This is a genomic window from Jiella pacifica (genome assembly GCF_010500815.1).
Lineage (GTDB): Bacteria > Pseudomonadota > Alphaproteobacteria > Rhizobiales > Rhizobiaceae > Jiella > Jiella pacifica.
Genome location: NZ_JAAAMG010000001.1, coordinates 229,799 through 285,840, shown reverse-complemented (window position 1 = coordinate 285,840; position 56,042 = coordinate 229,799). Strand labels below are relative to the sequence as shown.

Here is a 56,042-nt window from a genome sequence, read left to right as displayed (position 1 = left end):
GCGGTCGCCAGCTTTCTCGCCTCCAATCGCCCGAGCCCGGCCCACACGGCCGACTTCGCACGGCTGGTGACCTCCACCTGGGCGAAACTGTCGCTCGAAGCGAAGCGGCAGCTGGCGATATCGCTGGCCACATCGCCACACGTCCCGCGTTCCGTCGTCGACTTGCTGCTGGTCGAACCTGCGGAGGTGTCGGCTCCGTTCCTGTTCTCCAGCCCGTGCCTGACGAAGGACGACGCAAGGACGATCGGTGCGACGCCGGATGCCGCTCCGGCCCCCGGTCCGCGGCAGCATGGGCCGGGTCCTGCGCTGCCGGTCAGGACGCCGCGGCCGCAAGGTCGGTCGCACTCACTGGCAGACGCCGCCGCTCAGCCGCCGCTGCAGAGCGCAGCGGCCGCCCGCGACGCCCTTCGCGCCCTGGTGCGGGCCAAGCCGCGGCGCCCGCTTCCGGCTTCCTCTTCCTCGCCGAACACGCCCCCGGTCGGCGCTTCCCGAGCACTGGGCGTCGAGGGGACCGCCGCTGCGCTGCTGCGCGAGGCGCGCGCCGGCAGGCCCGATCGCGCCCTCACCTTGATCGCCTCGTCGCTGAAGCTGCCGGCAGCCACCGTCGAGACGTTCGCGATGGACGGCGACGGCACGCCGCTCGCCGCCGCACTCAAACTTCTGGGCCTGACGGTCGCCGACGCCATGACTGTCATGATGATGGTGCATCGGACGGCTGGGTGCGACGTCGCCGCCTTTGCGCAGTTGCGCCGCCATTACGAGGACCTCTCGATCGAAAGATCCGCCGCCGCACTCGGCGTGAGCGATGTTCCCGCCCTTGCCGCCAGTCGGATACCGCCGCAGGCCGAGCACCAGCCGCTGTACGCCCCGGAAGCTCAGCGCCGCCCTGCGACCGCCGGACAGCAGACCGTCTTCGGCCGCCGCCGCAAGATGCCGTCAGCGATCGTTTCCAGAAACGGGCGTTGAACCCGAAAGCTCGGCAGGCCCTGGAGGCCCGGCTTCGCTCGTCGTCTCGGGCGGATGAAACGCCGACCCCTGGCTGTAGATCTTCGGATTGGGAAAGATCACGATCAGATTGTACTGCCAACCGGTGCTGAGTTCGCGCTTGAAGCGCAACTGCGTGCCCGCCTGTTCGAGATCGAAATCCGTCAAGCCCTCCAGCTTCTCCAACAGGCCGTCCGGCGCTCGCCACTGCAGCACGTCGAACAGCGCGCCGGTGATTTCGGCAATGCGCCTCGCGCCGCGTTTCGCCTTGGCCGCACTGTCGGCGACCAGCTTGACGCGAACGGTGGTGAGCGTATCGCGCTGATCTCCCCGCGCCATGACGAAGAGTTGCGGCTGCGAGGGAAGCGCCGGCTCGACCACGGCATCGGGATCGCTGGAGACGAGAGCGTCTTCTTCGCTTTCGCCCGTGTCCTCGCGCTCGACCCGCTCGCCCTCAGCCGTCGCGGTCGCATAGCACTCCCATTGTCCGTCGAGCAGCAGGCTTTCGTGCCAGGACATGAAGTCCGTGCCAGGGTCGATGGCCTTGCAGATTTTCTTCGGGCTCACCAGCGCGAGGCGCACCAGTTGCGGCGCGGCTCGCGTCGCCGGCGGCGTCAGGAGACGAGGCGAGCCGATGACCGCCACCTGTGTTTGGGCCTCGGCCTTGTCCGTCGATGCTTCGTCGCCCGCCGCGGGGTCCCTCTCGACGTTCCCCGACGCTTCCGGCCGGGCCGGCTGGCTGAAGACCGCCCCGGTCTCCGCTGCCCGCTTGAACCGTTCACCGAGCGAGCCGCCAGCGTCGCTGTTGAGGAACACGACGATCAGGCCGCCGGCGATCACCAGGGCGACGAGGCCGAGGCGCGTGACGAGGCCGAGGACCTCCACGACGTCGAAGCCCTTCTCCGCCGGCGAGCTGGTCGAGATTGGAGCCTCCCAGGTCGTCCTCTCGCGCTTCGTTCCGCGTGGCAATTCGGCGCGTCGCCGCCTGACCGTCGCTCTGACGGCGCCGAAAGGCGCTTTCGCCAGCCCTGCGACCTTCGAGACGACTGCCGCAGCACCCAGCGGCGCTCCTCGGCGCTCCCGCTTCGCCGCCACGGTGCCCGACCACAACGTTCGCGACAGCGACGCGACCCCGTTTCGGACTGCGGTCCCTGCCGCATCGAAGCCTCGATCCCAGCGCCTTCTCGCCCCTCTGGCCCTCGTCGCAGTGCCGGAGGACAGGTTTGACGCCAGCCGTCGTCCCCTCCGCCACACAGCCTTTGCCGGCACGGCCAGGCGCCGCAGAACGCGCGAGGCGCGCGTGGGTTCGGCCGAAGACACTCTCGTCCGCTTCGACCGCGCCAGGAGGGTGCGTGCCTTGTGCAATGACACTTTCAGGGGCATGTCGGTTTCAGCGCCCGTGTTCGCTCGTCCGTCCGCAACCACGACTTACGCCTGGCGGGAGATTATGGCAAAAGCCGACCATTCCGAAGACCATCCCGGCACCGTCTCGCAGCGCCCGTCGATCGTCCTCTTCCAGCCCGACATTGCCGGCAACACCGGCACGATCCTCCGCCTCGCCGCCTGCTTCGGTCTGACGGTCGAACTCATCGAGCCGGCCGGCTTCGATGCCTCCGACCGCGCCCTGAAACGCGCCGGCATGGATTACCTGGCGATGGCCAGCCTCAGGCGTCACGACGACTGGACTGCCTTTCTCCGCGACCTCGAATTCAGGCCCGGCCGCCTCGTCCTTCTGACGACGAAGTCCGAGACCGCCTACACCGATTTCGCCTTTCGTCCGAGCGACCGGCTGCTGTTCGGCCGGGAAAGCGCCGGCGTACCGGACGCCGTCCACGAACATGCCGACGCGCGGCTGACGATCCCGATGGCCGAGGGCGCCCGCTCGCTCAATCTCGCCGTCTCGGCTGGCATCGTCGCGGCCGAGGCCCTGCGGCAGCTCGGATGGCGGCTCGATGGCTGATACGGGAGCGCGGCTCTTCGATCACAAGTCGGGCTGTGGCGCATTTGCGGGCGCGAGGGGAGATTGCAGGGAAGGTCCCTCCGACTCTCCCTCGTAAATCCAGATTGCGCCGACCACCGCGAGCAGAAACACCACGAGAAGCACCACTTGGAGCTTTTGGCTGGATTGTCGGCGCTTGGAATATTGCTCTTCCGGCCGCATCCTCGTCCTCCCCCTCGCATCGCCGGACTAGCCCGGAAGTTTAATTAATCTTTTGTTAACCATACTCTTTTAACCTTCTCATGGCGAGAGTGCGCAAGCGACTCGCCAAGTCTCTGAGCTCGGGATTCAATCCTTTTCGAGGCGTATTTCCATGAAAATCCATCTCGCTGTCGCCGCCGGCTTGCTGGTGGCCGCGATGCCGGCTGTCGCTCAGGCAGATTGGCGAACCCTGTCGGAGGACGCCATCGAAACGGCGACTTTCCAGGGCTGGCAGGCCTCCCTGCGCGAGGCCGATGCCGTAGCGGCGACGGCCCGCCAGGACGGCGCCCTCCCGCCCGTGGAAACCGCTGCAGATGCGGCAACCACGCCGGCTGGCGTCGCCGATGCAGCATCCGCCCCGACATCGCCCTCGAACGAGGCGGCGACGGGAACCGAGGCCGTCGCGGTCACCGGTGACCCGGATCTGACGATCGCCAGCCCCTCCTATTCGACGGACTTGCCCGACGAGGCAGGGCTGAAGACGGTGGACGAGCCATCGCAGCCCGATCCATTTCTGATCCGCCTGCAGATCCTTCTCGATCGTGCCCACGTCTCGCCGGGAGTGATCGACGGCTTCGACGGCGAGAATACCCGCAAGGCGATCGCCGCCTACGAAGCGTTGCGCGGCCTTCCCGAAGACGGCGAGGTCGATTCCGATCTGTGGGTGATCCTGTCGCTCGATCAGGGCAAGGCAACCAAGACCTACGTGATCACTCAGGACGACGTCGACACGAAATTCGTCGATCGCATCCCGGACGACTACGGCGAGCTCGCGAAGATGGAATGGCTCGGCTTCAAGTCGCCAGTCGAAATGTTCGCCGAGCGCTTCCACATGGACGAGGACCTTCTCGTTGCCATGAATCCCACCGCCGATCTGACAGCGGTCGGCACGCAGATCCTCGTTCCCGACGTCGGCGACGCGCCGACGACGAAAGTGGTTCGCATCGTCGTCGACAAGGCCCGCGGCGAACTCGTCGCCTACGACGCCGACGGCAACGTCGTCCTGATGGACCCGGCGACGATCGGATCGGACGACACCCCCTCCCCGACCGGCCTCGTCACGGTGACGGCGATCGCCGAGAATCCGACCTACAGCTACAACCCCGCCAAGAACTTCAAGCAGGGCGGCAATGACGGCCCGCTGACGATCCCGCCCGGCCCCAACGGACCGGTCGGCTCGACCTGGATCGCCCTTTCGAAGCCGACCTTCGGCATCCACGGCACGCCCCATCCGAGCCTGATCGACAAGAGCCGCAGCCACGGCTGCGTCCGGCTGACCAACTGGGACGCGGCAGTCTTGACGAAGCTCGTCCAACCCTCCGTGACGACGGTCGAATTTCTGGAAGCGCCGGCGCCGCTCATCGCGGTGAAGTAGTCTCGGACGCGCCGGCCCAAGGGCCGTCAGCAGATCAGACTGTCCGCGAGGCGCAAAGCTGTGCCTCGATCGCGGCCTTGTCGATGATCGACCAGACGCTTGTGATCTTCATGGCATTGAATTCGTAGAAGACATTCTCTGCAAACGAGACGTGGCGACCCGCCACTTTCAAGCCGAGGAATTCCCCCTTGGGCTCACAGTCGAACAACAGTCGAGCCGCGACGCGGGCCCCCTCGCAGACCAACAGATCGATCTGGAAACGCAGGTTTGGAATGTCCTCGAAATCCTTGACGAGCATCTCTCGATAGCCGGAAAGCCCGAGGCGGCGACCATTGTGCCGGACGTCGTCGTCGACGAAATGTCCGAGCCCCGCCCAGTCCTGTCGGTTCAGGCAGGCGATGTAGGACCGGTAATGCTCTGATAGCGCAACCTCGGCCAATGCGAATTTTCCTTTCACTCGTCGGCGGTCAGCTTGTATGGGCGAAGCCGGCCTGGCCATGCACGAACCGTGCGGCCCGGCGCAATCGATCGATGTCCGCCAGCGGCAGGAGAGGGTTTGGCGTCAGAAATTTCTCCGGCTGAGGCGCGGCGGATCGCTCTCACCGCGCAAGGGTTCAACGCGCAGGATCGGGAAGCGATCGTCACGCCCGCCCGGCTCCGCCGGACGATCGCGCAGCTCGGTCTCCTGCAGATCGACAGCGTCAACGTCCTCGTGCGCGCCCATTACCTGCCGCTGTTCTCGCGGCTCGGCAGCTACGAACGCGATGTTCTCGACCAGATCATGGTCGAGCGCCCGAAGCGCTTCTTCGAATATTGGGGCCACGAGGCATCGCTCCTGCCCGTCGACTGCCACCCGCTGTTGCGCTGGCGAATGGAGCGTGCCCGCCGCGGCAACGGGATCTGGCGTCAGCTGGAGCCCTTCGCCACGGCGCGCCGCGGGGAATCCGACGCGATGCTCGCACGCATCGCCGCGGAGGGCCCTCTCGCGGCCTCCGACGTCGCGAGCGCGGCGGCGGGCAGAGGCATGTGGGTCTGGAGCGAAGCCAAGCACGCGCTCGAATGGCTGTTCTGGGCGGGGCTCGTCGCGGCGACGCATCGGCGCGGGAGCTTCGAGCGGGTCTACGACCTTCCCGAGCGCGTCCTGCCACGCAAGGTGCTGGATCTGCACACTCCACCGGATGTCGACGCACAGCGCGAACTGATCGCGCGGGCGGCCCGGGCGCTCGGCATCGCGACGGCGGACGACCTGCGCGACTATTACCGCCTGCCCGCCTCCGACACGGCCCTGCCCATCCGACAACTCGTCGAGGACGGCACGCTGAGGCCCGTGCGCGTTCGAGGCTGGCGGCAAGACGCCTATCTCCACCGCGACGCGCGGGCCGGGCGGAGGATTGCCGGACCGGCTCTCCTGTCCCCCTTCGATCCGCTCGTCTGGCACCGCGGCCGCACGGAGCGGCTGTTCGGCTTTCGCTACCGCCTCGAAATCTACACGCCCCGGCACAAGCGCGAGCACGGCTACTACGTCCTCCCGTTCCTCCTCGACGGTGCCTTGGTGGCCCGCGTCGATCTGAAGGCCGACCGCAGGGCCGGAACGTTGATCTTGCTTCAGGCGACCCTCGAGCCAGGCGCGCCGCAAAACACCATCGACGCCTTGCTCGAAGAGCTGCGCCGCATGGCCACCTGGTTGGACCTGGAACATGTCGGCACCGAGCCGCTCGACATCATCGCTGCAGCGGGTTCGGCGCATCGGTGAGGTCTGTCGCCCTGCCATGGGCCGCCCTTTTCAATCCGCCGTCGGGAGCCGCCGCATGGTGAATTCGATCCGCTGATCGGGGAGCTGGCGCCAGCTCTCCACCTGCGTCCAATAGGCGGCTTTGGGAAATTTCTCGAACCACTCGCGCGCCTTCTGCCGCGCCTCGTCGCGCTCCATCGTGTAGGTCTCGCGCACGAAGCTGTCGCGCGGCGGGCGTCCCGCGTCGCCCTTCCCGGCCTGCGACAGATGATCGCGCCGGTTTCTCAGCTGCCGCTTCAACCCTTCCAGCGGAGGTCGGCCGAGCCGGGACATGGGGACTCCCAACGAAAGCGGGTTCTTATCGATCGACACGCAAGATAGTGTCGTCTCGACGAAATGACGAATCGGACGGGTCCGGCGCGAAAGCGCCTTGCTGTGGTGGCCGGCGCGGAACGCTCGATCGCGAGCGTCCGGCCACGCCCGGGAAGGCAAGAGCAGCTCGAACGAGCCGCCGACCATCCGGGGGGACGGACGACCACCATGGAAAAACCAGATCTGCCGCAGGGCCTGCCGGACGACATCGAGCGCAAGAAGGCGATCGCCAGGGCCTGGTTCGAGGCCCTGAGGGATCGCATCTGCGCCGCCTTCGAGACGCTGGAGGACGAGTTCGGCGAAGACGTTTCTGCCGAGCCGGGCCGCTTCGAGCGCACCGAGTGGTCCCGCGAGGGAGACGGCGGCGGCGGCGTGATGTCGATGATGCGCGGCCGGCTGTTCGAGAAGGTGGGTGTCCACGTCTCGACGGTGCATGGCGAGTTCTCGCAGGAATTCCGTCAGCAGATCCCCGGCGCCGAGGAGGATCCGACCTTCTGGGCCTCGGGCATTTCGCTGATCGCGCATTTGCGCAATCCGAACGTTCCCGCCGTCCACATGAACACCCGCATGGTGGTGACCACCCGCCAGTGGTTTGGTGGCGGAGCCGATCTGACGCCGACCCTCGATCGCCGGCGCACGCAGGACGATGTCGACGCAGTCGCCTTCCACCGGGCGCTGAAATTCGTCTGCGACCGGCATCGCCGCGTTGCCGACTACGAGAAGCTGAAGGAATGGTGCGACGAGTATTTCTACCTGCCGCACCGCGACGAGCCGCGCGGCGTCGGCGGCATCTTCTACGATTGGCTGCACTCGGCCGAGGATGCCGGCGGCTGGGAGGAGGACTTCGCCTTCACCCGCGACGTCGGCAAGGCCTTTCTCGTGGTCTATCCCCACATCGTCCGGCAGAATGCTGTGCTTCCCTTCACCGAAGAGGATCGCGAGGAACAACTCGTGCGACGTGGCAGATATGTCGAGTACAACCTGCTCTACGACCGTGGAACACTGTTCGGTCTCAAGACCGGGGGCAACGTACAGTCCATTCTGTCTTCCATGCCGCCGATAGTTAAATGGCCTTGATCTATCGACGCGACTGCAAAAATTTTCTGCTGCCAGATTGAACCGCTATATATTCCAAGTCGTTTCACCCGCATATATCAGCATGAAACGAAATGGGAGGTAACGATGTTCGAACTGGATTGCAGTGCGGTATTTCCGGGATGCGAGCGGGTCATTCGGGCCGACAGCGAGGCAGGTGTCATCCGCCGCGCCATCGCCCAGGCCAATGCTCTCGGCATTGATCGGATCAGCCCGATGATGATGGACACCATGCGACAGCGCATCGTCGAGCTGCCGGCAGCGGCCGAACGGGCCGCCTGAGCATCCCGAATCGACACGACGGATCGGACGGCGGCACCACTGGTGTCGCCGTTTTCGTTTGTCTTCCAAAGATCTGGCCGCCCCGCCGCTGCGATACGCACAAATGTGATCACGCCGTGAAGAGCCCTGTCCGCCAGCGAGCGGGAGGACTAATCGCTGGCGATTGCGTCAGCCCTCGTCCGCGGACCCCGCTTGGGCAAGGAGCTCTTCGCGCCCGAGCTTGAACCCGCCATCAGCCCAGAGCCGTTTCAGCCGCTCGATCTCCTGCCCGAGTTCCGGCCCCGGCACGAACCCCTTGGCCTTGAGATCGCCGCCGTTCAGCGGAAACTTCGGCGCCTCGAATGCTTGGACGACCGCCAGCCGCGCCGAGAGCTTCGCCACGGTCTCCAGCGCCGCCGCGTCCTGACCGACCTTGCCTTGCCAGACGACGAGCGCCAGCCGCAATCTGTCTTCGGCCGCCTGCCTGTCGCCGAAATAGAGCCGGCTCCTCAGCGCGGCGTCGCTTTCGTCCGGGTTGGTCGACGGCTCCTTGGCGAAGGCGAGCAGCCTGTCACGCTCCTGGTTGGCGAGCTTTAGCCGCCGCGCCAGCTCGTCCAGCCGGTCGGGGTCCGGCGGGACGATCGCCATCAGGCGCAGTAGCGGGTCCGGCTGCCAGCCGCGTCCGGCTTCGGTCGCGACAAGGGGGTGGATCGTATCGATGCCCCAGCGTTCGCTCTCAGGCAGGACCGCCGTCAGAACGCCGGTCTGCCGCATCCAGAGGAGCGCCCGCGAGGGATCGGGCGCCGCAAGGAGCTTGCGGGTCTCGTTCCACAGCCGTTCGGCAGAAAGCCGCGTCAGCGCGTCCTTCAGCCGCGTCGCGGCGCGCAGACCGTCGGCGTCCGGTCGCCCCCGCCCGTACCAGGCAAAGAAGCGGAAGAACCTCAGAATGCGCAGGCCGTCCTCGCGGATCCGCTGCTCCGCATCGCCGATGAAGCGCAGTACTCCCCGCTCGATGTCGGCGATCCCTCCAACGAGATCGAGGACCTCGCCCGCAGCGTCGACATAGAGCGCATTGATGGTGAAGTCCCGGCGTTCCGCGTCCGCCTTCCAGTCGCGGCCGAAGGAGACCACCGCGTGGCGCCCGTCGGTCTCGACGTCGCGCCTCAGCGTCGTCACCTCGTAGGGGCGGCCGTCGGCAATCACCGTGACGGTGCCGTGGTCGATCCCGGTCGGCACGGTCTTCAGCCCGATCGCCTCGGCGCGGCGGATCGTCTCTTCCGGCAGGGTCGTGGTGGCGATGTCGATGTCGGTGACCGGTCGCTCCATCAGCGTATTGCGCACCGCGCCGCCGACCACCCGCGCCTCTTCGTCGCCGGCAGACAGCGCGGCCAACAAGGCCTGCAGCCGCTCGTCCTGCAGCCATTCGGCGGAGATCTTGGTCATGCGTAGTACCGTTCGTAAAGGGTTCTCAGAATGCCGGCGGTCACGCCCCAGATGAAGCGCTCGCCGAACGGCATCGTGTAGTAGTGGCGGACGAGCCCGTCGAATGTGCGGCTCTCCTGCCGGTGATTGGCGGCGTCCATCAGGAAGCCGAGCGGCACTTCGAAGATGTCCTCGACTTCCGCCGGATTCGGATGAAGCTCGAAGCCCGGCGTCACGATCGCCACCACCGGGGTGATGCGAAAGCCGGTCGTGGTCAGATAGCGCGGGAGCCGACCGATCGGCTCGACGTGAGAGGAACGAAGGGCGATCTCCTCGAAGGCCTCGCGCATCGCCGCCTCTTCCGCCGAGGCGTCCGTATCGTCGACCGCCCCGCCTGGGAAGGCCACCTGGCCGGAATGCTTGCGCAGCGAGCGCGTACGGGTCGTCAGGATGACCGTCGCCTCCTCGCCGCGGTCCACCACGGGCACGAGCACCGCCGCCTCCCGCGAATCCGATTTCGCCATCTCCGCGACGAGATCGGGATTGAGCCGATGGTCGCCGAATTCCGGTGCCGTTCCCGCCAGCGACGTCTCGCTGCCATCGTCTTCCCGGCGCGCCATGATCCGGGCCCTCAGATCGACGGCCGTCAGCCCCGGCCGAATTGCCGCGGTCACGCGACCCCCGTCGGCAGATCGAACCGCGCACCGCTCGACATGACGAAGAAGCCCCGCTCGTCCTCCTCGACGAGATCGGCAAGGTCGATGGCGAGCGCCCGGGTCAGAGCCGCCTCGAGCCGTCCGCGAACCAGGAGATAAGGACGGAATGCCTCGGTTTCGGCGGCAAAGCGCAGCGGTTGCTCCGCCCCTGCTTCGACGACGTCCCCGACGTCGGTTCGAAACGTCAGCACCTTGTCGCCCACCCGTTCCTCGCGGCTCATCTCCACCGCCAGGAACGGCGCGTCCTCGACGGTGATCCCGAGCTTTTCGACCGGCGTGACGAGATAGGTCCGGCCGTCCTCGTCCTTGCGCAGCACCGAGGAGAACAGCCGCTTCAGCGCCTCTCGCCGAATCGGCGTTCCCTGGTAGATCCAGGTTCCGTCGGATCTGATCACCATGTCGATGTCGCCGCAGAAGTCGGGGTTCCACCGCTCGACCGGAGGCGCACCCTTGCCCGCCCGTTCGGCGCGGGAGATCAGGGCCGAGAGGCTCACGCTCATGTCAGTGGCTTGATTCGTCATGCGTTCCGCTTGCTCGTCCTCTGGAGGTCGACGGCAGCCCGTCTCACTTTCGCCTGCCTTCGCCCTCACGAAATAGTTGGCCCTCGGGCGCTTGCCACCGGGATTTGCCATCGTATTGATTGAAAAGCCCGTACGATCACGCCGGCCATCGAGGATTCGCTTGGCGGCATGAGATTTCGGTTCCGGCATTGGAGATCACCACTCATGACGATTTTGACGCCGCAGGAGTCGCGCCTCAGCGAAGGTGAGATCGTCCGCCTTGCCGAAGCGGCCCTTGCCGACATTGCCCGGGTGCGGAAATCCGTCGGCCGCGTCATCTTCGGCCAGGAGAGCGTCGTCGAGCAGACGGTGATCGCCATTCTCGGCGGCGGCCACGCGCTGCTCGTCGGCGTGCCGGGCCTTGCCAAGACCAAGCTCGTCGACACGCTCGGCATCGCCATGGGCCTCGATGCCCGGCGCATCCAGTTCACACCGGATCTCATGCCGTCCGACATCATCGGCACCGAGGTGATGGATCAGGACGAGACCGGCCGCCGCTCCTTCCGCTATGTGAAGGGCCCGGTCTTCGCCCAGCTCCTGATGGCCGACGAGATCAACCGCGCCTCGCCGCGCACCCAGTCCGCCCTTCTCCAGGCGATGCAGGAGTACCACGTCACCGTCGCCGGCGAGCGCTACGACCTTCCCGCTCCCTTCCACGTTCTCGCGACCCAGAACCCGCTGGAACAGGAAGGCACCTATCCCCTCCCCGAGGCCCAGCTCGACCGCTTCCTGATGCAGGTCGACGTCCACTATCCCGATCTCGCCTCCGAGCGGCGCATCCTGCTGGAGACCGGCGGCGACGAGGATCGAGCCGAGGCGGTGCTGACGGCGGAGCGGCTCCGCGAGATCCAGGCGTTGGTGCGCCGCATGCCGGTGCCCGAAAGCGTCGTCGAGGCGATCCTGTCGCTGGTCCGCTCCGCCCGTCCCGGCAGCGGCCACAAGGAGGCCGACACCCACATTGCCTGGGGTCCCGGCCCCCGCGCCTCGCAGTCGCTGATGACCTGCGTCCGCGCCCGGGCGCTCTACGAAGGCCGCCTCGCGCCCTCGATCGATGACGTCATGGCCCTCGCCGAACCGATCCTTCAGCACCGCATGGCGCTCAATTTCGCCGCACGGGCCGAGGGCATGAGCGTGCGCGACGTCATCGCCTCGTTGAAGCGCGACGTCGCTTGATCGGGGAGCTGGCTTGATGCCGATCGGCTCCTCCGTCGAGCTCACCGACGCACCGGACGCCCTCGTCCGCGCCCGCCAGAGGGCCGTCCTGATGCCCGATCTCCTGGTCGATGCCCAGCGCATCGTCTCCACGGTGATCGCCGGCTGGCATGGCCGCCGCCGCCGTGGCATCGGCGAGGACTTCTGGCAGTTCCGTCCCTTCGTCGAGGGCGAGCAGGTCTCACGCATCGACTGGCGACGCTCGGCCCGGGACGACCATGTCTATCTTCGCGACCGCGAGTGGGAGGCCGCCCATACCGTCTGGCTGTGGGCCGACCCCTCGCCGTCGATGCGCTACCAGTCCACCCAGGCGCCGGTTTCCAAGGAGTCGCGCGCCCTCGTCCTCGTCCTCGCTTTGGCCGAGCTGCTGTCCCGCTCGGGCGAACGGATCGGCTATCCCGGCGTGATCGAGCCGATCGCCGCCCGAAATGCCGCCGAGCGCCTCGCCGCCGCACTGATGAACGATCGTCCCGAACATCGATTCGCCCCGGACGACCGGCTGCGCCGCTTTTCGGAGATCGTCATCGTCAGCGACTGCCTCGATCCCCTCGACGATATTCTCGCCTTCGTCGACAAGGTCGGCCGCCGCGGCATCAGGGGTCATCTCGTCATGATCGCCGATCCGGCGGAGGAAACCTTTCCCTATGCCGGGCGCACCGAGTTCCGCGATCCCGAAGGCGGCGGGCGGCTCACCGCCGGCCGGGCGGAAACGCTCAGGCAGGAATATACCGAGCTTTATCAGGCCCGCCGCGAGATCCTCGCCGATCATTGCCGCCGGCTCGGCTGGAGCTTTGTTCCCCATCGCACCGACAGGCTCGCCTCGGAGGCGCTGGTGGCGCTGCACACCCGGCTTTCCGGCATGACCCAGTCGGCGGGACACCGCTCGTGATCGGCGGTCTCGCGCTCAGTTTCGGCGCCCCTTTCGTCCTGGCCGGTCTGCTCGCGCTGCCCGTCATCTGGTGGTTGTTGAAGCTGACGCCGCCGCGCCCGCAGGTCGAGACCTTTCCGCCCCTGCGCATCCTGCAGCGTGTCCTGAAGAGCGAGGAGACGCCGTCGAAGAGCCCATGGTGGCTGACGCTTCTGCGGCTGCTGCTCGCCGCCCTCGTCATCTTCGCCCTTGCCGCGCCGACCCTCAATCCGCGCGAGACGGCGATCGCGGGTTCCGGGCCCCTCGCCCTGCTCGTCGACAACGGCTGGTCCTCCGGCGGCAATTTCGATCAGCGGCGCCGCGCCGCCGAGGAGATCATCCGCCAGGCGGGCGAGGCCGGCCGGCCCATCGCGATGGCGTTCTCGGCGGAAGCCGCCGGCGACGACGCCACCCCGGTCGAGGCCGCGACGGCGCTGGAGCGTCTCGCCGCCGCCCAGCCCCGGCCCGTGCCGACCAACCGGCTTGCGGCCGCAAGACGCATTGCGACGGCGCTCGAAGGTCAGCGACCGGGTACGCTCGTCTTCCTGTCCGACGGGCTCGATTCTTCAGATGCCCGTGATGCCGCCACCGCCCTCGCCGCCCTCGCGCCCGGTCAGGCGATCGTCTACGAGCCGTCGGTCGACGGCGTCGTCGGCCTGACCAATGCCGACAATTCGACCGAGGCGCTGGTCGTCTCCGCCGTGCGACCCGCGGACGTGCCGGCCGGCGCCTTCACCCTCGTCGCCCGCGATCAGCAGTCGCGCGAGATCGGCCGGACGCCCGTCGATTTCTCGGCCACTGACGGCACCGGCGAAGCGCGCTTCGCCATTCCCGTCGAGATGCGCAACGACATCGCCCGCATCGAGGTCGACGGCGCCGATACCGCCGGCGCGGTCCGGCTGCTCGACGACAGTTTCCGCCGCCGCCGCGTGGCGCTCGTCTCCGGCGAATCCTCCGACGACGCGCAGCCGCTGCTCTCGCCGCTCTACTACATCACCCGGGCGCTCGAACCCTTCGCCGATCTCGTCCGTCCGTCGACAGCCAATCTCGCCGAGGCGATCCCCGAGATGCTCGAGCGCAAGCCCTCGGTCGTCGTTCTCGCCGACATCGGCGTCCTGCCGGAGGAAGCGCAGGCCGCGGTGGCAAAATTCGTCGAGGACGGCGGCTATCTCGTCCGCTTCGCCGGCCCGCGGCTTGCCGCCACCACCGGCGAGGACCCGCTGGTGCCGGTTCGCCTGCGCGCCGGCGAACGCCAGCTCGGCGGCGCCATGTCGTGGTCTGAGCCGCAAAGGCTCGCGGCGATGAGCGAGACGAGCCCCTTCACCGGCATCGCCGTGCCGGAAGACGTGACGGTGTCGCGCCAGATCCTCGCCGAGCCCTCGGCCGATCTCGGCGAGCACACCTGGGCGAGCCTTGCCGACGGCACGCCCCTCGTCACCGCCCGCGGTCAGGGTGCGGGCACCATCGTCCTCTTCCACGTAACCGCAGAGGCGACCTGGTCGAACCTGCCGATCTCCGGCACCTTCGTCTCGATGCTGCGGCGGATCGTCAGCCTGTCGCGCGCCAATGCCGGCGCGCCGGAGGGCCAGACCGCGGCCGACAGCCTGCCGCCCTACCGCGTCCTCGACGGCAGCGGACGTCTGGTCTCGCCGGGCCCGGAGGCGCAGCCGCTCTCGCTTGCCGCCGATGCCGCCCCGCCCGTCAGCCTGCAGAACCCGCCCGGCCTCTACGGCAGCGAGGATGGCTACGTCGCCCACAATCTCCTCGGCCGTGAAGCCCGGCTCGCATCCCTGCCCGCCCTCGACCTCGGCGCGGCCACCGAAGCGCGGTCCTACGCCAATGACGACAGCCTCGATCTGCGTCCGTGGCTGTTCGCCGCCGCGCTCGTCCTCTTTGCTCTGGATGCCTTTGCCATGCTCTGGCTGAATGGCGGTTTCGACCGCTTCAAGGGCCGGCTCGCCGGTCGCTCGGCCGGCACCGCCGTCTCGATCGTCCTCCTCGCATTCGTCGGACTGGGAGCAGCGGGGGCGATCCTCATGCCGACCGGCGCCGTCGCTCAGAACAGCGCACAGACCGCCGAGCGACCCGAGGGCTTCGACGTCCAGCGCGCGATCGAGGCGACGTCGGAAACCCACCTCGCCTATGTCGAGACCGGCGATGCATCGCTCGACGACCGTTCCCAGGCCGGCTTGCGGGGACTGTCGCAATACATCGCCGCCAAGACCGCGCTGGAGCCCGGCGCACCGATGGCCGTCGACATCGCCACCGACGAGCTCTCCTTCTTCCCGCTGCTCTACTGGCCGGTGGACGCCGATGCGCCCATGCCCTCCGAGGCCGCGATCAGCCGGGTCGATGCCTATATGAAGCAGGGCGGCACCGTCCTCTTCGACGTCTCGGACGACGCCTTGTCCTCTCTCGGCAATTCCGTCTCGCCGGGCCAGCGGCGGCTGCGCGACATTCTCGGCGATCTCGACATCCCGCCGCTCGAACCGGTGCCCCAGGACCACGTGCTGACCAAGGCGTTCTACATCCTCAGCTCCTTCCCGGGCCTTCATTCCGATTCGCCGCTCTGGGTGGAATCGCTCGTGCCGGATGCCGAGGGCAACTCCCGTCCCGCCCGTGGCGGCGACGGCGTCTCGTCCCTGATGATCACCTCGAACGACTTTGCCGGCGCCTGGGCCGTCGATGATCGGGGCCTGTTCCTATACCCCACCGATTCCTCCGACCCGTCCCAGCGCGAATATGCCTACCGGGCCGGGGTCAACATCGTGATGTACGTCCTCACCGGCAACTACAAGGCCGATCAGGTCCACGTTCCGGCACTGCTCGAAAGGCTCGGCCAATGAGCTGGTCCATCGCCTTCGATCCCTTCTTCTCCTGGATCGTCCTTGCGGCCCTCGCCGTTCCAGCGGCGATCCTCGCACTCGTCCTTCTCATCGCCCGCACGCCCGGCGCCTTGGTGCGCGTCGTGGCGATCGCAGCGCTCATTCTGGCGCTCGCCAATCCGGTGATGCTGCGCGAAGAACGCGATCCGATGAAGAGCGTCGTCGCCCTCGTGGTCGATCGCAGCCAGAGCCAGTCGATCGGCGAGCGCACCGCCCAGACCGACAAGGCCGAGGCGGCGCTGCAGGCGAGCCTCGCCCGCTTCCCGGAGTTCGAGGTGCGCACCGTCGAGGCGAATTCCGCCGGCAGCCCGTCGGACGGGGCGACAACTGCGCTCTTCGGCGCGCTTTCCGATGCCTTGAAGGATGTCGCGCCGGCCCGCGTCGCCGGCGCCGTCATGGTGACCGACGGCGAAATCCACGACATTCCCGCCTCGGCCGACAGGATCGGCTTCGACGCGCCCATTCATGGTCTCGTCACCGGCCACGACGGCGAGTTCGACCGGCGGATCGAGGTTCTGAACAGCCCCCGCTTCGGCCTCGTCGACGAAGATCAGCGGCTGACCTATCGGGTTGTCGAGGAAGGCGCCGGCGCCGGCCAGACGCCGGTCCCGGTGCAGGTCTTCCTCAACGGCGATCTCGTCTCGCGCGAGCAGGCGACGCCCGGCACGGACGAGACCGTCACCTTCCGCCTGCCGCGCGCCGGCAAGAACATCCTCGAACTGTCCGTCGCCCGCGACGACCGGGAGATCACCGGCGTCAACAACAAGGCGATCGCGGTCATCGACGGCATCCGCGAGAACCTTCGCGTCCTTCTCGTCTCCGGTGAGCCCCATGCCGGCGAGCGCACCTGGCGCAACCTCCTGAAGTCCGACGCCACCGTCGATCTCGTCCACTTCACCATTTTGCGTCCGCCGGAAAAGCAGGACGGAACGCCGATCGACGAATTGTCGCTGATCGCCTTCCCGACCCGCGAATTGTTCGTCGAGAAGATCAGCGACTTCGATCTGATCATCTTCGACCGCTATCAGGAACGCGGCGTCCTGCCCTCGCTCTATTTCGACTACATCGCCCAATATGTCGAGAACGGCGGCGCGATGCTGATCGCCTCGGGCCCCGAATATGCCGGCAACGAGTCGATCGCGCAGACGCCGCTGCAGTGGATCCTGCCCGCTTTGCCGACCGGCCAGGTCGAGGAAAGGGCCTTCCATCCCGAAGTCTCCGACCTCGGAAAGAAGCACCCGGTGACGCGCAACCTGCCGGGCTCGAATACTGAGCCGCCCGACTGGAGCCCCTGGTTCCGCTCGATCGACGTCTCCGATCCCAAGGGCGAGACGGTGATGACCGGTCCCGACGCCAAGCCCCTCCTCGTCCTCGACCGCGTCGGCGAAGGCCGGATCGCCCTCCTCCTGTCGGATCAGGAATGGCTGTGGTCCCGAGGCTTCGAGGGCGGCGGCCCCCATGTCGCGCTGTTTCGCCGGGTGGCTCATTGGCTGATGAAGGAGCCGGAGCTCGAGGAAGAATCCCTCGACGCGGAGGCGAGAGGGTCGGATCTCGTCGTCACCCGCCAGACCATCGGCGACGATCCGGGCCCGGCAACGGTCATCACCCCCTCCGGCAAGGCTGAAAACCTGCCGCTCAAAAGCGTCAGCCCCGGCCTTTGGGAAGGCGTCCTCGAAACCGACGAGATGGGGCTCTTTCAAGCAGCGAACGGTGAACTCCGCGCGCTCGGCACAGTCGGTCCGGTCAATCCGCGCGAATACCGCCAGGCGATCTCGACCACCGAGAAGCTCCGGCCGATCGCCGAGGCGACGAGGGGCAGCGTCCGTCGCATCGGCAGCGAGGGCACCACCGACGTGTCCATTCCCCGCATCGTCCCGATCAGCGGGCGGGCCGACGGCGATGGCCGCGACTGGATCGGCCTGAAGACCACGGACGAGACGATCCTCAAGGGGGTCGACCGCACCCCACTCTTCGCCGGCTTCCTCGGCCTTGCCGTGCTGCTTCTGGCGCTCTCGGCCACTTGGTATCGCGAGGGGCGTTGATGCATATCGGCCCTTGACGGCGGAGGCGCCACGGCGCCGATGCCTTCGCAGGGTTCGAATTCTCCTGGCGTTTTCGACACGGGTCCGTGATCGGCCGGGCATTGCTGCCGTCGATCGGTCTCTGCGTTGACCCAAGAATGCTTCGACCAGCCGCGGGACCAGCCCATCACGATATCGCAGCCAGTGGCGGCCCCATCATCAAAAACGACCGTTTCGGAACGTCGATGCCGTCCATCTCTGGCGTTCCGTTATGCAAAGATTCGTTTGGCCATTGCCGGCAGATCGACCCCAGCGTCACCTGAAAATCAGTTCTGTATAATTTCATACGAGAATACGATGATCAGCTCAATCACGTCCGCATCCACGAGAACGCATAATTTCAAAATACAACTGTCCTGCCTTGCTATGTCATCCAGCGAATATGAGACACTGATTTTAGCGATAATTTACCTGAGAGTAGTAGACTAATTACGCGTTTCTCTGGAGTTAACCGTTGTCATGCAACTTTATGAAGAACTTCAAGAATTGCAGAACCAAATATTGAACGCAATCGCTCATGGCGTTTCATTCGAATATATTGCCGACATGCTCTGCCGAAAGGCCGAGCAACTCTCCAATGACTCCGTTTGTACGGTCATTGCGATCGAAGCTGATGGACGTCTTCGATCGGTCGCCGCGCCGTCGCTGCCGAAGCATTATTGCGACGCCGTGGATACCCTGTTTGTCGGCCCAAACGTCGGATCATGCGGCACGGCCGCCTATCTGGCAAAGCCCATCCAGGTCACGGATATCGCGACGGATCCTCTCTGGGAATCTTACAAGCAACTCGCCTTGCCGCTCGGGCTCCGAGCCTGTTGGTCGATGCCGATCGTCCGTTCCGACGGAACGGTGGCGGCGACGTTCGCCTTCTACTCCCGGCAAAGCCGGCCGGCGACCGAAGTCGAGCGCGCCATCGTCTTCACCTGCATGCACCTGTGCAAGGTGGCCATCGCCTATGGCGAGATGCTGAAGCGAAACTTCGACCTGTCTCATTTCGACCAACTGACCGGTCTGCCCAATCGGCGACGGTTCGAAGAAACCTATGCGGCTCTCAGCGAAGCGGGGGGCGTGTTCGGCCTCCTGATGATCGACGTCGATCATCTCAAAATGGTCAACGACACGTTCGGCCACGCGATCGGCGATAGCCTCATCGCCGAAATCAGCCGTCGGCTGGCCGATCTGCCGGACGATGCCGCGGCCTACCGCATCGGCGGCGACGAATTCGCGGTGATCGTCGGACGATGCAGCGACCACGACGCGCTGCGGCGGATCGCCGAGCGAACGCTCGAGGCGATGGCGCTCCCTTTCGAGCACCAGAGGCATTCCCTCCTCCCCTCCGTTTCCATCGGCGGCGTGGTGCATGGGGCGGGCGAAGACGATCCCTCCCATTCGCGCCAGAACGCCGACTTCGCCCTCTATCACGCCAAGGAGACGGCGCGCGGCAGCTTCGTCTTCTTCGAGCCGAGCCTGCGCACCTCGATGATGCGGAGGATGGAAACGATCCGCTTGGTGCGCGACGCCCTCGATGACGGCCGCATCTTGAACTACTACCAACCGGTCGTCCGGATCGACGAGGGCAAGATCTCCGGCCTGGAAGTGCTGGCGCGCATGCGCGCGCTCGACGGCACCATCGTCCCCGCCGGCGAGTTTCTCGAGGCATTTTCCGATCGTCGATTGGCCGTCGCCCTGACACGTCGGGTCGCCGAGCAGACGGCGAAGGACATGGCCGCCTGGCTTTCGGCAGGAATCGCTCCCGAACGGATTGCAATCAATCTCTCCGGTGCAGACTTCGCCGAGGGCGGCCTCGACGATCGACTTGACGCGATCTTCCGAGCCCGTGGCGTTCCGTTCGAAAGGGTCACGCTGGAGATCACCGAAACGGTCGTCATCGAAGGCGGCGCTTGTCGGATCGGCCGTGCCATCAAATCCCTCCACAACAGAGGATTCAATATCGCGCTGGACGATTTCGGAACGGGTTACGCCTCCCTCACCCATCTCCTGATGCTCCCCGTCGATGCGATCAAGATCGACAAGTCTTTCGTTGCCCGACTGTCGGCATGCGAAGCGGGCGAGGCAATCGTCGAGGCGCTGATAGGGATCGCCGACCGGATCGGCTTGCGGATCATCGCCGAGGGCATCGAAAGCGAATTGCAGGCGCGCCGCTTGATCCAGCACGGTTGCGAGTATGGCCAAGGCTACTATTTCGCGCCGCCTGCGGATGCCGAACGAACGGCATGGCTTCTGCGTTCACGGGCGCCGAGGGCGATCAGCTCCGCCCAGGTCGCCGTGCCGGCAGGTTAGAGCCGCCCCCCAATGTGCACGCGCTTTCCTCACCTGCAGATGCGGCTGGCCGCCGCAGGCAAAGCCCCTCCGCCGCCTTCGCGTCATCGGCCGAGGACGGCTCCCCGCAATCCCTCGAGCGCACCCTCGAGGAGTTCCAGCCCGAGCAGCCGACGCGCGTCGACGGGTCCCGGCATGACGACGGAGCCGGACGGGAGCGGGCGGTAGCCGAGTGGCGCGTAGTAGGGCGGATCGCCGACGAGAATGATCGAACCCTCGCCCTTCTGCCGCGCCGCCTCCGCGGCGAGCCGCATCAGGGCCTTGCCGGCACCGCGGTTCTTGAAGGCCGGCCGGACCGCCAGCGGCCCCAGCAGAAGGCTCGGCGTCCCGCCGACGAGGATGGGCGTCAGCCGCACCGAGCCGATGATCGCGCCGTCATGTTCGGCGACGAAGGACAGTGCCGGATCGTGCGGCGCCATCTCTCGCACCCGCTCGGCCGCGCGGGCGAAGCGGCCGGGCCCGAAAGCCTCGTCCGCGATCGCGTCGATCGCTTGGTGATGCTCGGCAAGCTCGGGCCGAAAGCTGACATCGTTCAGGAATGACATGGAGGAAGGGTCCGAAAGCGGGATGATAGCGGTCTCGCCGCTCGCCTCCGGGTGATCGCCGGTCGCCAACGACGGATGGTCAGCGCTGGTGTGCGCTCGGCCTCATTCGTCGTCGCCGGATGATCATCGCGCTCGGTCCCATGGCTATGCGACGTCGCCGTTAGCACCTTCCCGGCCAACGGTCCACCGCCCATCGCCGTCGCTTCGCCTCGGAAGGTGACGCACTGTCGCGCCGATCTCGGAACACCCGTCGTTGCCGCCGGGTTGCAAGGGAACGACATTGCGGCAGGCGCGGTCTTTCGGATCACCGCCAGCCCATCATCCATCCGAACACTCGGGAGACGATCGCCATGGGACTTCTCGTCGACGGCAAATGGCAGGACAAGTGGTACGACACCGACAAGACCGGCGGAAAGTTCGAGCGCTCGAAGACCACCTTCCGCAGCTGGATCACGCCTGACGGCTCGCCGGGACCGAAAGGACAGACGGCCTTTCCCGCCGAGGCCGGGCGCTATCATCTCTACGTCTCGCTCGCCTGCCCCTGGGCGCACCGGACGCTGATCACCCGCAAGCTGAAGAAGCTCGAAGACGTCGTCTCGCTGTCGGTGGTCGACTATCACATGGGCGAGGAAGGCTGGGTGTTTTCCGAACGCCCCGGCGCGATCCCCGACACGGTCCTCGGCAAGCAGCGGCTCTACGAGGTCTATCTCGAGGCAGATCCGCGCTACACCGGCCGCGTCACCGTGCCGGTGCTCTGGGACAAGCAGACCGGCACCATCGTCAACAACGAGTCGGCCGAGATCATCCGCATCCTCGACACCGGCTTTTCGGACTTTGCCGACAATTCCGTCGACGTCACGCCGCAGCAGCATCTGACCGATATCGACGCGATCAACGATCGCATCTACGACACGGTCAACAACGGCGTCTACAAATGCGGTTTCGCCACCACCCAGGAAGCCTATGAGAAGGCCTTCCATCCGCTGTTCGAAACCCTCGACATGCTGGAGGATCGTCTGTCTCGGCAGCGCTATCTGGTCGGTTCGAAGGCGCCGACAGAGGCCGACTGGCGGCTGTTCACCACGCTGATCCGCTTCGACGCGGTCTATCACGGCCACTTCAAGTGCAACCAACGGCGCATCGCCGACTATCCCGCAATCGATGCCTATATGCGCGAACTCTACCAGTGGCCGGGCGTCGCCGAGACGGTGAATTTCGAGCACATCAAGGGCCACTATTACACCAGCCACAAGACCATCAATCCCACCGGCATCGTGCCGCTCGGGCCGCAGCTCGACCTCGACCGGCCGCACGGGCGGGAGAGCGTCCCCTCCGAAGCCTGAGGGGAGCCGGCATGATCGGAAATGGGGCGGCCTCTTCGCCCATGGGTCCGTTCGGCAAATCTGCCGCATGGGCCCGTCGTGGCGTTTCCGGGCGCCTCCTCCCGTTCAATGTCCGTTCGGCACGACAGCCAGTCTCGTCGGCTGGCCGCCCGATGGCATCGCTTCGGCGGCCAGGGTCTTCGCGGCCAGTCCGCGGGCCCATTCCGTCGGCGCCCGGCCGGTCACTCGGCGGAACTCGCGGTTGAAGTTCGACTTGGTGGCAAAGCCGCTGTCCAGCATCGCATCGGTGATCGATTGTCCGGCGTCGATGGCCGCACAGGCCGCGGCGATGCGGAACCCGTTGACGTAGCGCGAGACGTTCTCGCCGGTTCGCCGGTTGATCGCCTCGGAAACGCGCTTTGCCGGCAGGCCGAGCCGCCTTGCCAGCCGCGCGAGCGTCATGTCACTGTCGCGATAGAGCTTCTGCTCGGCGAGCAACTGCTCGAGCTCGGCCATGATGGCGGCGTCGCGCTGCCGCTCGGCTTCGTCTTCGCTGCTCGCCTCGCAGCCTGACGGACCAGGCTCCGCAACGGCTTCGCTCGCCGGCGCGCCGAGGCTTCGCGAGGCGGCGAGAGCGCCGATCAGGAGCAGCGTCAGGCTCGTGCCGAAGCTGACGATCCAGGCTTTGAGCCAAGCCGCGCCGAAGAACACCGCAAGCGCGATGGCCACGTCGCTCAGTGCCGAGGCGACCAGGGACGCGGCGAGCGCCCGCCAGACCAGCGGCGGCCAGTCGCCGGCGTCGAGCCGCGCCTCCGGCAGGGCGTCGGCGCCGGAGCGCAGGGCGACAAGCATCGCCGCCCCGTAACCGGCGAAGATCGCGACCACCGCGACGTCGATCACCTGCGGGGCCGTCAGGACGCAGAAGGCGACGAAGGCCGGGGCCAACAGATGAAGCGCCACTCCCGTCCGGCCCCGCCCCTGCGCCGCCTGCAGCGCCAGGAAGGCGAGCGGCGGGATCGTGACGGCGGTCACCGGCTGCAAGGGTCGAAAGCCCGGCACCCCGTAATACTGCGCCAGCGCGTTCACGACGCCCTGCAGGATGCAGGCGACGAGCAGCGCGGCGAGCGGCATCGCCAGGCGGCCCCCATGCAGGAGGCGGGCCAGCACATAGGCGAGGGCGAGCGAGACGACGAGCGAAATCGGCAATGCGAGCATGGAAGCGCTCCGTTGATCGGGATTCCTCGTTAGGCCTCGAACGGGTTCGGCGCGACCTGGAACCGGATCGAGGACGCCGAAAACCCTGCGACGGCGCATCGCGGTGCCCGGGCACCCTGCCCGAGATCATCGCCACAAGGAGCGCCACATGAAAAGCCGCCTCTCTCTCCTCGCCTGCTTCACCGCCATTCTCCTCGCCGGTGCAGCCCATGCCGAAACCGATGGGGGAGCGTCCGTTGAGGTGACCACCCCGGCGCAGCACCATGTCGAGCCACTCGCCGGCTACGACCGATTCGACATTACGGCTTCCCATCGCGCCGTCCTTGTTCCCGGCTCGATCTGGTATCCGGCTTCCACCCGCACCTATGCCGTCCCGATCGGCGACAACCCGGTCTTTACGGGCACCCGGGCCCTCGTCGGCGCGGCGGCTCAAGGGGGCAAGCATCCGCTGATCCTCCTGTCCCACGGCTCGGGCGGCAACATGGACGGTCTCGGCTGGCTGTCGTCAGAGCTCGCCCAGCGCGGCGCCTTGGTCGTCGCCGTCAACCATCCCGGCACGACGTCTGGCGATTCTTCGCCCCGCCGCACACCGCGTCTCGACCAGCGAGCGAAGGATCTCTCCGCCGCCCTCGACACGGTGCTGGCCGATCCGAGCTTCGGCCCGCTGATCGACAAGAGCCGTATCAGCGCCCTCGGCTTCTCCCTCGGCGGCAGCACCGTCATCGACCTCGCTGGCGGCCGTTTCGAGCGGACCAAGTTTCGCGACTACTGCAAGCGGTTCGCCGATCAGGGCGACTGCGTCTTCTTCCAAAAGGGCGGGATCGATTTCGACCATCTGCCGGTGGAAATGGAAGCCGACGTCCGCGACCCGCGAATCTCCTCTATCGTCGCCGTCGAACCCGGCCTGACCGACGCCCTGTCGGATGAGAGCATCGCGGCGATGACGCTGCCGGTCCAGCTGATCGGCCTCGGCGCGCCCAACCCGTGGCGTGCCGTGGACGTCTCCGCCTCCGGCTCCAATCTCGCCGCTCGCCTGCCCCGGGCGAGCCTCGAGACGATCCGCCCGGCCTCCCACTTCACCTTCCTCGGCCTCTGCAAGCCGGAGGCCGCACAGCTTCTGGAAGCCGAACAGGACGATCCGGTCTGCACCGACCCCGAGGGCTCGGACCGGGCGACGATCCACGCGAGGGTGATCGAGGCCGTCGCCCGCTTCCTCGGCCTTGCGGTTGCCTCGGCCTCAGCGAATGCCGCTTACCAGTAGGGATCGGGTGCGCCCCCGCCGGCGAGTTCGTCCAGCCGCCGGCGGGTGGCGTCGGTCAGTCCGTCCGGGAGGTCGTCTAGCGGGAAGAAGCCCGACTCGGCGATCTCCCGGTCGGGCTTCTTCTCGCTCGCCTGCACCACGCCGTCGCAGCGGTAGAAGACGACGTGGTCGTGTTTGGAGGCGGCCCGGTTGTAGTAGACGGCGAAGAGTTCCGGCGGGCGGGGGGCGACCAGATTGCCCTCCTCGGCCATTTCCCGATGCAGCGCTTCCTCCACCGTCTCGCCGCGGTCGACGCCGCCGCCCGGCATGTACCAGCCCGGCAGATAGGTGTGCCGGACGAGGAAGATGCGCCCCTCCTCGTCGAAGGCCGCGCCGCGCACCCCGAGGGTCATCGGCCGCGCCAGGAGATGGGCGCTCTGCATGGCCGCGACCAGCAATTTCTGAAACCGCACGGTTCCCCTCTCCGTCTTCGTGTCTACAATTGATACATGCCGAGGATGCGCAATTGCGCCTCCCTCGGCCAGCGTGAAAAAACAATCGCTTCCTGCGGAACAGCGTCGCCCAGACGCCGTCCCGCTCGAGGCCGATTTCGACCTTGGGAAATGCGATGTTCCGTCTCGCCCATCTCTCCGACATTCATCTCGGGCCGTTGCCGGAACTGTCCTTTCGCGAGCTGGCCTCCAAGCGCGTCACCGGCTGGTACAACTGGCAGCGCAACCGGCGTCGCATGATGTTCGGCGACACGCTGAGCGATCTCGTCCTCGACCTCCAGGCCGAGAACCCCGACCATATCGCGGTGACCGGCGACCTCGTCAATCTCGCCACCAAGAAGGAAACGATCGCCTCGGGCCTGTGGCTGCGCGATCTCGGAACACCCCAACTCGTCTCGTTGGTCCCCGGCAATCACGACGCCTATGTCCCCGGCGCGCTGAAGCGCTCCTACAAGGAGTGGCAACCGTACATGACCGGGGACGACGCGCTGAATTCCACTGCCAAGTCGTTTCCCTATCTGCGGATCCGGGAAAACGTCGCGATCCTCGGCGTCTCGACGGCGGAAGCGACGGCGCCGTTCTTCGCCACCGGCACGTTCAAGCGCGGTCAGGCGCTGCGGCTCGCCAAACTCCTGGAGACGACCCGGGCCCTCGGCTTGTTCCGCGTCGTCCTGATCCACCACCCGCCGATCTCCGGCTCCACCTCCTGGCACAAGCGGCTGATTGGCAAGCAGTTCTTCTCCAAGGTGATGCGCGACGTCGGAGCGGAGCTGGTGCTGCACGGCCATACGCATCTCGATACGCTCTACTGGCTGAAAGGCCCGGACAAGCAGATCCCCGTCGTCGGCGTTCCCTCCGCCAGCCAGGCGCCCGGCAGCAAGAACCCGGCGTCGCGCTACAACCTCTTCGAGATCTCCGGCGGACCGTCGACCTGGACGCTGATCCAGCGCGAGCGCGGCCACCGCGAGAACGAGCCCGGCATCGGCTGGGTGCGCGAGCGCGAGCTCCTCGCCGACGGACGGGCGATCGACGCCCGCCCCCGCGAGGATGCCAAGGAGGCCGTCTGAGCGCCGTCCGGCAGGCTCCTCGTGGCTTTGCCCCGCGTGAGCGCTAGAGGCCCGCGACCTGCGAGGCTTCGTCGGCCGGCACCAGCCGCACCACCTTGTAGCCGCGCTTTTCGAGTTCGGCGAGGAAACCGGGGAGCATCGCCGCCGCCCGCCCCTGGATGTCGTGCATCAGGATGATGCCGCGGCCGTGCTTGTCGAGCGTGCGCAGGGTGCGATCGCGCACCGTTTCCGGCGCGTCGCGAAAATAGTCCTTGGAATCGATGTCGACGTCGATGGCGACGATCCCGTCGCTCGCCAGACGATGGCGCAGGCTTGCCGTGTCGGCGAGATAGGGAAAGCGGAAGAACGGTGCCGGCCGCATGCCGATGGGCCGCAGGGCATCGGCGACGCTGAGCTCCCCCTTCCTGATTTCGGCCATCGCCGCCGCGTCGCTCATGGTCCGCAGATTGGCATGCCGATAGGTGTGGGTGCCGATGGTGTGGCCGGCCTCAGCGACTTCGCGGGCGATGTTTGGATAGGCCTTGGCCATCTGCCCGACCATCAGGAAGGTCGCTCCGACGCCATGGTCGGAGAGCGCCGCGAGGATCTTGTGGGTCTTGCCCGGCATCGGGCCGTCGTCGAAGGTCAGCACAACCTCCTTGTCGCGAAGGGCGATGTCGGAATAGCGCGAAACGGCGATCGTCCGTCCGGACAACGATGAGCCGACAGGCGGCTGGAACGACTGGAACAGCGGAAACGTCTTGTCGGCCTCGGGCGGCTGATAGCCGACGAGAGTGGCCGAGGCGCTCGTCGCCGGCGCACCAGCTAGCGCCATCGAATATCGGTCGTTCCGGGCGCAACCGGACAGCAACGAGGCTGCGAGAACGGCGGAAAGGAGAACTCGCGTGGAGCGCATGTGGACCGGCCCAGTGGCGTTGCTGACCACCGGATTGGTAAGGCGTTAAGGTTAATCTTCGGTTGCCGGCTGTTCTCCCCTTGGCCGCCGGCAGCTCCGCACTCGCGCGCATCCATCCGGGGGATGGTGACGTAAAGAGATGAGCGTGATACAACTCCTGCATGCAAATCCTTGCACGGAGTGACGTCGATGGCTGACGGCAGGTTCGAGGGACGAGTTGTGGTCGAATGGCTCGAGCACGGGGGTGCCGATCGCAACATGCAACTGCGGGAGGCTTTCGCCTTCGTCGGCGAAGACGGCGCGCGCTGGAACGTCCCAGCCGGAGCGATCGTCAATGGAGCGTCGATCCCGCAGACCTTCTGGACGCTGTTCGGTCCGCCTTTCGTCGGGGACTACCGCCGCGCCTCCGTCGTCCACGACTATTTCTGCGAGGTCAGGACGCGCCCGGCCCATGAAGTCCATCGGATGTTCTACGATGCCTGCCGCGCCGGCGGCGTCTCCTACGTCCGGGCGAAATCGATGTATGCCGCCGTTACGGCCTTCGGGCCGAACTGGACCCACGATGAGGCCGTCGTGTCCAGCTTCGGCTTCGACGCCCTCGCAAAGAGCCGGGGCGTCGCGCTCGAGACCCACATGGCCATGGACGACTTCATGGAGTTGAAGAACGACATCGAGATGACCGATCCATCCCTCGACGAGATCGACGCCAGGATCGCCCGCGGCCTGCAGGTCACGCCCGCGATCCCGCTCGAACGCGTCCCGCAGATGTAGCCTCAGGCGAGTGACGGATCGTTCTGGTTGGGCGCACCCGACGGAGCTTCCGGTCGCCGGATCGCGTCCATCGCCTGAAGCACCAGCGGATGCAGGCCTTCGGTCCGGCCACCATCCACCCGCTCGAACAGCTGGGTGCGCATGCGCGGCTCCCAGAACTTGTTGATGTGATCGGCGACACCCTTGGAGCGGGCGCCCTCCTTGGCCGATTCGAAAAACTTGGCGATCTGGTTCGCCATGTGGACCAGCTTGTCACGTTCCATGGACGGCTCTCCCCTGCGGCCGGTCCTGCTCCCGGCCCCCTTTTTCGTCTGTCGCCGCATCGCCACGGTCGGTTCCGGCGATGCGCTGCGGATGGGTGAAAATCTCGAACTCCTCGCCGCGCACCACGGCGACGAGGGTGATCCCCGCCGCCTCGGCCTCGCTGATCGCCAGCGCCGTCGGTGCCGACACCGCGGCGATCAGCCCGCATCCCATCCGCGCCGCCTTCTGGATCAGCTCCACCGACACCCGGCTGGTGATGGTGAGGAACCCCTTGCCCGGATCGATGCCGGCGCGAGCGAGATGCCCGGCCACCTTGTCGAGCGCATTGTGCCGGCCGACGTCCTCGCGGGTCACGACGGGGCTCCCGCCGGTCCCCTCGCCCACCCGATGAAACGCCGCCGCATGGACGGCGCGGGTCAGCCGGCTCAGATCCTGCTCCCGCGCCATGGCGGCCACCGCCTCGGTGATCGCCTGCGGCGCGATCGACGCCACTGCGGCACCAGCCGCGACCCGCGGCAGTGCCGGCGCCGCAAGTTCCAGCGATTCCACCCCGCACAACCCACAGCCCACCGGCCCGGTCATCTGCCGCCGGCGCGCCACATAGCTGCCGGCCCGCTCTTCCACCAGACGGATCTGGCAGTCGATGCCGGCCTCGGTCTCGACGATCTCCAGGTGCTCGATCTCGTCGATCCGTTCGACGATCCGCTCGTTGAGGACGAGGCCGATCGCCATCTCCTCCAGATCGGCCGGCGTCGCCATCATCACCGCATGGGTCGAGCCACCGATCGAGATCGCGACCGCGACTTCGGCCGGCACCTGCCGCTGCGAACGGCAGAAAGCCCCGTCCCTGAAAACGAGGCTCGCGACGTGCCGGGCGGTTTCGTCGACCATCGTCGTCCGCTCTGCCAGTCCCTACTCCGCCGCTTCGGCCGGCGCGATCCGCCGGCTTTCCATCGTCAGTTCGCGGTAGTCCTCCTGCCACTCGGTCGGGCCGTTGGAGGGCGAGATCTGCACCGCCGTCACCTTGTATTCGGGGCAGTTGGTCGCCCAGTCGGAGAAGTCGGTGGTGATGACGTTCACCTGCGTCATCGGGTGGTGGAAGGTCGTGTAGACGACGCCGGGAGCGACGCGGTCGGTGACCTTCGCCATGATTGCCGTAGAGCCCGAGCGGCTTTCAAGCTTCACCCAGTCGCCGTCGCGCACGCCCCGCTGCTCGGCATCATGCGGGTGGATCTCCAGAAGATCCTGGTCGTGCCAGACGACGTTGCCGGTCCGCCGCGTCTGGGCACCGACATTGTACTGCGAGAGGATGCGGCCCGTCGTGAGCAGCAGCGGGAAGCGCGGCCCCGTCCGCTCGTCCGTCGCGACGTATTCCGTCATGATGAACTTGCCCTTGCCGCGCATGAAGCCGTCGACATGCATGATCGGCGAGCCTTCCGGATGCGCCTCGTTGCAGGGCCACTGCACCGAGCCCTTCTCGTCGAGCAGCTCGTAGGTGACGTTGGCGAAGGACGGCGTCATCGCCGAGATCTCGGCCATGATCTCGGAGGGATGGGAATAGTTCATGTCCATGCCGATCGCCTGGGCGAGCAGCTGGGTGACCTGCCAGTCCTCGTAGCCGTTCTTCGGCGCCATCACCTTGCGCACGCGGTTGATCCGCCGTTCGGCATTGGTGAAGGTGCCGTTCTTTTCCAGGAAGCTCGAGCCGGGCAGGAAGACCGTGGCGTAGTTCGCCGTCTCGTTCAGGAAGAGGTCGTGGACGATGAGAAGTTCGAGCGCCGCGAGCCCTGCCGAAACGTGCTTGGTGTCCGGGTCGGACTGCAGGATGTCCTCGCCCTGGCAGTAGAGGCCCTTGAAGGTCCCCTCGACCGCCGCGTCGAACATGTTCGGGATCCGCAGCCCCGGCTCCTTGTCGATCTTGACGCCCCAAAGGTCCTCGAAGGTCTCGCGCACGGCGTCCATCGAAATGTGGCGATAGCCCGGCAGCTCATGGGGGAAGGAGCCCATGTCGCAGGAGCCTTGGACGTTGTTCTGGCCGCGCAGCGGATTCACGCCGACGCCCTTGCGGCCGATGTTGCCGGTCGCCATGGCGAGGTTGGCGATGGCGATGACCGAGGTCGAGCCCTGGCTGTGCTCTGTGACGCCGAGGCCGTAATAGATCGCCCCGTTGCCGCCGGTCGCATAGAGCCGCGCCGCCTTGCGCACATCGGCCGCCGGGACCCCGGTGACGCTTTCGACCGCTTCCGGCGAATGCCGCTCCTCGGCGACGAAGGCGGCCCATTCCTGGAACTCGTCCCAGTCGCAGCGCTCGCGCACGAAGCTCTCGTTCACAAGGCCTTCGGTGACGATGACATGAGCGAGCGCCGTCAACATCGCGACGTTGGTGCCGGGCTTCAGCGGCAGGTGATGGTCGGCCTTCACATGCGGCGTCTTGACCAGATCGATGCGGCGCGGATCGATGACGATCAGCTTGGCACCCGGCTCGCCCGGCTTGCCGCGCAGCCGCTTCTTCATGCGCGAGGCGAAGACCGGATGACCGTCGGTCGGGTTCGCGCCGATGACGAGGATGACGTCAGTATCCTCGACCGAGTCGAAATCCTGGGTTCCCGCCGACGTGCCGAAGGTCGAGTTGAGGCCGTAGCCCGTCGGCGAGTGGCAGACGCGGGCGCAGGTGTCGATGTTGTTGTTGCCGAAACCAGCCCGCACCAGCTTCTGGACGAGGTAGACTTCTTCGTTCGTGCAGCGCGACGACGAGATGCCGCCCATCGCGCCCTTGCCGTATTTCGCCTGGATGTCCTTGATCTTCGCGGCGGTGAAGGACAGCGCCTCCTCCCAGGAGACTTCGCGCCACGGCAGCGTGTAGTGGTCGCGGATCATCGGGTTGAGAACGCGGTCCTTGTGGGTCGCATAGCCGAGCGCGAAGCGGCCCTTGACGCAGCTATGGCCGCGATTGGCCTTGCCGTCCTTGTAGGGCACCATGCGTACCAGCTCTTCGCCGCGCATCTCAGCCTTGAACGAGCAGCCGACGCCGCAATAGGCGCAGGTGGTGACGACGGAATGCTCCGGCGTGCCGATCTCGATGACCGACTTCTCTTCCAGCGTCGCGGTCGGGCAGGCCTGGACGCAGGCGCCGCAGGAGACGCAGTCGGAGGAGAAGAAGTCGTCGAAGCTCGTACCGGCGGAGATGATCGAATCGAAGCCGCGGCCCGCCACCGTCAGCGCGAAGGTTCCCTGCACCTCGTTGCAGGCCCTGACGCAGCGCGAACAGACGATGCATTTCGACGGGTCGAACTGGAAGTAGGGGTTCGAGACGTCCTTCTCCTTGCCGAGATGATTCTCGCCCTCATAGCCGTAGCGCACGTCGCGCAGGCCGACGGCGCCGGCCATGTCCTGCAATTCGCAGTCGCCGTTGGCGGCGCAGGTGAGGCAGTCGAGCGGATGGTCGGAGATGTAGAGCTCCATCACCCCCTTGCGGATCTTCTTCAGCCGCTCGGTCTGGGTGGAGACCTTCATGCCCGCCGCCACCGGCGTCGTACAGGAGGCCGGCGTGCCGTTCCGCCCCTCGATCTCGACGACGCAGAGCCGGCAGGAGCCGAAGGCGTCCATCATGTCGGTGGCACAGAGCTTCGGCACCTGGACGCCGACATCCATCGCCGCCCGCATCAGCGACGTGCCCTCGGGCACCGTGATCTCCTGCCCGTCGATCGTCAGGGTAACGGTCTTCTCGGCCCTCGAGGCGGGCGTGCCGTAGTCGATTTCGCGAATGAGGCTCATGGGTTTTTCCTCCCTGACGGGCATTCGATTGATACGTCAGATGCGCCAGTGTCGTGGTCTGGTCACTCGTCCGAATTCGGCTTCATTCGCCGAGGTCTTTTGTCGCCAGCGACACGAGATAGTCGTCGATGGAAACGTTCATCTCGCTCGCACGCTTGTCGATGCGGAAGAGCAACTCGCTCGGTAGACGCAGGCCGTACATGCTGTAATCGCTGGGTCGACTGATCTTCATCGGCTTGAAGCCGGCCAGGTCGTATTCCGAAAGGTCTGCCTCATCGACGAAGCGCTCGGCCTCCTCGTCGGTCGCAAATTGCGGCATCGGCTTAAGCGTGGTCTTGCTCATAGAACCGTACCTCCTTCGAATGCATGTACCGGGCGCTGAGCGGTCGGGCCAGAAACCTCTCGCCGCGCTGGCGAACCGTGAAGACGACCAATATAGGCCGCCCCGCCCCGTTTCGCCCGATCGCCCGATCGCCCTGAAACGCTGCTCCTGCGTCGAATGCGACGGGTCCTCCACGATCAAGGGAAGTGCCCGCAGAGCATATTCGATCTCATCGACTGAAACGCCGTGCTTGCCGCATTTGTCGCGATTGCCTTGATCCCATTCGATTTCGTCGAAGATGGCCGGCATGAACGAAGCGCCTACTCCGCCGCCACCCTCATTGGCTCCCCGTGAAAATCCTCCGGAAAGTGCCGGATCGCGCTCATCACCGGATAGGGCGTGAAGCCGCCCAATGCGCAGAGCGAGCCGAACTTCATGGTGTTGCAGAGGTCCTCGATCAGCGCGAGGTTCTCCGCCGGCTTGTCGCCGTCGATGATCTTCTTCATCGTTTCATAGCCGCGCACCGCGCCAATCCGGCAGGGGGTACACTTGCCGCAGCTCTCGATCGCGCAGAACTCGAAGGCGAAGCGTGCCTGGGCCAGCATGTCGACCGTGTCGTCGAAGACGACGATGCCGGCATGGCCGATCAGCCCGTCCTTGGCGGCGAAGGCCTCGTAGTCGAAGGGCGTATCGAACAGCGATACCGGGAAGTATGCGCCCAGCGGCCCGCCCACCTGCACCGCCCGCACCGGCCGGCCCGAGGCCGTGCCGCCGGCGACCTCGTTGACGATTTCGCCGAGCGTCATGCCGAAGGGGGCTTCGAACATGCCGCCATGCTTGACGTTGCCGCCGAGCTGGATCGGGATGGTGCCGCGGGAGCGACCCATGCCGAGCTCTTTGTAGCCTTCCGCGCCCGCTGCCAGGATCTCCGGCGTCGAGGCCAGCGAGATGACGTTGTTGATCACCGTCGGCATGCCGAACAGGCCCTGGAGCGCCGGCAGCGGCGGCTTGAAGCGGACCTGCCCGCGCTTGCCTTCGAGACTGTCGAGCAGCGAGGTCTCCTCGCCGCAGACATAGGCCCCTGCCCCGACCCGCACCTCGATGTCGAAGACGTTCGACGAACCGAGCACGGAGGAGCCGAGCACGCCCGCCTCGTGCGCCCGGCTGATCGCCTCGCGCATCACGTCGATGGCGACGGGATATTCGGAGCGCAGATAGATGTAGCCCTTGGTCGCGCCGGTGGCGACGCCGGCGATCGCCATGCCCTCGATCAGGCAGAACGGATCGCCCTCCATGATCATCCGGTCGGCGAACGTCCCGGAATCGCCCTCGTCGGCATTGGCGACGATGTATTTGCGCGCGCCCTTCGCCTCGGCGACGGTCTTCCACTTGATGCCGGTCGGAAAGCCCGCCCCGCCCCGCCCTCGCAGGCCGGACTGGGTGACTTCGGCGACGATCGCCTCGGCGCCGATGCCGATCGCCCGTTCCAGTCCCTTCAGGCCGCCATGGGCCCGATAGTCGTCGAGCGACAAGGGATCGATGATGCCGCAGCGCTTGAAGGTGTGGCGCGTCTGGCGGGCGAAGAACGGATGCTCCTCGACCTTCCCGATCCGCCTCGGATGCCCGGCTCCCGACAGAATGCCGGCATCAACCAGCGCGTCCGCCTCACCCGGCTCGATCGGACCATAGGCGATGCGCCCGTCCGGCGTCTCGACCTCGATCATCGGCTCGAGCCACGCCATGCCGCGCGAACCGTTGCGGACGATCTCCAGGGACAGGCCGCGATCGGCGTTGAGCCGGGCGAATTCCTCGGCGATCTGGTCGGCGCCGCAGGCGACGGCGAAGGAATCCAGCGGAACGTAGAGCTTCGTCACAGCCGCGCCTCCTCGACAAGCGCGCCGATCTTGGCCTCGTTCAGCCGCCCGACGATCCGCCGGTCGAGCATGGCGGAAGGTGCCGCAGCGCAAAGTCCGAGGCAGTAGACTGCCTCGAGCGTCACCTGGCCGTCCTCGGTGGTCTCGCCGAACTTCACGCCCAGCGCTCTTTCGAATGCACCCGCCATCGCGTCGCTGCCGGCCGCCTGGCAGGCCTCCGCCCGGCAGACTTTCAGGACATGACGGCCGCGCGGCTCCTTGTGGAAGTCGTGATAGAAGGTGACGACCCCATAGACCTCGGCGCGCGTCAGGTTCAGCGCGGCCGCGATCTGACGCACCGCCGCTTCCGGCACATGGCCGTACCGCTCCTGGATGCCGTGCAGAATGGGCAGCATGGGCCCTTCGAGTCCGGCATGGTCGGCGATGATCTCGGCGACTTCGCCTTCGTCGTACTGCGCCTGAGAAACCAAGCGTTTACCTCCCGCACCTGGTTTTGAATCCTTCCAGGAACGGAACACCCAGAACGCGCAGGAATCAATGCGGCAATCCCCGTATGTCGATAGAGAATTTCTATCGTACCGCAGCCGGACCGTGGCTTTTCCGGCACCAACGGAGATTGCCCAGCCCGCGTCCGTCAGCGCAAGGCGAACCACCCACCGCTGATCGGACGGTGCGTCAGACCGGCCCGATCAGCCGCGATTCCTCCCAGAACGCAGCGACGATCGGCGGCCTCAGCTCTCGCCTCGCGGTGACGAGACCAATCCTGTAACCGACATCCGGCCCTGTGATCGGGATCGCCACCAGCGGATCGGCAAGGCCGAGCACCGCCGCCGACCGGTAGGGCATCACGGTGGCGATTCCGGCGAGCCGCGTCTGCGACAGGAGCGCCACCATGGAATTGGATTCCGTCACGGCCCGGAACGGCCGACCGCCGGCACCGAGATGGCGATTGAGGATCTGGCGATTGCGCATCGTCGAGCTGAGGAGACCGAGCCTGAGCGTCGCGACCTCCTCCCAGGTCACCTCCTCGCGATCGTGGAAGTCGCTGCCCTTTCGAGTGACCAGGCAATAGTGTTCGTCGTAAAGGACGTGGCTGTCGAGCTTCTTCAGCCTTTCGTCGTCGACATAGGTGAGGCCGACGTCGATCTCGAAATTGGCGATCGCCGACAGGATTTCTGTCGCGGTCTGCGAGGTGATCTCAAAGGTCACGTTCTCGTATTTTTCATGGAAGGGCGCCGTCAGCTTGGCAACCACCGCAAGGCTCGTCGGGATTGCTCCGATCCGCAGATGCCCCGACAGGCCACGTTTGACGGTTTTGACCTCCTCGCGCATCGTCCTGACGTCGTCGGTGATCCGCCGCGCCCAGGCGAGCGCCCGCTCGCCCTCCTCCGTCAGCCCGCGATAGCGCGAGCCGCGATTGACCAGCGTCGTGCCCAGCCGCTCCTCCAGCTGGCGGATGCCCGCCGAAAGCGTCGGCTGGGTGATGCCGAGCCGATCGGCCGCCCGTCCGAAATGCTTTTCGCCCGAAAGCGCGATCAGATATTCCAGCTTGTCGATCATTCCGACTTTCCACGAACGGACCGTGCCGGCGCGTCGGCCAAAAAGGCCGGCGTCCGTGCGATCCGAATTCGGCGCGCCACCCGCCATCCATCCGACCATTTGCCGGCGCTATCGGCAAGACGCGCGGGCGTTTTGCAGCCTCTCGCGCGATCAGGCCAGTTCCCGCCCTGCCCTTCGACGCCTCTTGCGCGGCGGGATCGATTCCGATCTTGGAGCCGATGCTGTAGGGCTTCGAACCCTCCTCCCCCCGTGCGCTTCAGAACCGGACCTTTCGATGCCCCACGACGATCTTTCCCAACTCGGCCGCGCCGCACGCCCCGCCGCCACGCCGGACGAAGCCGTCCTAGAAACCGTCCCCTACGCCCGCGGCGCCGGTACCCCCGCGATCGTCCGCTTCACCTGCCCGGAATTCACCTCGCTCTGCCCGGTCACCGGCCAGCCGGACTTCGCCCACATCGTCATCGACTACGCGCCCGACGCCCGGCTGGTCGAATCGAAGTCGCTGAAACTCTTCCTGACCAGCTTCCGCAATCACGGCGCCTTCCACGAGGACTGCACCGTCATGATCGCCCGCCGTATCGTCAAAGCGACGAAGCCGCTGTGGCTGCGGATCGGCGGCTACTGGTATCCGCGCGGCGGCATCCCGATCGACGTCTTCTGGCAGACCGGCCCGGTACCCGAGGGCGTCTACCTGCCGGACCAGGGCGTCCCGCCCTATCGTGGCCGGGGATAGCGAGCGGCAAGCGCCGCTTATTGATCATTGCCGGCCTGCCGCCGTAAATGCCGGCCAGCCTCATTGCTCTCGAGCCAACCCCGCGCCAGCGCAGCCTCACCGACAGGACCGACCATGACCGATCATGATCTCACTCTCGATTCCATCGAAGACGCGATCGCTGCCATCGCCGAAGGTGAACTCGTCGTCGTCGTCGACGACACCGATCGCGAGAACGAGGGCGACCTGATCATGGCCGCGTCCAAGGCGACGGCGGAGAAGATGGCCTTCATGATCCGCCACACCAGCGGCATCATCTGCGTTCCGATGACCGGCCAGCGCGCCGAGACGCTCAATCTGCCGCCGATGGTCGCCAACAATCTCGATCCGATGCGCACCGCCTTCACCGTCTCGGTCGACTATAAGGTCGGCATGACCACGGGCATCGCCGCCGAGGAACGCGCCAACACTTGCCGTGCTCTCGCCAACACCAACTGCGCTCCCAGCGACTTCCTGCGCCCCGGCCACATCTTCCCGCTGATCGGCCGCGAAGGCGGCGTCCTCACCCGCTCCGGCCACACCGAGGCCGGAATCGATCTCGCCCGCCTCGCCGGCCTCGAGCCCGCCGGCGTCCTCGCCGAGGTCGTCAACGACGACGGCACCGTCAAGCGCCTGCCGGAGCTTGTCCCCTTCGCCCGCGAGCACGGGCTGAAGATCATTTCGATCGAAGACCTCATCTCCTATCGCATCCGCCGGGAGTCCTTCGTCACCTGCGTTCGCGAGGAGGACTTTTCCCTCGCCGGTCTGCCGGGCAAGATCCGCATCTATGAGACGCCCTTCGACGACATCCAGCACGTCGTCTTCGTCCATGGCGAGGTCCGCGGACGCAACCAGGTTCCGACCCGCATCCATCGCGAGCAGCCGGTTCTCGACATGCTGTCGCTGGTCGGCGGCGGACGAAGCTGGGTCGACGTCGCGGTTGAGAAGATCAAGGCGAGCGGCCAGGGCGTCGTGATGCTGTTGCGCTCGCCGCAGATCGACGACCTCGAGGCGAGGCCGGCTGCAGGAGACGAACCGGTTGCCGACGGCGAACGGCATCTCAGCGCCCGGATCCGCCGCCAGCGCTGGCGGGAAGTAGGCATCGGCGCGCAGATCCTGCGCGATCTCGGCGTCTCCTCGATCGCCGTCCTCGCCACCCACGAGCGCGCCTATGTCGGCCTGACCGGCTTCGGCATCGAGGTGTGCGAGACCATTCTCGTCAAGGAATGACGGTTCGGTTCAGACGCTCGGTTGGCGTTGCCCCGAAGCTCCGGCGGACCGGCGGGAGCGGAATGCCCGTCTCGGCCCATGCCAACTGAAACCTCGCGGCAAGGCCGCTGAGGCATCCACCCGCTGGGTATCGGCACGGATGGGCCCCGCAGACGCGCATCGGCGGCTGTCGGTTCGCTCCGGCAGGCTGCACTTGCTGTTCTCGCGCCGTTCTCGGCCACGGCCATGTCCCGGGGGCTTCCGGATTCCGACGCCGCTCTTGCGGCGCCGCCTTACGCGCCAGCAGGCTGCAGATCGCCGTGGAGCGAGGCCGGATTCCCCTCCGTAAGATCACAATATCCCGCTTGCCCGATGAGGGCAGAATTTTTTCCCTCCAAGATTGTATCATCAAATCCCCATGGAGCGGTGCTGCTACGCCGGTGTGATCGCTGTGCCGCATCGCAACATCCGCGAACGGCTCGCCATCACCTCAAGCCTCTGGAAACCCGGGTCGACGAGCGAAGATCTCGCCGACGCGCAGCAGCTGCGCCTTCGGCCGGCTCGACGTCCACCCGCATTTTTCTGCAATCACGGCGCGCCGCATTTCCTGGGGTCAAGGCCAGCAGTAGTCCTCGAAATCTCCCGCGACGCCGCAAAAGGCGAGTATCGATATGAGATCTGACGCGAGGACATGAGCCAAAATCGGACAGTGCTCGTGCCGAAATGAAACATAAACCGGCGAATCGCGCTTTTTCCTGGCTGAATCCCGATAATGTATTGATCTTTCTTTACAGACCTTTAATGCTTCCCTTGCGCAACATCGAACACGGAGGCGTTTATTCTCATGCGCAAAGTGCTGCTCACGCTGATCGCCGCTGCCGGCGCAGTCTCCTTCGCGGGGACCGCCGATGCCAAGTGGTACAAGAAAGAAGTCGATGAACGGGGCGCCAAGTGCTACCTCGTCGAATACGTCCCTTCCCTCTACAAGTACAACACCCGCGGCAAGCTGGTTCAGCACTCGGGTACGTCGTGGGAAGGCGACATCACCGACGGTGCAACCATCTATCACCGCCGCAACCCGGCTGTGTACATTACGACCAAGAAGCTCGTCGAACAGGACCACTACACCCTGGTCCCCTGCTAAGCAGCTGAATCGGGCGGGGGAGGATGAACCGTTTTCCCCCGCTCTTCACGATGACACGGCCACAGGTCATGATGCCCGACGGCCCGGGGAACAAGGGTGCCGAATTCGGCGCCGGCGCCCGCTGCCAGAAAGTACCGGGCAGAGTTTCGATTGCGGCGTCCTGCCCTCGGTAATTTCGGACACCTCGGCAGCCGGACATGAAACGCGATCGTCGATTTCGCTCGGCGGGTCTCAGCCGGGCAGGATCAGGCGGCCGGGCTGAAGCAACCGTCAATCCGCATGGGAGGAAACCCGCGATGCTGCTGCAGACCGTCTTTCTCGCCGGAGCCATCGCCATCCCATTCTCCGACTCGCCGGCGCAGGACCCAGCTCCGCCGCCCGGCGACCTGCCGCGCTTCGAGACCGCCTTCGAGTTTGCCGAGATTTCGGGCGGCTACCGGCTCAATGCGATCGTCATCGATCTCGCAACGGGCAAGCGAGGTTCGACCCCCATCGGCGACTGCCGGACGATCAACCTCGATTCCTTCTCGGAAGGACCGTTCGGAACGCCGGTCGTCTGCAATGGGGTCAACTACAGCTTCGACGTCCGCAAGGGCCAGATCGTCGTCGACGCAGCGCCGGGGCGCAAGCCTCCGAAGGTCGTGCAGACCCTTCGGCCCGGCCACGTCCTGGTCGACGGCACGCCGCTGCTCATAGAAGATCCGGCGAAATAGGCATTCCAGGCACGCCCTCATAGGGCCTGCGATAGCGCACCTCGCCGTCGATCCGCGGATGCTCCGGAGCGATGCGGTTGGGCGGCGCGGCGCCGAGCGGCAGCCGGGCGAGCCTCGCGTCGTCATCTGCCGGCGCAACGCTTGTCTCGATCTCGACGGGAGGCGCCGCAGGCTGCCCGGACATCGCCGGGGCGAACGCATCGGACATCGGGATGACCGGGTCGCTCGCCAGCGGCATCAGGAATGCCTCGCCGATCAACGCGTCCCTCAATGCGGAAGCGGCGTTCGGCGCCGGCGGCCCGTCCTCGCCCTCTCGAACTCGTCGAACCTCGCCTGCCCCGTCTTCCGCCGCGCCGTCCTCGTCCGCCTGCGGTTCGGGCGGTGCGACGAAGCCCTCGTAGGACAGCGCGCCAAGAACGTAGGGTGGGACGTAAAAGGCGGCGTTGGTCTCGGTGATCGGGCGCACGATGAGGACGGGGCCCGTCTCGCAGGCCTCGGCGGTCGGCTCCCCGCCGACGCTCAAGGTGACGTAGCAGGTCGTCGGCCGGGCGGCACAGCCGGCCGTGCCCAGCGCCGCAGCGATCGATATCCCGACGAAGAGTGAACGCGCCGCCATCGAGGGCCTCCTGACGGCGACTTTCCAGCTTTATGGTTAACCTTGGGTTAAGCGACGAGCGATACCGCGCCTCGGCTGCGTGGACGGCGGCCCCGGCTCAGCTTGCCAGTTCGAGCCGCGCGACGGTCCGCCGCACCGCCTCGATGAACATGCGCAGCGCCGGTGAGGGATCGCCCTCCCCCCGCAGGGTGAGGCCGACCGGGCCGAGGGTCTCGCGCATGGCGATCGGCAGTTCGACCAGCATGCCTTCGGCGACGTCGAGCGCCACCACGCCGGAGGAGATCACCCACACCGCGTCGGTCTTGCGCACATAGGCGCGGCCGAAGGTCTCCGCGACGGTTTCGATGCGGTGGCCGACCCGGCGGATCCCCTGGGCGATGAAGAACTGCTCGGCCAAAGTCCGGATCGCCGCGTCGCGGTTCGGAAAGACGATCGGATAGTCGGCGATGGCAGCGACGTCGCTGCGCCCGACCAGCGGGTGGCCCGGCCGCACCACCAGCGAGATCCGCTCGGAATACAATTGCGAGAAGCTGTGGCCCTCCATCACCTCGGGATTTCCAAGCCGGCCGATGACGAGGTCGACGGCGCCGCTTGCAAGCTCCGAGAGAAGATAACCATTCGGTCCAGTTACGATTGCGAGCCCAACTTCCGGTGCGACGCGGCCCATCTCCACCGCCGAGTCTGGAACGATGCGCGCGGCGACCGACGGCAAGGCGCCGATCGAGAGGCGCAGTCCTCCGGCCGCAAGCGTCTCGGAAACCCCCTCGATCCCTTGCCGCAGCGCCGCCAGGCTGGAACTTGCATAGGCGTGAAACATCTGGCCGACAGGCGTCAGGGAGACCCCGCTGCGATTGCGTTCCATCAGCCGCGCGCCGAGTACCGATTCCAGTTCCGCCAGCGTCTTGGAAACCGCCGGCTGGGAGACATGCATCAGTTCCGCGGCCCTTCCGACACTGGCGCTGCGTGCAACTTCGACGAATGTACGCAAATGGCGAATCTTGATTCTGCGATCAATTTCCATAACTCTACAGTCATGTTATTCGGGCGTCTAATTCATTTTACATGACTTTTCCGCACTTTCATATTGCCGGCCCGGAGGAGATTGGAACAGCATGTCTCAACGATCAGAGGATCGCTACGCAGAAGGGCTGGCGACGCGCCGTGCCGTACTGGGCGACGCCCATGTCGACCGCGCCCTGGCAGCAACGACGCCTATCGACCGAGACTTCCAGACTTTCATCACCGAAGGGGCCTGGGGGACGGTCTGGTCGCGGCCGCATTTCAGCCATCGCGAACGGTCCATCGTGACGATCGCGCTGCTCGCCGGGCTCGGCCAGCACGAGGAATTCGCGATGCATCTTCGGGCGACGGTCAACACCGGCGCCAGCCGCGAGGACGTGGTCGAGGCGCTGATGCACGTCGCGGTCTATGCTGGCGTTCCGGCCGCCAACCACGCGCTGAAGATCGCCAAGCGGGTCTTCGGCGAAATGGACGAGGAAAGCCAGGGAGGCGTTCGATGAGCGGAGGATCCTTCTATCAAAGGGACCGGCGCTGGCATCCGCCGGCCTATGATCCGGGCTACAAGACCAGCATCACGCGCTCGCCCCAGAAGCCGCTGATCGCGCTCGACAATACCCTCTCCGAAATGACCGGCCCGGTGTTCGGCCACGAGACCCTCGGGCCCCTCGACGACGACATGATCCGGAACTTCGCCAAGGACGGCGAACCGATCGGCCAACGCATCATCGTCCACGGCCGTGTCCTCGACGAGGATGCCCGCCCGGTGCCCGGCGCCCTCATCGAGGTCTGGCAGGCCAATGCCGGCGGCCGCTACCGTCACAAAAAGGAGACCTATCTCGCGCCGCTCGATCCGAATTTCGGCGGCTGCGGCCGGACGATCTCCGGGCCCGACGGCTCCTACCGATTCCGCACCATCAAGCCCGGCCCCTATCCCTGGCCGAACGGGCCCAACGACTGGCGACCGGCGCATATCCACTTCTCGATCTTCGGCCATGGCTTCGCCCAGCGGCTGATCACCCAGATGTATTTCGAGGGCGACCCGTTGATCTGGCTGTGTCCGATTGTCGCGACCATTCCCGACAAGGCGGCCATCGAGCGGCTGATCGCGCCGCTCGACATGGCCAACACCGTGCCGATGGACGCCAGGGCCTACAAGTTCGACATCGTCCTGCGCGGCCGCCGCTCGACGCTGTTCGAGAACCGGATGGAGGGCAATTGATGGTCCAGTCTCTCGACCGTCTGAAGGAAAGCCCCTCCCAGACCGCCGGTCCCTACGTCCATATCGGCTGCACGCCCAATTTCTCCGGCATCGAGGGGGTTTTCCCGGATGATCTCGGCCGGACGATGCTGAAACCCGAGACGAAGGGCGAACGGATCCGTGTCGTCGGCCGGGTGTTCGACGGCGTCGGCACGCCGCTGAAGGACGCCCTCGTCGAGATCTGGCAGGCCGACGCCGACGGGCTCTACCCTTCGCCGCAGGAAACCCGCGGCAAGGCCGATCCGGCCTTCACCGGCTTCGGCCGCTCCGCCGGCGACATGGCAAGCGGCGAGTTCGTCTTCGACACGATCAAGCCAGGCCCTGTGCCGTTCAAGGACGGGCGCCCCCAGGCGCCCCACATCACGCTCTGGATCGTCGCGCGCGGCATCAATCTCGGCCTCCACACGCGGCTTTACTTCGGCGACGAAGAAGCTGCCAATGCCAGCGACCCGATCCTCTCCCGGATCGAGCACCGCTCGCGCGTGGCGACCCTGATCGCCCCGAAGACGATGGAGGACGGCATGGCGACCTATCGCCACGACATCTTCCTGCAGGGCGAGAATGAGACGATCTTCTTCGACATCTGACCGGCAGCCGCGTCGGCGAGCGGCACGCCGACCACGGGCCGTCTGGCCTCAGCGAAACGACGACCCGAGGGGCTGACATGAACGAGATTCCGCTGCAGTCTGCCAATCGCACGCAGGTCGTCGTCGTCGGTGGCGGACCCGCGGGCCTGCTTTTGGCGCTTCTTCTCCACCGGGCCGGGATCGAGTGCGTCGTCCTCGAACGACGGACCCGCGACTACGTTCTGTCGCGCATCAGGGCCGGTGTCCTCGAACAAGGAACGACGGACCTCCTGCGCTCGGCCGGCGTCGGCGCACGGATGGACCGGGAGGGCCTCGTCCACGAGGGCCTCGACATCGCCTGGCGCGGCGAGACCCTGCACATCGACCTGCGGGAACTCTCGGGCGGCAAGACGGTGATGGTCTATGGCCAGACCGAAGTGACCCACGATCTCTACGACGCGCTGGACGAAGCGGGCGTTCCGGTCCTGCACGAGGCCGAGGATGTCCGCCTCCACGACGTCGAGGGCGACGCGCCCTTCGTCACCTTCCGCACGATGGCGACCGGCGAACGGCGGATCGAATGCGATTTCGTCGCCGGCTGCGACGGCTTCCACGGCGTCTGCCGCGCCACCATTCCGGCGGAGAAGCTCGAGACCTTCGAGCGGGTCTATCCGTTCGGCTGGCTCGGCGTCCTGGTGCGCAAGCCGCCGATCCAGGAGGAGCTCGTCTACGCCCATCACAGCCGCGGCTTCGCCCTCTGCTCCCTGCGCAATCCGCAGCTGTCGCGCTACTACGTCCAGTGCAGCCTAGAGGATCGCGTCGAGGACTGGTCGGACGAGCGGTTCTTCGACGAACTCGCCATCCGGCTGCCCGACCGCATCGCCGCGAACCTCCAGCGCGGGCCGTCGATCGAGAAGTCGATCGCGCCGCTCCGATCCTTCGTCGCCGAGCCGATGCGCCACGGCCGGCTCTTCCTTGCCGGCGATGCGGCCCACATCGTCCCGCCCACCGGCGCCAAGGGGCTCAATCTGGCGGTTTCCGACGTTCATTATCTGTCGCGGGCGCTGATCGCCCACTATCACGAGCGCGACGACGGCTTCCTCGACAGCTATTCCACCGATGCCCTCGCCCGGGTCTGGAAGGCCGAGCGCTTCTCCTGGTGGTTCACCTCGATGATCCACCGCTTCGAGGACGACGGCAGTTTCGGCCAGCGCATCCAGGAGGCGGAGTTCGACTTTCTTGCGAGCTCCAAGGCAGCCCAGACGGCACTGGCGGAAAACTACGTCGGCCTGCCGTTCTGAGGCGAGCGCCCATGCGGCCACGGACATGAGCGCCGCCGAAAGGCCCTTCGGCCGTCAGCGCTCCTCGGGATCGTAAGCGAGCGCCGAGACCGGGACGATCTCGATCCCGCGCTGTTCCGCTGCCGGGATCCAGGCGGCGATCGCGGCGATCGACTGGTCGAATGCCGAGGCGACGCCGATCGCCGAGCCTTGCGCCCGCGCGACCTTCTCCAGCATGTCGAGCTGCTTGGTGACGGCGGCCGGATCCTGGCTCTCGTCGAGCAGCACGTTCGCCGCCGCCGTGGGAACACCGGCGGTGAGCGCCGTGTCCTTGCCGAGCGAGCGGGCCGACGAGCCGTCGTCGAGATACATCAGGCCGCGGCGGCCGAGTTCGGCGATGAACGGATCCATCGCCGATGGCTCGCCGGTGAAGCGCGCCCCCATGTAGTTCATCACGCCGACATAGTTGGTGATCTTGCCGAGCGAAGCGTAGAGGGCCGCGAAGTCTCCTGCCGCCGCCTCAGCGACGGTCAGCGTGTTCTCGCCCGGATCGACGGTCGGATAGCCGACGGGTTCGAGCGGCGCCTGCAGGAGGAGTTCGTGGCCGCCGCGCCGCGCCGCCTGCATCCAGCGATCGAGGCTGTTGCCTGCCGGAGAAAAGCCGAGCGTGACGCCGGCTGGAAACTTCTCGACGGCTTCCATGCTGCCGGTCTGGCTGATGCCGAGCCCGCCGACGACGATGGCGATGCGCGTCGCGGGCTTGCCGCTCGAAGCGCCACGATAGACGTCGAACGGCCGCCGCCCGTCGGCCGCTCGTACGGGCAGTGGGCCGAACTGGCTGTCTTCGACGAGGGCCGGATCCGGCATGTGCGCCATCATCGGCGACTGGCGATAATCGTTCGCGTCCTCAACGCGGAAGACGACATGCCCGGTGCGAGCGTCGGGGCTGATGATCGTCGGACCGGAAGGCTTCGGCAGAGGTTTGGCGACGACCGGGACCGTCGCCTCGCTCGATGCCGTCGCTGGCTCACTGGCGGCGGGCCGGGCCAATAAGTCGACGTCGCGCCGCGCCCCATGGCCGTGAAGGGCCACCTCGGTCGACCCCCACACGATCGCCACAGCACCCGCGACGACGAGGAGAGAGCCCGCCGAGGGCAGCCGCGGGATCTTGCGCCGCTGACGTCGGTCGAGCCCCAGGGGCCGATAGAGTTCACCTTCGATGGACATGCCGCAACGAGTAGCGCTTCAAGCTTTCGCGGGGCTCGCCAGTCCGTTGCAAACGCGATCATGAAAAAGCCCGGCCGCTGAGCGGCCGGGCTTCTATATCGTCACGACTGGGCGGCAGCTGCCGCCCGTGAACCGGGTCAGTTCTTGGCGTTGGTCTCGGTGTCGCCACCGGTCTGGACGCTCGCTTCGCGCTTCGGCGGGAACATGGCGTTGGTCTTCGTGCCGTTCAAAAGGTCGATCGCATATTGCAGCTGCAGATCGTCCTTCTTTTCAGGCGGCACGTAGTCGAGCGAGCCGGAGCCTTCGTCGGTCTCCTCCTGGCCCTGGATGTGGCCGCGCAGGGAGGATTCGCCGCGGGCGAGTTCGTCCTCGGCGTCGAGGCCCATCTGCTCGCGGATTTCCTGCGGCAGCGGCTGCTCGACGACGATGTCGGGATTGATGCCGCGGCCCTGGATCGAGCTGCCCGAGGGCGTGTAGTAAAGCGCCGTCGTCAGCCGCAGCGCACCGTTCTGGCCGAGCGGAATGATCGTCTGCACCGAACCCTTGCCGAAGGACCTGGTGCCGACGACGGTTGCACGGCGCTGGTCCTGCAGGGCGCCGGCGACGATCTCCGAGGCCGAGGCCGAACCGCCGTTGACGAGCACGACCAGCGGCTTGCCGTCGATGTCGTCACCGCTCCGGGCGTTGTAGCGGCGGGTCTCTTCCGGGTTGCGGCCGCGAGTGGAGACGATTTCGCCATTTTCGAGGAAGGCGTCCGAGACCGACACCGCCTCGTCGAGCAGACCGCCGGGATTGCGGCGCAGATCGACGACGAAGCCCTTGAGCTTGTCCTCGCCGACCTTCTCCCGGATGTCGGCGATGGCGTCCTCGAGGCCAATGGTGGTCTGCTCGTTGAACTTCAGGAGCTTGATGTAGCCGACGTCGCCTTCGACCGAGTGGCGCACCGACGGAACCTTGATCTCGGCGCGCGTCAGCGTCAGGCGCACCGGCTTGGTGGCGCCCTCGCGAATGATCGTCAGCGCCACCGAGGTGCCGATGTCGCCCTTCATCTTGTCGACGGCCTCGCCGAGCGTCAGGCCGCGGACCTGCTCGCCGTTGATCTCGGCGATGAGGTCGCCGGCCAGCACGCCGGCCTTGTCGGCGGGCGTCCCCTCGAAGGGCGAGACGACCTTGACCAGTTCGTCCTGCATGGTCACCTCGATGCCGAGGCCGCCGAACTGGCCGCGGGTCTCGGTCCGCATCTCGGCGGCTTCCTTGGCATTCATGTAGCTCGAATGCGGATCGAGCGAGGTGAGCATGCCGTTGATCGCCGTCTCGACCAGCTTCTGGTCATCGGGCTGGTCGACATATTGCGCGCGAACCCGCTCGAAGACGTCCCCGAAGATCGCAAGCTGCCGATAGGTGTCGGACCCGGCAGCATTGGCCACGCCCGGGCTCTGGCTGACCACGGTCATAGCCGTGGCGCCCATCAGCACACCCGCGAAAAGTATCGAAAGCTTACGAATCATTCCTCGTCCTTCCAGAGGGTTCTTGCGTCCACCACGGGCTCGGATCGACCGGCTTCCCGTCCTTGCGAAATTCGACGTAGAGGGCGGGCTCGGCTGCACCGAATTCCGCCACCTGAACACTTGCCACCCGCTGCGCGCCCATCAACGCAACCGGCTCCCCTGCCGAGACGAACTGACCACTCGATACGTCGATGCGATCCATACCGGCCAAGACGATATGATAGCCATCCCCCGCGTCGAGGATCAAGAGTTCGCCGTAGGAGCGAAAGATACCCGCATAGAGCACCCGGCTGTCGGCCGGCGCAACCACGACATCGCCTGCGCGGGACGCGAAGGAAACTCCCGTCGACGACCGACCGATGTCGTCCTTCTCGCCGAATCCGATGATCTGTCGTCCTAGCACGGGTTTCGACAAACGAGCCTTGAGTGTCGAAAATGCGGCGGCCGGCTCCAGTAACGCCGTGTTGTTTCTCAAAGCGGCGATGTCGTACTCCTCTTCGGGGGCCGATTTTTCCTCGAGCGCGGCGAGCCTGGTCGCTCCCGCGTCCGCCTCGTCGGCCGCTTCCCCTGCGCCCGTTTCAGCCTGTCCGTCCGGTGGTGCCACGGTGGCGGGGGCGGCTTCCTGAGACGCAACATCCGTCGTCGCCGGCGTCGAAGTGTCCGGTGCGGGTACGCTCGATGCCGGCTCTGTCGGTTCGGCTGTCGCCTCATCGACCGACTGCTCGTTGCCCGAAGCAACCACCCGGCCCGCCTTTTCGGCGCTCTCCTTTTGGCGCTCCAGCGCCAGCCGCTCGCGGGCGGCCGCCGCCTCACGCCTCGCCTCCGCCTCGCGCCGCCGTTCTTCGGCGAGCCGCCGTGCCTCGGCCTCGCGCTGCGCGATCTCGCGAGCCCGTGCGGCGTCGGCTTCGGCCTGCAGCGCGGCGATGAGGTCCTTCAGATCTTCCGCCTTACCCGCGAGTTCGTCGGCGCGTGCGGCCTCGGCGCGGCGTCGCTCCCGGTTGGCGGCTTCGAGCTTGCGCTTCTCCTCGAACAGCCGGTCGAGACGGGCTTCCTCCTCGCGATGCTGCTTGATCTGGGCCGCGAAACGGTCCTTCTCCGTGACGATCGAGGCCTTGACGGCCGCAAGGCTTTCCAGATCCGCGACCAGCGCCTGGGTTTCCTTGCGCATCGTCGGAACCACCGCGCCGAGAAGGATGGAGCTGCGCACAGCGCCCAGCGCATCGCGCGGCCGCACCAGGAGTGCCGGCGGCGGCTTGGCGCCCATCCGCTCCAGTGCGGCCAGGACTTCGGCAAGGACGTCGCGACGGGCGGCGAGCGAGGCGCGGATCCCGTCTTCCTCGGCGCCCAGGGCCGTCAGCCGCCCTTCGGTCTCCTGAAGCTCGCCGCTGATCTTGCGCTGGGCGTCGCTCGCCTTCTGCAGAGCCGCCGTCAGCTTGTCGCGGTCGGCTGCGATCGCGACGATCTCCTCGTCGAGGGATCGGATGGTCGCCTCGGAGAGTTCGATCCGGGAGGCGAGAACCGCGAGTTCGGCCGTGGTTTTTTCGCGCCGTGCCTCGATCGCGCTCGCAGACGGCGGGTTTGCCCCGCCCGCTACGAAGCCCGGGGCCGGGCCGATCGCTGCGACGGTCGTCTCGTCCAGCGCCGGGCTGGCAGCGGTTGCTCCCGGCACCAGCGAACAGGCGAGCAACAGCGCTCCGACCCGCGACAAGGCACGCCGGACGGCGATCCGGTACACCGAAACGCCCTCGATGCCTCCGTCGCTGTTTGCTCCTGCCCTCACGCCACTTCGCCCTGTGCTCGATCCGGCGACGATAGAATCAGGCCGTTAACAATCCATCAACCATGGCCTGGCCGCGGCGACGCCCGCCCGCGGAAACGGTCGTCCGGCTCGCCTCCCAGCCGAGAAGAACGACGACCGTCCGAACGATCCTGATAGCACGGTTCGGGAACGAGCGCCTGTGATCGAAGCGCGACACCGCTGGGCCGAGGCGACCCTTCACAGCCGTGAGTAGCGGCGTCCGCGGCAGGTCCAGCCTCGCGCGGACAGGCGCCCGAAACCGGCACGGCCGCGCCGCAGCTGCCTGCCGCATGTGGGTTTCAGGCGCGGTGATAGGGATGGCCCGACAGGATCGTGACCGCCCGGTACAGTTGTTCGGCCAGTATGATCCGGGCGATCTGGTGCGGAAATGTCATCCTGCCGAATGACAGGCACTTCTCGGCCGAGCGGGTGAAGTCCGGATCGTGGCCGTCCGGCCCGCCGAGTACGAAACAGGCCTCGCGCCGGCCGGCGTCGCGCAGCTGCGCAAGGAACGCGGCAAACTCCTCCGACGAGAGGGTGTCGCCCCGCTCGTCGAAGACGATGCGCGCCCCGTCCGGATCGAGGCCCTCGGCGAGCTTCGCAGCTTCCTCACGGCGTCGTTCGGCGACGCTCGAATGGCGCGACTCTATCGTCTCCCGCACATCGCGGAAGTCGAGCCCGACCTGCCCGCCGGTTTTGGCCAGCCGGTCGAGATAGCGCCCGACGAGGTCCTGCTCCGGGCCCCGCTTCATCTTTCCGACGGCGGCAATCGTCACCCGCATCGGCCGCGCCCCCCGGGCGGGCCGATCCGCATCCGATCGTTGTTCGCGACGATCAATGGATCGTCGCGTCTCCGGCGTCGCCGACGGTCCACATCTTCTCGATGTTGTAGAAGCTGCGGATTTCCGGGCGGAAGATGTGGACGATGATGTCGCCCGAATCGATCAGCACCCAGTCGCCGTTCTGCAGCCCTTCGACCCTGGCGGTGCCGAGACCATTCTCCTTGAGATGACGAAGAAGATGGTCGGCTATGGCCATGACATGGCGATTGGAGCGTCCGGAGACGACCACCATGTAGTCAGCGAGGGCCGACTTGCCGTTGAGATCGATGGAGACGATGTCCTCGCCCTTGGAGTCCTGGAGACTCTGCATCACGAGGTCGATGGCGTTTCCCCCGGCCGAAATGTCGGTCGTGGGCGCTTCAGAAGGAGCCGTCGTGAAGACCTCCTTCGCTTGAGCCGCTTGTCTCAGAGTTGTTTTCCCTTTCCTGGGGCCAACTTGCCGGCACCCTGATGGTCCCGGCACGGTAAATGTAGGCAATGTTCCATGTCCGTTTCAAGACGGCGCCGACGCTTCTGCACGCAGGCGTGTCGAGGACGTGGCGCTTCGCGGCCCGAACAGGAAGGTCCAGGCCGGCGCCTGACGATAGGGCAGGATTCTTGCCTCTTCCTGGGGAACCCGTGCAAAATCGTACCGGTGGGCGAAGGGCGAGGACAGCGCGGCGAAGGTCTTGCCCGGCCTGTCGACGACGACGATCGGCACCGTCTCGGCGATTTTCTGCCATTCCTGCCAGCGATGGAAGGTGGCCATGCTGTCGGCCCCCATCACCCAGACGACCCGCATGGCCGGCCGGCGGCGCATGACCAGAGCCAGCGTGTCGGCGGTAAAGCGCACCTTGTAGCGCGCCTCGAAGGCGGTCACGTCGGCCCGGGCGGGCGCGGCAAACTTTCGGACCATCTCCACCCGTTCGCCGAGGGCGGCGAGGCCGTCATGGCTCTTCAGCGGATTGCCCGGCGTGACGATCCACCAGATGCGGCTGAGGCCGAGGCGCTTCTGCGCCGTTTCCGCCACCAGGCGGTGGCCGTCATGCGGCGGATTGAACGAGCCTCCGAACAGGCCGACCGTCATCTGGCCGTTGCCGGGCGGGATCGACAACGCCGAACCCGCCGTTGCCGCGTCGAATGGCCCGGCGAGCCGCGCGTCCTCCCGCGCAGTCCCTCCTTTCCGTGTCAAGGCCGGATCTGGCCGCTGCCGCGGACGCGGTAGTTGAAGCTCGTCAGCTGCTCGACGCCGACCGGGCCGCGGGCATGCATCTTGCCGGTGGCGATGCCGATCTCCCCGCCCATGCCGAATTCGCCGCCGTCGGCGAACTGGGTCGAGGCGTTGTGGATGAGGATCGCCGAATCGATGCCGTTCATGAAGACTTCCACCGCAGCGGCGTCCTCGGCGAGGATCGCCTCGGTGTGGTGGGAGGAATGACCCTCGATATGGTCGATCGCCCCCTCCACCCCGTCAACGAGAGCAACCGAAATGATGGCGTCGAGATATTCAGTGGAAAAGTCCGCCTCGTCGGCGACATGCGCTGCCGGATACAGCGCCCGCACCTCGTCCGTCGCACGAATCTCGCAGCCCCTCGCCGCGAGCTCTACGAGAATCGGCGCAAGATGGGTCGCCGCCGCCGCCCGGTCGACCAGCAGCGTTTCCGCCGACCCGCAGATGCCGGTCCGCCGCATCTTGGCGTTGGCCGTGACGTCGACGGCCATGGAAAGATCCGCCGAGCGGTCGACATAGACGTGGCAGATGCCTTCGAGATGGGCGAAGACCGGCACCCGCGCCTCGTCCTGGACGCGGGCGACGAGCGACTTGCCGCCGCGCGGCACGATCACGTCGAGATTGCCCGAAAGCCCCTTCAGCATTTCGCCGACGGCCGCCCGGTCCGTCGTCGGCACGATCTGGATCGCATCCTCCGGCAGGCCTGCGGCGCGCAGGCCCTCGGCGAGCGCCGCATGGATCGCCCGCGAGGAGTTTGCCGAATCCGAACCGCCGCGCAGGATCACGGCGTTACCGGCCTTGAGGCAGAGTGCGCCGGCATCGGCGGTGACGTTCGGACGGCTCTCATAGATGACGCCGACGACGCCGAGCGGCGTCCTGACCCGCTCGATCTTCAGCCCGTTCGGCCGCTCCCAGGCGGAGATCGTCTCGCCGACGGGATCGGCGAGTTCGGCGATCGCCCGCAGGCCCTCGGACATCGCGATGATCCGCGCGGGGTTCAGCGTCAGGCGGTCGACGAAGGCCGCCGTCATGCCGCTCTCCTGGGCGCGCGCGACATCCTTCTCGTTCGCCTCGAGGATCGCCGGGATCGCCGCATTCACGGCATCGGCCATGGCGACCAGCGCCGTGTCCTTCTGCTTGCGCGGCGCCACGGCAAGCTTGCGGGCAGCGGCACGGGCGCGGCGCCCGATGTCGGCCATGACGGCCTCGACGGAGCTTTCGACGTCGGTCTTGTCGAGCATGTCGGCTTCTCTCTATCCGTTCGCGGCCGCGCTGCGAGCGGCCCTGTCGGCCTCGGCATCTTCGGCCATCAGGCTGGCGACTTCCGAGGCGATGATCTCGACGGCATGGCTAAGCACCAGGTCGTCGCGGTGAACCATGGCGGCCCGGGCTTCGTAGCCCAGCGCCTCGCTCACCGCCGAGGAGCGCAGGCCGGCGATCTTGCGGGCGTCGTCGTTATCGTAGGCGACGATGCCACGCGCCACTTCCGAGCCGTCGGCACGGGTGATCAGGATCGGGTCGCCGCGCGAAAACTCGCCATGGACGGAGACCACGCCGGCCGCGAGCAAGCTCTTGCCGGACGAAAGCGCGGCCACCGCGCCCTCATCGACGACCAGGGCACCATGCGGCTTGAGATGGCCGGCAATCCAGCGCTTGCGGGCTGTTCGCGGCGTGCCCGAGGCGAGGAACAGCGTCGCCCGCTCGCCGCGTTCGATGGCCGACAGCGGGTAGAGCCGCTGGCCGGCGGTGATGATCATCGCCGTGCCGGAGCCGGTGGCGATCTTGCCGGCGTCGATCTTGGTCTTCATGCCGCCGCGTGACAGCTCGGAGCCCGCCGCGCCCGCCATCTCCTCGATCTCCGGGGTGATGGTCTCGACCAAGGGGATGTGTTCTGCAAAAGGATTCTCGGCCGGCGGCGCCGTGTAGAGCCCGTCGACGTCGGAGAGAAGCACCAGGAGGTCGGCGTCGACCATGGTGGCGACCCGCGCCGCCAGCCGGTCGTTGTCGCCGTAGCGGATCTCGCTCGTCGCCACCGTGTCGTTCTCGTTGATGACAGGGATCGCGCCGAGATCGATGAGGGTCGCCAGCGTCGCGCGGGCGTTGAGATAGCGCCGCCGTTCCTCGGTGTCGCCGATGGTCAAAAGGATCTGGCCTGTCTCCAGGCCGTGCCTCGAGAGGATCTCCGAATAGGTCCGCGACAGGGCGATCTGTCCAACCGCCGCCGCCGCCTGGTTCTCCTCCAGGCGCAGGGCACCCCGCGGCATCTTCAAAAGCTTGCGCCCCATGGCGATGGCGCCGGAGGAGACGACGAGGATCTGCCGTCCCTCCTGCGTCAGCCGCGCGATGTCCTCGCCGAGCGATTCCAGCCAGGTCCGCTTCATCCCGCGATCACGGTCGACCAGCAGTGACGAGCCGATCTTGATGACGATGCGGCGATGGCCGTCGAGCGGGTTTGTCATTCGTCCCTCCCGCGATCGAAATCCTCACCGTCATGCCAGGCGGCGTCTTCGTCCTTGCGCAGTACGGCGTCGTCGGCCGGGCCGGGGGGCGGGTTGAGCCCGGCGATCTCCGCCCGCATCCGCCGCAGCGCATCGGTCATCCCCTCGCCGCTCACCGACGACAGCGCCAGCGGCCTGACGCCGGACGCCTCGGCGAGTTCGGCAAGCTTGGCCTCGCGCTCCTCGCCCTGCACCGTGTCGACCTGCGACAGCGCGACGATCGTCGGTTTCTCGGCAAGGCCGTTTCCATAGGCTTCGAGTTCGCGGTGCACGGTGCGGAATGCTTGTCCGACGTCCTCCTCCATGGCCGAGACGAGATGCAGGAGGATCGATGTCCGCTCGACATGGCCGAGGAACCGGTCGCCGATGCCGACACCCTCATGGGCGCCCTCGATCAGGCCTGGAATGTCGGCAATGACGAATTCGCCGTCGTCGACCTTGGCGACGCCGAGGCCGGGATGGAGCGTCGTGAAGGGATAGTCGGCGATCTTCGGCCGCGCCCGCGTCACCGCCGCGAGGAAGGTCGACTTGCCGGCATTCGGCAGCCCGATCAGCCCGGCGTCGGCGATCAGCTTGAGCCGCAGCCAGATCGTCATCTCTTCGCCGGCAAGGCCCGGATTGGCATGGCGTGGCGCCTGATTGACCGAGGACTTGAAATAGGCGTTGCCGAAGCCGCCATTGCCGCCCGCGGCGATCCTGTGCCGTTCGCCGATGTGGGTCAGATCGAACAGCAGCGTCTCGTTGTCCTCGGCGAAGACCTGCGTGCCGGCCGGGACCTTCAGCGTCACGTCGGCACCCTTGGCGCCGTTGCGGTTGCGGCCCATGCCATGGGTGCCGGTCTTGGCCTTGAAGTGCTGTTGGTAGCGATAGTCGATCAGCGTGTTGAGCCCGGCGACCGTTTCGATCCACACGTCGCCGCCACGGCCGCCATCGCCGCCGTCCGGCCCGCCGAACTCGATGAACTTTTCCCGGCGGAACGAGACGGATCCCGCGCCGCCATCGCCGGAGCGCACATAGACCTTCGCCTGATCGAGAAATTTCATCGTCTTGCCGTCTAATCCCGTGCGGATCGCCGTCCCCGGCACCCGCCTTTGATCCTAAATCGACGGTCGATCCCAGTGTCCGACCGTCATGCTCCCTGCCCGGCTGGACCTCCGCCGCGGCGGAAGGTGACGTCGGCCGAGGCGATCGCCACCCCGAATTTCGAGATCGTCACCCGGTTCCGGACGTTGCCGGTCTCGAGCGGCCGCATCACGTGGCGAAAGCCGAGGAGCGTGTGTCCTCCGCCTGGCGCATAACCGTCATAGGCAAGGACGACGCCATCCGCAAAGGTCCAGCCCGCAACGGGCACCGCCGGCGCCAGCGTGCCGTCGGAAAGCTCGGTTCTGACGGTGCCACGATAGGTCCCGTCCGCAAGCCGCGCCAGATCCCACCGTTGAAGACGCGACCCGTCGTCGAATTCGAACCGCTCGTCCAGCTGCAACCCGTTTCCGGAGGCCGTTCCGGCGAAGGTGGCGGTGAACGCTTCGTCGAAGATCAGCGCCGTGGTGATCGTCCCGGACGAGGTCGCGCTCCCGTCGAAGAATTCGGGGAGCGACAAGGCTCCCTCCGCCTGCGCCGCCGAACGGTCGGGCGGCCAGGTGTCGGGATCACGGAAATGGTCGGCCGAAACCACAGCTCCCACCCCGGCGACGGCCAGCAGGCCGGCGCCCGCCGCGATCCAGCCGCGCCGCCAGCCATTTTGCCGAGCGCCGGGACGGCTCATCGCGCCTCGCCCCAGGTCTTCAGCGACCGCCAGCAGTTGCGGTCGAGGCTGAAGATCTCAGAAGCGACGCGCCCCGAAGCGACGGTATCGATCATGCCGCTGCCGATGAAACGGAAACCGCACTTCCAGATGACCTTGCGCGAGGCCTCGTTGATCACCCGGCAATGGGCGGATATCTCGTCGAGGCCAAGGGCGGTGAAGCCGTAGTCGATCGCCGCATGCGCCGCCTCGGTGGCATAGCCGTTGCCCCAGTGCGGCCGGCCGATCCAGTAGCCGAGTTCGCCCCTCATCGGTCGGTTCGCATCGCACCTTATGCCGCAGAGACCGACTATTTCGCCGCCGGACTTGAGGCAAATGGCGAAGACCGTCTCATCGCTCCGGTCCCGGATGAAGCTCTCCGCGTCCTCGATCGTGTACGGCCAAGGCACCCGCGACAGCATCTTGACCACGTCGTGGTCGTCGAGCAGCGCGGCGATCGCATCGGCATCGCCGAGGCTCGTCGGCCGCAGCCTCAGCCTCGGTGTGACGATCGTGCGCGTCGGCCCCGTCCGGGGACTCCGCTCCTCCGTCATCTCTTCGGTCATCGCATGGTCCTTCCTCTCAAGCGAAAAGGGGAGACGGCGACCCATCTCCCCTTTCGCTCGATCCGTCAGGCGATGCCTGCTGGCTTCTGGAGCGCCGGGTTGATGAACCACCGGCGCTCAGAAGCTCCGGTCATTCGGCGGCTTCTGCTTTCGGCGTAATCGCGACGTAGGTTCGGCCGTTGGCCTTATTCTGGAAGGCGACGGTGCCTTCGGCCTTGGCAAAAAGGGTGTGATCGCGGCCGATGCCGACATTGACGCCCGGATGCCAGCGCGTGCCGCGCTGACGAACGAGGATGTTGCCCGGGATCACGGCTTCGCCGCCGAACTTCTTTACGCCGAGGCGCTTGGATTCCGAATCGCGACCGTTGCGCGAGGAACCGCCTGCTTTCTTATGTGCCATCGTTCTATCTCCTTGCCCTGTTCAGGCAGCGGATCCTTCGAGAGGACCCGGTGAAACTTGCGTCTTCGATGCCCGCGCCTATTCGGCAGCGAGAGCCTTGGCCTGCTCGCGCCAGTCGCCGATCTGCGCGGCGCTGAACGGCATTGCGGC

At 66.6% G+C, this 56,042-nt stretch carries 55 protein-coding genes (2 of these 55 running past the window's edge); 23 read left to right on the top strand and 32 right to left on the bottom strand.

What is annotated here, in order from left to right; all coding sequences use genetic code 11:
• A protein-coding gene (locus GTK09_RS01310; RefSeq protein WP_163460671.1) for a DUF2336 domain-containing protein crosses the window boundary here: on the top strand, positions 1-966 show its 3' portion. The gene continues 69 nt to the left of window position 1, outside the view; 966 of the gene's 1,035 nt are visible here — the last part of the coding sequence; its start codon lies off the left edge, out of view; its stop codon occupies positions 964-966.
• On the opposite strand, the gene GTK09_RS01305 is transcribed toward GTK09_RS01310, so the two are convergent.
• Positions 937-1,953 carry a DUF6030 family protein gene (locus GTK09_RS01305; RefSeq protein WP_163460670.1) on the bottom strand — a complete coding sequence of 339 codons (1,017 nt, stop codon included), beginning with the start codon at positions 1,951-1,953 and terminating at the stop codon, positions 937-939. The genes GTK09_RS01310 and GTK09_RS01305 overlap by 30 nt on opposite strands.
• A 478-nt stretch (positions 1,954-2,431) precedes the next feature.
• Between GTK09_RS01305 and GTK09_RS01300 the strand changes: the two genes are divergently transcribed.
• Complete coding sequence (locus tag GTK09_RS01300; RefSeq protein WP_163460669.1) at positions 2,432-2,944, top strand: tRNA (cytidine(34)-2'-O)-methyltransferase; 513 nt, start codon at positions 2,432-2,434, stop codon at positions 2,942-2,944.
• Between the two features lie 352 nt (positions 2,945-3,296).
• On the top strand, positions 3,297-4,559 hold the full coding sequence (locus GTK09_RS01295) for a L,D-transpeptidase family protein (protein WP_246217629.1): 1,263 nt from the start codon (positions 3,297-3,299) through the stop codon (positions 4,557-4,559).
• 34 nt (positions 4,560-4,593) lie between these two features.
• Here GTK09_RS01295 and GTK09_RS01290 read toward each other — a convergent pair whose 3' ends face one another.
• Positions 4,594-5,058 carry an ester cyclase gene (locus GTK09_RS01290; protein ID WP_163460668.1) on the bottom strand — a complete coding sequence of 155 codons (465 nt, stop codon included), beginning with the start codon at positions 5,056-5,058 and terminating at the stop codon, positions 4,594-4,596.
• Positions 5,059-5,115: 57 nt separating this feature from the next.
• Between GTK09_RS01290 and GTK09_RS01285 the strand changes: the two genes are divergently transcribed.
• Positions 5,116-6,312 (top strand): winged helix-turn-helix domain-containing protein, encoded by a 1,197-nt coding sequence (locus GTK09_RS01285; RefSeq protein ID WP_163460667.1) that lies wholly within the window; start codon positions 5,116-5,118, stop codon positions 6,310-6,312.
• Between the two features lie 30 nt (positions 6,313-6,342).
• Here the strand turns inward: GTK09_RS01285 and GTK09_RS01280 are convergent, their stop codons facing one another.
• A complete protein-coding gene (locus tag GTK09_RS01280; RefSeq protein WP_163460666.1) occupies positions 6,343-6,624 on the bottom strand; it encodes a hypothetical protein in 282 nt (93 codons plus the stop codon).
• Between the two features lie 207 nt (positions 6,625-6,831).
• Between GTK09_RS01280 and hemF the strand changes: the two genes are divergently transcribed.
• Positions 6,832-7,740: an oxygen-dependent coproporphyrinogen oxidase gene (gene hemF, locus GTK09_RS01275; RefSeq protein WP_163460665.1), complete on the top strand. Its 909-nt coding sequence runs from the start codon at positions 6,832-6,834 to the stop codon at positions 7,738-7,740.
• A gap of 105 nt (positions 7,741-7,845) precedes the next feature.
• The gene (locus GTK09_RS01270) at positions 7,846-8,040 is read left to right on the top strand and encodes a DUF1059 domain-containing protein (RefSeq protein WP_163460664.1); all 195 of its coding nucleotides are present in this window, start codon (positions 7,846-7,848) and stop codon (positions 8,038-8,040) included.
• A gap of 168 nt (positions 8,041-8,208) precedes the next feature.
• Here GTK09_RS01270 and GTK09_RS01265 read toward each other — a convergent pair whose 3' ends face one another.
• From GTK09_RS01265 to GTK09_RS01255, 3 genes are read right to left on the bottom strand one after another with little or no spacing between them, the layout of a single operon-like run.
• Positions 8,209-9,462: a CCA tRNA nucleotidyltransferase gene (locus tag GTK09_RS01265; protein WP_163460663.1), complete on the bottom strand. Its 1,254-nt coding sequence runs from the start codon at positions 9,460-9,462 to the stop codon at positions 8,209-8,211.
• Complete coding sequence (locus tag GTK09_RS01260; protein ID WP_163460955.1) at positions 9,459-10,061, bottom strand: CoA pyrophosphatase; 603 nt, start codon at positions 10,059-10,061, stop codon at positions 9,459-9,461. The genes GTK09_RS01265 and GTK09_RS01260 overlap by 4 nt, the downstream gene beginning before the upstream one ends.
• Positions 10,062-10,111: 50 nt before the next feature.
• On the bottom strand, positions 10,112-10,678 hold the full coding sequence (locus tag GTK09_RS01255) for a DUF1285 domain-containing protein (RefSeq protein WP_163460662.1): 567 nt from the start codon (positions 10,676-10,678) through the stop codon (positions 10,112-10,114).
• Positions 10,679-10,882: 204 nt separating this feature from the next.
• On the opposite strand from GTK09_RS01255, the gene GTK09_RS01250 reads away from it, so the two are divergent.
• The 5 genes from GTK09_RS01250 (at position 10,883) to GTK09_RS01230 (ending at position 20,103) form a co-directional block, all read left to right on the top strand.
• Positions 10,883-11,890, top strand: coding sequence for an AAA family ATPase (locus GTK09_RS01250; protein ID WP_163460661.1), 1,008 nt, complete (start codon positions 10,883-10,885; stop codon positions 11,888-11,890).
• 13 nt (positions 11,891-11,903) lie between these two features.
• Entirely contained in the window at positions 11,904-12,818 is a 915-nt protein-coding gene (locus tag GTK09_RS01245) for a DUF58 domain-containing protein (RefSeq protein WP_376767928.1), read from the top strand.
• On the top strand, positions 12,815-15,682 hold the full coding sequence (locus GTK09_RS01240; RefSeq protein WP_312869535.1) for a DUF4159 domain-containing protein: 2,868 nt from the start codon (positions 12,815-12,817) through the stop codon (positions 15,680-15,682). The genes GTK09_RS01245 and GTK09_RS01240 overlap by 4 nt, the downstream gene beginning before the upstream one ends.
• Positions 15,679-17,763: a hypothetical protein gene (locus tag GTK09_RS01235; RefSeq protein WP_163460659.1), complete on the top strand. Its 2,085-nt coding sequence runs from the start codon at positions 15,679-15,681 to the stop codon at positions 17,761-17,763. The genes GTK09_RS01240 and GTK09_RS01235 overlap by 4 nt, the downstream gene beginning before the upstream one ends.
• 498 nt (positions 17,764-18,261) lie before the next feature.
• Entirely contained in the window at positions 18,262-20,103 is a 1,842-nt protein-coding gene (locus tag GTK09_RS01230; protein WP_281353327.1) for a bifunctional diguanylate cyclase/phosphodiesterase, read from the top strand.
• Positions 20,104-20,186: 83 nt separating this feature from the next.
• On the opposite strand, the gene GTK09_RS01225 is transcribed toward GTK09_RS01230, so the two are convergent.
• Positions 20,187-20,687: a GNAT family N-acetyltransferase gene (locus tag GTK09_RS01225; protein WP_163460657.1), complete on the bottom strand. Its 501-nt coding sequence runs from the start codon at positions 20,685-20,687 to the stop codon at positions 20,187-20,189.
• A 350-nt stretch (positions 20,688-21,037) separates the two neighbouring features.
• Here GTK09_RS01225 and GTK09_RS01220 point away from each other — a divergent pair, with 350 nt between their 5' ends.
• Positions 21,038-22,030 carry a glutathione S-transferase family protein gene (locus tag GTK09_RS01220; protein WP_163460656.1) on the top strand — a complete coding sequence of 331 codons (993 nt, stop codon included), beginning with the start codon at positions 21,038-21,040 and terminating at the stop codon, positions 22,028-22,030.
• A gap of 105 nt (positions 22,031-22,135) precedes the next feature.
• On the opposite strand, the gene GTK09_RS01215 is transcribed toward GTK09_RS01220, so the two are convergent.
• Positions 22,136-23,224, bottom strand: coding sequence for a helix-turn-helix domain-containing protein (locus tag GTK09_RS01215; protein ID WP_163460655.1), 1,089 nt, complete (start codon positions 23,222-23,224; stop codon positions 22,136-22,138).
• A gap of 148 nt (positions 23,225-23,372) precedes the next feature.
• On the opposite strand from GTK09_RS01215, the gene GTK09_RS01210 reads away from it, so the two are divergent.
• Complete coding sequence (locus tag GTK09_RS01210; protein ID WP_203560833.1) at positions 23,373-24,485, top strand: alpha/beta hydrolase family protein; 1,113 nt, start codon at positions 23,373-23,375, stop codon at positions 24,483-24,485.
• On the opposite strand, the gene GTK09_RS01205 is transcribed toward GTK09_RS01210, so the two are convergent.
• Positions 24,476-24,907 carry an NUDIX domain-containing protein gene (locus GTK09_RS01205; protein ID WP_163460952.1) on the bottom strand — a complete coding sequence of 144 codons (432 nt, stop codon included), beginning with the start codon at positions 24,905-24,907 and terminating at the stop codon, positions 24,476-24,478. The genes GTK09_RS01210 and GTK09_RS01205 overlap by 10 nt on opposite strands.
• A 185-nt stretch (positions 24,908-25,092) precedes the next feature.
• On the opposite strand from GTK09_RS01205, the gene GTK09_RS01200 reads away from it, so the two are divergent.
• Positions 25,093-26,043: a metallophosphoesterase family protein gene (locus GTK09_RS01200; RefSeq protein WP_163460654.1), complete on the top strand. Its 951-nt coding sequence runs from the start codon at positions 25,093-25,095 to the stop codon at positions 26,041-26,043.
• Positions 26,044-26,086: 43 nt separating this feature from the next.
• On the opposite strand, the gene GTK09_RS01195 is transcribed toward GTK09_RS01200, so the two are convergent.
• Positions 26,087-26,857, bottom strand: coding sequence for a polysaccharide deacetylase family protein (locus GTK09_RS01195; protein ID WP_246217628.1), 771 nt, complete (start codon positions 26,855-26,857; stop codon positions 26,087-26,089).
• Between the two features lie 270 nt (positions 26,858-27,127).
• Here GTK09_RS01195 and GTK09_RS01190 point away from each other — a divergent pair, with 270 nt between their 5' ends.
• On the top strand, positions 27,128-27,709 hold the full coding sequence (locus GTK09_RS01190; protein WP_163460652.1) for a DUF1353 domain-containing protein: 582 nt from the start codon (positions 27,128-27,130) through the stop codon (positions 27,707-27,709).
• Positions 27,710-27,711: 2 nt separating this feature from the next.
• On the opposite strand, the gene GTK09_RS01185 is transcribed toward GTK09_RS01190, so the two are convergent.
• The 7 genes from GTK09_RS01185 to GTK09_RS01150 all read right to left on the bottom strand — a co-directional run bounded on the left by GTK09_RS01185 (position 27,712) and on the right by GTK09_RS01150 (position 35,503).
• On the bottom strand, positions 27,712-27,972 hold the full coding sequence (locus GTK09_RS01185; RefSeq protein WP_163460651.1) for a formate dehydrogenase subunit delta: 261 nt from the start codon (positions 27,970-27,972) through the stop codon (positions 27,712-27,714).
• Entirely contained in the window at positions 27,962-28,864 is a 903-nt protein-coding gene (gene fdhD, locus GTK09_RS01180) for a formate dehydrogenase accessory sulfurtransferase FdhD (RefSeq protein ID WP_163460650.1), read from the bottom strand. The genes GTK09_RS01185 and fdhD overlap by 11 nt, the downstream gene beginning before the upstream one ends.
• Before the next feature lie 21 nt (positions 28,865-28,885).
• Positions 28,886-31,747, bottom strand: a complete 2,862-nt coding sequence (fdhF, locus tag GTK09_RS01175) for a formate dehydrogenase subunit alpha (RefSeq protein WP_163460649.1) — start codon at positions 31,745-31,747, stop codon at positions 28,886-28,888.
• An 82-nt stretch (positions 31,748-31,829) separates the two neighbouring features.
• Positions 31,830-32,378, bottom strand: coding sequence for a CopG family antitoxin (locus GTK09_RS27125; protein WP_203560832.1), 549 nt, complete (start codon positions 32,376-32,378; stop codon positions 31,830-31,832).
• Between the two features lie 11 nt (positions 32,379-32,389).
• Positions 32,390-33,943: a formate dehydrogenase beta subunit gene (locus tag GTK09_RS01160; protein ID WP_163460648.1), complete on the bottom strand. Its 1,554-nt coding sequence runs from the start codon at positions 33,941-33,943 to the stop codon at positions 32,390-32,392.
• Positions 33,940-34,413 carry a formate dehydrogenase subunit gamma gene (locus GTK09_RS01155; RefSeq protein ID WP_163460647.1) on the bottom strand — a complete coding sequence of 158 codons (474 nt, stop codon included), beginning with the start codon at positions 34,411-34,413 and terminating at the stop codon, positions 33,940-33,942. The genes GTK09_RS01160 and GTK09_RS01155 overlap by 4 nt, the downstream gene beginning before the upstream one ends.
• Before the next feature lie 205 nt (positions 34,414-34,618).
• Positions 34,619-35,503 (bottom strand): LysR family transcriptional regulator, encoded by an 885-nt coding sequence (locus tag GTK09_RS01150; protein WP_163460646.1) that lies wholly within the window; start codon positions 35,501-35,503, stop codon positions 34,619-34,621.
• Between the two features lie 274 nt (positions 35,504-35,777).
• Here GTK09_RS01150 and queF point away from each other — a divergent pair, with 274 nt between their 5' ends.
• The 4 genes from queF (at position 35,778) to GTK09_RS01130 (ending at position 39,320) form a co-directional block, all read left to right on the top strand.
• Complete coding sequence (queF, locus tag GTK09_RS01145) at positions 35,778-36,236, top strand: preQ(1) synthase (RefSeq protein WP_163460645.1); 459 nt, start codon at positions 35,778-35,780, stop codon at positions 36,234-36,236.
• 114 nt (positions 36,237-36,350) lie between these two features.
• Positions 36,351-37,484: a 3,4-dihydroxy-2-butanone-4-phosphate synthase gene (gene ribB / locus GTK09_RS01140; protein WP_163460644.1), complete on the top strand. Its 1,134-nt coding sequence runs from the start codon at positions 36,351-36,353 to the stop codon at positions 37,482-37,484.
• Between the two features lie 823 nt (positions 37,485-38,307).
• Positions 38,308-38,607 (top strand): hypothetical protein, encoded by a 300-nt coding sequence (locus GTK09_RS01135; RefSeq protein ID WP_163460643.1) that lies wholly within the window; start codon positions 38,308-38,310, stop codon positions 38,605-38,607.
• Positions 38,608-38,903: 296 nt separating this feature from the next.
• Positions 38,904-39,320: a Rossmann-fold NAD(P)-binding domain-containing protein gene (locus GTK09_RS01130; protein WP_163460642.1), complete on the top strand. Its 417-nt coding sequence runs from the start codon at positions 38,904-38,906 to the stop codon at positions 39,318-39,320.
• Here GTK09_RS01130 and GTK09_RS01125 read toward each other — a convergent pair.
• The gene (locus tag GTK09_RS01125) at positions 39,298-39,936 is read right to left on the bottom strand and encodes a hypothetical protein (RefSeq protein ID WP_163460641.1); all 639 of its coding nucleotides are present in this window, start codon (positions 39,934-39,936) and stop codon (positions 39,298-39,300) included. The genes GTK09_RS01130 and GTK09_RS01125 overlap by 23 nt on opposite strands.
• A 97-nt stretch (positions 39,937-40,033) precedes the next feature.
• Positions 40,034-40,957, bottom strand: coding sequence for a pca operon transcription factor PcaQ (pcaQ, locus tag GTK09_RS01120; protein WP_163460640.1), 924 nt, complete (start codon positions 40,955-40,957; stop codon positions 40,034-40,036).
• A gap of 91 nt (positions 40,958-41,048) precedes the next feature.
• Between pcaQ and pcaC the strand changes: the two genes are divergently transcribed.
• From pcaC to pobA, 4 genes are all read left to right on the top strand, one after another.
• Complete coding sequence (gene pcaC, locus GTK09_RS01115) at positions 41,049-41,456, top strand: 4-carboxymuconolactone decarboxylase (RefSeq protein WP_163460639.1); 408 nt, start codon at positions 41,049-41,051, stop codon at positions 41,454-41,456.
• On the top strand, positions 41,453-42,175 hold the full coding sequence (gene pcaH, locus GTK09_RS01110; RefSeq protein WP_163460638.1) for a protocatechuate 3,4-dioxygenase subunit beta: 723 nt from the start codon (positions 41,453-41,455) through the stop codon (positions 42,173-42,175). Before pcaC ends, pcaH begins: the two co-directional genes overlap by 4 nt.
• The gene (gene pcaG / locus GTK09_RS01105; RefSeq protein WP_163460637.1) at positions 42,175-42,801 is read left to right on the top strand and encodes a protocatechuate 3,4-dioxygenase subunit alpha; all 627 of its coding nucleotides are present in this window, start codon (positions 42,175-42,177) and stop codon (positions 42,799-42,801) included. Before pcaH ends, pcaG begins: the two co-directional genes overlap by 1 nt.
• A 77-nt stretch (positions 42,802-42,878) precedes the next feature.
• Complete coding sequence (gene pobA / locus GTK09_RS01100; protein ID WP_163460636.1) at positions 42,879-44,081, top strand: 4-hydroxybenzoate 3-monooxygenase; 1,203 nt, start codon at positions 42,879-42,881, stop codon at positions 44,079-44,081.
• Positions 44,082-44,135: 54 nt separating this feature from the next.
• Here pobA and GTK09_RS01095 read toward each other — a convergent pair whose 3' ends face one another.
• The 13 genes from GTK09_RS01095 to GTK09_RS01035 form a co-directional block, all read right to left on the bottom strand.
• A complete protein-coding gene (locus GTK09_RS01095; protein WP_163460635.1) occupies positions 44,136-45,287 on the bottom strand; it encodes a divergent polysaccharide deacetylase family protein in 1,152 nt (383 codons plus the stop codon).
• Between the two features lie 137 nt (positions 45,288-45,424).
• On the bottom strand, positions 45,425-46,795 hold the full coding sequence (locus GTK09_RS01090; RefSeq protein ID WP_163460634.1) for a S41 family peptidase: 1,371 nt from the start codon (positions 46,793-46,795) through the stop codon (positions 45,425-45,427).
• The gene (locus GTK09_RS01085; RefSeq protein WP_163460633.1) at positions 46,785-48,575 is read right to left on the bottom strand and encodes a murein hydrolase activator EnvC family protein; all 1,791 of its coding nucleotides are present in this window, start codon (positions 48,573-48,575) and stop codon (positions 46,785-46,787) included. The genes GTK09_RS01090 and GTK09_RS01085 overlap by 11 nt, the downstream gene beginning before the upstream one ends.
• Positions 48,576-48,892: 317 nt before the next feature.
• Positions 48,893-49,375, bottom strand: coding sequence for a 23S rRNA (pseudouridine(1915)-N(3))-methyltransferase RlmH (gene rlmH, locus GTK09_RS01080; RefSeq protein WP_163460632.1), 483 nt, complete (start codon positions 49,373-49,375; stop codon positions 48,893-48,895).
• A 52-nt stretch (positions 49,376-49,427) separates the two neighbouring features.
• Entirely contained in the window at positions 49,428-49,898 is a 471-nt protein-coding gene (rsfS, locus tag GTK09_RS01075; protein WP_376767935.1) for a ribosome silencing factor, read from the bottom strand.
• Positions 49,899-49,928: 30 nt separating this feature from the next.
• Positions 49,929-50,501 carry a nicotinate-nucleotide adenylyltransferase gene (locus tag GTK09_RS01070; protein ID WP_163460950.1) on the bottom strand — a complete coding sequence of 191 codons (573 nt, stop codon included), beginning with the start codon at positions 50,499-50,501 and terminating at the stop codon, positions 49,929-49,931.
• A 101-nt stretch (positions 50,502-50,602) separates the two neighbouring features.
• Positions 50,603-51,886: a glutamate-5-semialdehyde dehydrogenase gene (locus GTK09_RS01065; RefSeq protein WP_163460630.1), complete on the bottom strand. Its 1,284-nt coding sequence runs from the start codon at positions 51,884-51,886 to the stop codon at positions 50,603-50,605.
• Positions 51,887-51,898: 12 nt separating this feature from the next.
• Positions 51,899-53,104, bottom strand: coding sequence for a glutamate 5-kinase (gene proB, locus GTK09_RS01060; protein ID WP_163460629.1), 1,206 nt, complete (start codon positions 53,102-53,104; stop codon positions 51,899-51,901).
• Positions 53,101-54,186, bottom strand: coding sequence for a GTPase ObgE (gene obgE, locus GTK09_RS01055; protein ID WP_163460628.1), 1,086 nt, complete (start codon positions 54,184-54,186; stop codon positions 53,101-53,103). The genes proB and obgE overlap by 4 nt, the downstream gene beginning before the upstream one ends.
• 86 nt (positions 54,187-54,272) lie before the next feature.
• Positions 54,273-54,908 (bottom strand): DUF3833 family protein, encoded by a 636-nt coding sequence (locus GTK09_RS01050; RefSeq protein WP_163460627.1) that lies wholly within the window; start codon positions 54,906-54,908, stop codon positions 54,273-54,275.
• A complete protein-coding gene (locus tag GTK09_RS01045; RefSeq protein WP_246217627.1) occupies positions 54,905-55,492 on the bottom strand; it encodes a GNAT family N-acetyltransferase in 588 nt (195 codons plus the stop codon). Before GTK09_RS01045 ends, GTK09_RS01050 begins: the two co-directional genes overlap by 4 nt.
• Before the next feature lie 130 nt (positions 55,493-55,622).
• Entirely contained in the window at positions 55,623-55,892 is a 270-nt protein-coding gene (gene rpmA, locus GTK09_RS01040) for a 50S ribosomal protein L27 (protein WP_163460626.1), read from the bottom strand.
• A gap of 78 nt (positions 55,893-55,970) precedes the next feature.
• Positions 55,971-56,042, bottom strand: partial view of a 50S ribosomal protein L21 gene (locus tag GTK09_RS01035; protein ID WP_163460625.1) — the final stretch only. 543 nt of this gene lie beyond the right edge of the window; only the last 72 of its 615 coding nucleotides appear in the window; its start codon lies off the right edge, out of view; it ends in the stop codon at positions 55,971-55,973.

Coding starts and splice junctions, on each gene's coding strand:
- GTK09_RS01300 (WP_163460669.1), top strand. CDS start 2,432: ATGGCAAAAGCCGACCATTCCGAAGACCATCCCGGCACCGTCTCGCAG.
- GTK09_RS01295 (WP_246217629.1), top strand. CDS start 3,297: ATGAAAATCCATCTCGCTGTCGCCGCCGGCTTGCTGGTGGCCGCGATG.
- GTK09_RS01290 (WP_163460668.1), bottom strand. CDS start 5,058: ATGGCCAGGCCGGCTTCGCCCATACAAGCTGACCGCCGACGAGTGAAA.
- GTK09_RS01280 (WP_163460666.1), bottom strand. CDS start 6,624: ATGTCCCGGCTCGGCCGACCTCCGCTGGAAGGGTTGAAGCGGCAGCTG.
- hemF (WP_163460665.1), top strand. CDS start 6,832: ATGGAAAAACCAGATCTGCCGCAGGGCCTGCCGGACGACATCGAGCGC.
- GTK09_RS01270 (WP_163460664.1), top strand. CDS start 7,846: ATGTTCGAACTGGATTGCAGTGCGGTATTTCCGGGATGCGAGCGGGTC.
- GTK09_RS01265 (WP_163460663.1), bottom strand. CDS start 9,462: ATGACCAAGATCTCCGCCGAATGGCTGCAGGACGAGCGGCTGCAGGCC.
- GTK09_RS01260 (WP_163460955.1), bottom strand. CDS start 10,061: ATGGCGCGCCGGGAAGACGATGGCAGCGAGACGTCGCTGGCGGGAACG.
- GTK09_RS01255 (WP_163460662.1), bottom strand. CDS start 10,678: ATGACGAATCAAGCCACTGACATGAGCGTGAGCCTCTCGGCCCTGATC.
- GTK09_RS01250 (WP_163460661.1), top strand. CDS start 10,883: ATGACGATTTTGACGCCGCAGGAGTCGCGCCTCAGCGAAGGTGAGATC.
- GTK09_RS01235 (WP_163460659.1), top strand. CDS start 15,679: ATGAGCTGGTCCATCGCCTTCGATCCCTTCTTCTCCTGGATCGTCCTT.
- GTK09_RS01230 (WP_281353327.1), top strand. CDS start 18,262: ATGCAACTTTATGAAGAACTTCAAGAATTGCAGAACCAAATATTGAAC.
- GTK09_RS01225 (WP_163460657.1), bottom strand. CDS start 20,687: ATGTCATTCCTGAACGATGTCAGCTTTCGGCCCGAGCTTGCCGAGCAT.
- GTK09_RS01220 (WP_163460656.1), top strand. CDS start 21,038: ATGGGACTTCTCGTCGACGGCAAATGGCAGGACAAGTGGTACGACACC.
- GTK09_RS01215 (WP_163460655.1), bottom strand. CDS start 23,224: ATGCTCGCATTGCCGATTTCGCTCGTCGTCTCGCTCGCCCTCGCCTAT.
- GTK09_RS01210 (WP_203560833.1), top strand. CDS start 23,373: ATGAAAAGCCGCCTCTCTCTCCTCGCCTGCTTCACCGCCATTCTCCTC.
- GTK09_RS01205 (WP_163460952.1), bottom strand. CDS start 24,907: ATGCAGAGCGCCCATCTCCTGGCGCGGCCGATGACCCTCGGGGTGCGC.
- GTK09_RS01200 (WP_163460654.1), top strand. CDS start 25,093: ATGTTCCGTCTCGCCCATCTCTCCGACATTCATCTCGGGCCGTTGCCG.
- GTK09_RS01195 (WP_246217628.1), bottom strand. CDS start 26,857: ATGGCGCTAGCTGGTGCGCCGGCGACGAGCGCCTCGGCCACTCTCGTC.
- GTK09_RS01190 (WP_163460652.1), top strand. CDS start 27,128: ATGGCTGACGGCAGGTTCGAGGGACGAGTTGTGGTCGAATGGCTCGAG.
- GTK09_RS01185 (WP_163460651.1), bottom strand. CDS start 27,972: ATGGAACGTGACAAGCTGGTCCACATGGCGAACCAGATCGCCAAGTTT.
- fdhD (WP_163460650.1), bottom strand. CDS start 28,864: ATGGTCGACGAAACCGCCCGGCACGTCGCGAGCCTCGTTTTCAGGGAC.
- fdhF (WP_163460649.1), bottom strand. CDS start 31,747: ATGAGCCTCATTCGCGAAATCGACTACGGCACGCCCGCCTCGAGGGCC.
- GTK09_RS27125 (WP_203560832.1), bottom strand. CDS start 32,378: ATGCCGGCCATCTTCGACGAAATCGAATGGGATCAAGGCAATCGCGAC.
- GTK09_RS01150 (WP_163460646.1), bottom strand. CDS start 35,503: ATGATCGACAAGCTGGAATATCTGATCGCGCTTTCGGGCGAAAAGCAT.
- queF (WP_163460645.1), top strand. CDS start 35,778: ATGCCCCACGACGATCTTTCCCAACTCGGCCGCGCCGCACGCCCCGCC.
- ribB (WP_163460644.1), top strand. CDS start 36,351: ATGACCGATCATGATCTCACTCTCGATTCCATCGAAGACGCGATCGCT.
- GTK09_RS01135 (WP_163460643.1), top strand. CDS start 38,308: ATGCGCAAAGTGCTGCTCACGCTGATCGCCGCTGCCGGCGCAGTCTCC.
- GTK09_RS01130 (WP_163460642.1), top strand. CDS start 38,904: ATGCTGCTGCAGACCGTCTTTCTCGCCGGAGCCATCGCCATCCCATTC.
- GTK09_RS01125 (WP_163460641.1), bottom strand. CDS start 39,936: ATGGCGGCGCGTTCACTCTTCGTCGGGATATCGATCGCTGCGGCGCTG.
- pcaQ (WP_163460640.1), bottom strand. CDS start 40,957: ATGGAAATTGATCGCAGAATCAAGATTCGCCATTTGCGTACATTCGTC.
- pcaC (WP_163460639.1), top strand. CDS start 41,049: ATGTCTCAACGATCAGAGGATCGCTACGCAGAAGGGCTGGCGACGCGC.
- pcaH (WP_163460638.1), top strand. CDS start 41,453: ATGAGCGGAGGATCCTTCTATCAAAGGGACCGGCGCTGGCATCCGCCG.
- pcaG (WP_163460637.1), top strand. CDS start 42,175: ATGGTCCAGTCTCTCGACCGTCTGAAGGAAAGCCCCTCCCAGACCGCC.
- pobA (WP_163460636.1), top strand. CDS start 42,879: ATGAACGAGATTCCGCTGCAGTCTGCCAATCGCACGCAGGTCGTCGTC.
- GTK09_RS01095 (WP_163460635.1), bottom strand. CDS start 45,287: ATGTCCATCGAAGGTGAACTCTATCGGCCCCTGGGGCTCGACCGACGT.
- GTK09_RS01090 (WP_163460634.1), bottom strand. CDS start 46,795: ATGATTCGTAAGCTTTCGATACTTTTCGCGGGTGTGCTGATGGGCGCC.
- rlmH (WP_163460632.1), bottom strand. CDS start 49,375: ATGCGGGTGACGATTGCCGCCGTCGGAAAGATGAAGCGGGGCCCGGAG.
- GTK09_RS01070 (WP_163460950.1), bottom strand. CDS start 50,501: ATGACGGTCGGCCTGTTCGGAGGCTCGTTCAATCCGCCGCATGACGGC.
- GTK09_RS01065 (WP_163460630.1), bottom strand. CDS start 51,886: ATGCTCGACAAGACCGACGTCGAAAGCTCCGTCGAGGCCGTCATGGCC.
- proB (WP_163460629.1), bottom strand. CDS start 53,104: ATGACAAACCCGCTCGACGGCCATCGCCGCATCGTCATCAAGATCGGC.
- obgE (WP_163460628.1), bottom strand. CDS start 54,186: ATGAAATTTCTCGATCAGGCGAAGGTCTATGTGCGCTCCGGCGATGGC.
- GTK09_RS01050 (WP_163460627.1), bottom strand. CDS start 54,908: ATGAGCCGTCCCGGCGCTCGGCAAAATGGCTGGCGGCGCGGCTGGATC.
- GTK09_RS01045 (WP_246217627.1), bottom strand. CDS start 55,492: ATGACCGAAGAGATGACGGAGGAGCGGAGTCCCCGGACGGGGCCGACG.
- rpmA (WP_163460626.1), bottom strand. CDS start 55,892: ATGGCACATAAGAAAGCAGGCGGTTCCTCGCGCAACGGTCGCGATTCG.